This window comes from Rhizobium mongolense subsp. loessense (genome assembly GCF_900099775.1).
GTDB lineage: Bacteria > Pseudomonadota > Alphaproteobacteria > Rhizobiales > Rhizobiaceae > Rhizobium > Rhizobium loessense.
Window position 1 is genome coordinate 1 of the sequence record NZ_FMTM01000021.1, and the last position, 45,989, is coordinate 45,989.

Sequence of the window (45,989 nt, forward strand, 5' to 3'; positions counted from 1 at the left end):
TGATCTGGAATGAGAAGGCTTCGCTGTGCTTGAATGTGGGGCCGCCGTTCAATCCGATGCACGCAACACCCGCCACCGTGAACTCGACGACCAACACGGCTCCCTCTTCTCCGTCGGGGTATTTGCCGGGCGCACGGATGATGCCTCTGATTTTGCTGTCTGGAAAGGTGTCGGCATAGAAGCGGGCGGCTTCCTCAGCGTCCTTGTCGTACCATAGACAAATGGTGTTCTTAGGCATTGCGTCGTCCTCCTGGTTCGTTGTCCTTCAGATCGAAAGCCCGACCTGATGGTACGATGACGCGCCAGCCGCCCGCGATCCGACATCATGATCAAAATCGCTGCTCTCTTTTAACCTCTCTCGTCTTGCGCAGGCCAAACGCCTCGGGCCGACAGGCAAATACGCTCGTCCGGGTGCACTTGCGAAGTGCATCCGTCCAACCTTGGGCGACGAGGTTCTTGAAGGCATCACGGATCTCGTCGCGGAACAATGTGTCGTTCACCCAGCGCTCGGGCTTGTAGACGTCGAACTCCCTGGGCATGACGTTATAATCGCCGGCAAGCACAACGGGCACCTCAAGCGCCAGCAACTCGGCAGCATAGTCATGGAGCCGCTCAAACCAACGTAGCTTGTAGTCGAACTTGGGGCCCGGATACGGGTTGCCATTCGGAGGATGCAGGCCAGCCGATGACGATTCCTTTAACGATCGCCTCGATGTATCGGCTGTGAAGGTCGTCCGGATCGCCCGGAAGTCCTTTCCGCCTCAGGTGTGGCTCCTGATCCTTGGCAAGCAGGGCGACGCCGTTCCAAGATTTCTGACCTTGCCAGACCGCGCCGTATCCCGTCTCTTCGATCGCTTTGATCGGAATCTTCTCTTGAGGCGCTTTCAATTCTTGCAAACCGTCGGGCGACGCCTCAGCGAGCCACCCAAGAAGAACCTCGAGACGAGCGTTCACCCCGTTGACGTTGTAGGTCGCGATCTTCAATTGCCGCCTGCTTCAAGTTCGCGTTCCTCTTCGATCGCCGACAACCGGGCGTTCGCGGCGTCGAGGATTGCGGTCAGGAACTCGACGCGGGTCCAACCGACGAGGTGGGCCTCCTCCACGAGGATCTGGACGGCGTAGTCGACAGTTTGGTCGAGCTCGACCTTTCGTTCCGGACTATCTGGCTGGGTGCTCGGTGGATCGATCATGGCGAGGTTGCCTTTCAGAAGGGATAAGGTCGCGGCGGACGGGTTAGATGCTCGCCTGGCGTTTCGTTGCCCGCGCCGAGAAATCGGAAAAACCGGCGCGTTCATCATCTCCGTCGTGTCCGATTGACACACCGCGACCTCGCGCAGTTAACCTCCGTCCCTAACGAAGGTTCCAGCGTTGACCCGGCCTCGTTTCGCGGAGATGCCGGCTAGAAGATCGACGTCGCATCCCCTCCGCGCCCTTGAAACCAACACAATCATCGGCTATCTACACCTCATCGGCGTTGCTGGTGAGCGCTCCATGCGAGCGTTCGCGACTGCCGAAGTCGCTTATCTGCTTTTGACCACGGATGTACTGGCACTGGTGTGAAGAGCGATGTCGAGAAGGTCGGTGCGGTTTCGCCCCGGCCTTTTTTATTGCCTGGTGCTCAGCGCTGAGCGCCGGGCCAGTCGTTCGACGGTTCCTCGACATCGGCTCGCGCACGATCTTCGGCTGGATCAGGATCCCGCTCGTAGTTCGCCCGAAGATTGCCAGTTTCCTCGATGATAGCATCGTAGACGTCAGCCTGTTTCGCGCCCCTAACCACATAGGTATCTACGAAGTCCTCGAGCGCTGCCTTGAGATCAGCTCTCCAATCTTCGCTCATGGCCGACCCTCGGATTGCAGACGGACGCCTCGAAAATGGAGTTCCCCTGTTGGGCAGTGTGCCGACATCCGACCGACTGGCGCGGCGCCCTCGGGTTCGGGATCGGGAAGCGACTCCTCGCCGGGAATACGGTCAGGATCCGGCGGCGGTACAATAGGCTCGAAAGGGATTGACATTGGAACTCCTCCTCAACGACGGCAACGCTGAACCGGTCGGCAAGTTCCGGCGCGCTAACGACGAGGCGTCGAACCTCCGAGCAGAACGATCCAGATTCTGGATCGATCGAACCACTTTTTGGACCGGCTCGAGACGCTCGCACTCCGTCACCCCCTACGTCAGTGGAAGTTTCGGCTCTTCACCTTCAGCGTATCGATGTGGAGATCCGGAATTTATCCCGAGCCCGAGACTATGCCGAGGCAGTTCCCTAACGTCCGCGATTTCCGATCGGTCCAGATAGCAAGCTCGGCGTACTAAATAGCCTCCGAGCAGCAAAGTTAGCGGAGACATCTGACTACCACGTCATGGGAGAACTCGGCGCTCTGAAGCGCGGTTCGCCACATGTGCTTCGGCACGCTGCGGGCATGCGGTCGACTTTTGCGACAGCCTGATGACCGGCTCGGGACCGACAGGTGTCGCGGCCACTTTGCGCCGCCAGTCGCAGCCATGGACGAAGAGCCTTATGTTGCTTGTCTTCGGTCGAAGGAAGTGGAGACACACGTGCTACAAAACGAGACGAAGCAGCATTTCGAGACGAGGGACCTCAAGGGCGACGCGGAAAAGGCACAGAAAAAGGCGTACCGTGTCATTTCTAAGGATGCTGCCACGCGGAAAGCGCGGGACAATCCGCCTCTTGGTGACGCTGATAGCCCTCCTATTGCTTTTGACCTGGATGCTCGGAGGTATTTAGAAACCGCATCATGGGTCTGATGACCGCTTCCGGCCCTGCGGAAGCTTTGCCTTGGCCGGATTGCGCGCCAATTGCGGTCATCGGAATAAGTCTAATGCCATCCGCACTTGTTTCTTGCACTTCGGGCCGCCGTGCCCCGCTGACAATCCGCCTGCTCGTTCGCTTCTTCAGTTTGGTTTAGGCCTCCGGCATGCCGGCGAGCAGCAAGCCTTCGAGGATCGGCTCGATGCGCTCGGGGTACTTGGCGGCTTGGCCGGCGCGGATGCCGGCGACGGTGACACCAGGCGATATCGCGAGCAGGGCCGCGAGGTGCCGCCGGGCTTCCTCCATCCGCGCAAGCCGCGCATTGGCGGCAATCAGCATCCAGAAGCATGGTCCGTAATAGGCATTGGCCGCCATCGACTTGCGCGCCCAGATCAGCGCCTCTTCATAATTGCCACGTACCATTTCTACATGGGCCAGACCGGTAAGGTTCCAGTGCGCACCCAGCCTGTTGGGGCTCAGCCGCTCGGCGCGAAGGAAATATGTGACGGCTTCATCAAGGCTGCCGCAGTGCAGGTGCGCGACGCCGGCGAAATTGACCACATCGAGGTTGTTAGGGTTAAAGGCGACCGCCTGGCGGACCAGCTCGAAACCTCGATCGTATTCCTTCATGTACTGGATCAGGGTGTTGCCGCAAATTCCCGCTACGCTCGCGTCGCCATGACCATGAGCAAGAGCACGCTCGATGTAGCTCGAGCAGAGTGCCCGCTGATCGTCGACACCGGGCAGCTTCCAGCCTTGGGTACCACGCTGCATCAGCAACATGACCGCAGTTGCAAGGTAGCTCGCATTATTCGGCTCAAGGTCGATTGCCTTGCTGATCAGAGCGAGACCCGCGGCATTCCGGTCCGGCACGTCGGAGTAGAAGCTCCCCATCGTCTGCAGGTAGAAGTCATATGCCTCGATGCTTTCCGGCCGTTCCCTTCGTGAAAGGGCGATCTCGGCGATCTTGATCTGCGGCTCAACGATGGCCACGACATTCTCGGTGATGCGATCCTGGAAATCGAAGATCTCCTCCGCAGATCCATCGTAGTGCTCGGCCCATAAGTGCGCGCCGGTGGCGCCATCGACGAGCTGTGCTGTGATGCGTAGCCGGGCGCCGGCTCGCCGCACGCTGCCTTCCAGCACGTAGCGCACGCCAAGCTCGCGGGCGACCTCACGCACGTCGATTGCGCGGCCCTTGTAGACGAAGGAGGAGTTGCGCGCGATCACAGCGAAGGAGCGGAATCGGCTGAGCGCAGTAATCATGTCTTCCACAATGCCGTCGGCGAAATATTCCTGCTCGACCTCGCTGCTTATATTCTGGAAGGGGAGCACGGCCAGCGAAGGCCGGGGGCTGTGCACTCCCTTGAGCGAGACGGCGCGCCCAGAGTCGGCTTCGCCGGTCGGGCGCCATCTCCAGATCCGGACCGACCGGTCAATATTCTTGAGCTGGACCTCGCCGCCATCCTCGAACGCCGCGTCGATGCGGCCGATGATGCTCTCCTTGACGATCGACGCGATGCAGATGCCACCAGCTTCCGCCAGCGGCTCCAGACGCGCGGCGATGTTCACCCCATCGCCATAAATGTCGTCGCCATCGATGATCACATCGCCCAGATTGATCCCGATGCGAAGGACAATTCCGCGATGGGAGGTATCGGCCCCCGCAGTTGGGGTGCGCTGCACCGCAAGCGCGAAATTGACCGCATCGACAGCGCTGCCGAACTCAGCGAGAACTCCGTCGCCGAGCAGCTTGATGATCCGGCCGTTGTGCCGGGCGACCGCAGGATTGAAGATAGATTGCCGGTGATGCTTCAGGGCGGTCAGTGTGCCGGCCTCGTCGCTTGCCATCATGCGCGAATAGCCGACGACATCGGCGACAAGGATCGCACTAAGCTTGCGGTTGATCTGCCCTTCGGTCATCTCGGCCCCGAACCTGCTTTGGAAGTGTATCCTAGCAGGTCGGAATAGTCAGGTCGCGTACCATGAAAACGGAAGCCGGATTTTCCGGCCCTAACGAGACTGTAAGGATCAATTCGCCCCTGCCGACCTTCTTATTGCAGGTTTGGTCGCCAGTTGGCAGCGCTTGCCTGCTCCAGTTCTGAACGACGCTCCTTACAAATCGCCGCGACAATCCAGTGGAGCTGCTCCGTTCGCTCGAGCAGCCGCCGAGTGCCTCCTCGGTGACCTCGAAGTGCTTCGAGTAGCGCGCTTTCACATAGGTTTCGTTGAGGATGTTGTACCAGGGGGTATAGCGGTGGTGGTCACGTGGCCAAGCGTCGATCAAGCGGCGGTCCTGATCTTCAGCCAGTCCCCTCAGGAACTTCAAATTGTGCGATGGCGGGCTGTAATTCGTCAGCGTCAGGAGCGCCGCGCAAATGCATGCTCATTTGCTTGGTGCAGGACCTCCCTGTTCAATCCTTGCATCAATCTCAGCAGTGTGTCGCGACCCACGGACCTCGCTTGCTGCAGCGCGGCGGAAAAGACCCCCAATCCGGCTTCGGTTTGGATTGCAATCACGCAGCGTCATAGGCGGTTGAGCACAGCAACGCTGCTCTGTCATGCCAGACCACCGCTGAGAACCCTCTTTCAATTCTTCAGGCGGTGGGTGGCTCCGCCTTTGACGAGTTGCTCCACGAGACGAGCCGCTTCCTCTGCGAGAGCCGGTAAAGTGCCTGATTTCCGCGTCGATCCGAAATCGAGGCCGGCGAAATAGAGGCCCGGAACAGCACCGACGCCGTCGACGTGGACAGGCTGGCCGACTGCATTGAGCGCGCCAGGGAGGTGGATCCAAGTGAAGTCGCCGGTGAAGCCGGTGCACCACACCACAGACCTGACGCCGCACGCCCTCCAGTCCATAGTACGGATCAAAGGATCGGGTATGCGCGGTTCGACCGTCTCGGCTGGATCAGCCTCAGCTGGCGGCGCATCAAGGCCGGCGCGCTCAATGTACTCGTCAACGTGGCGCTTGGTGTTTGCGGAGACTTCGTCGGCAAATCGCATATGGGCGTGGAGCTCATCGCCGAAAACCAGACTGTCGTTTTCCACGCCTCGGAATCGGCCGAGCAACACGACGCCTTGTGCGCTCAGCGATTGCAGGCTGATCGTGTGCGTCGCACCGACAAGCGCGCGGGCCGGCACCTTACCTGACGGGAGGACGAGTTCCTTGCGCGGGACGTCGAGAAAGCCGGACAGCGTCAGCCAATTAAGTATGTTGCCTCCGCGATAGCGCCGCACCCAACGGCCGTTGCGGCTGGTCGCCAGAAACACGACGCGCCCAGCCAGCGCCAGGTCCTCAGCAATCTGGCCGCCCGACTGACCGCTGCCGACCACCAGCACGGCGCCATCCTCAAGCTGGGCCGCGTTGCGATAGGCCGAAGAGTCCACTTGGCGAAATTCAACCGGCAAATTTGCCGCCTCCGGCGGCCGGACCTGTCGATTCTGGTCGCCAGTGGCGATCACTACGTTGCGTGCCAGAAGGACGCCGGGAACAGTCGTTAACCGGAAAAGCCCATTTTCTCGCGTCAGCTCCTTCACCGAGGTTTGAGTGCTTACCGGCAAGGAGTGTCGCTCCGCATAGTCTTCGAGGTAAGAGACGAACTCGTGGTGGGTTATCGCGCCCCAAGGGTCCGGTCCCCGATAGGAATCGCCGGGCAATACGGAGCGGATAGTCGGCGAGTTCAGTCGAAACGAGTCCCACCGCTGCGTTCGCCACGTCTCACCGATTCGACCTCCATCAAGCACCTTGTGTTCGCGGGCTTCCTGCTTCAGGAAGTAGCTGACGCCGAGCCCAGTCGAGCCAGCGCCAATCACGACTACGTCGAGAACTTCGCCCATGCGTCCCCCCCTGAAGGTCTGGTGCATCCTACGCCTCGGGTTCATGCGAGACTAGAGGAGGTCCCGCTAAAGGTTCCTTCAGAGTCTGCTTGGGGTCGTGACGGGGGCCTTCGTGACATCAATATCAAGTACTGGATGTGGCTCGAAGCGGCCAACCTCAAAATAGCTCGTGGCATTCGCTACCGAACTCTGGAAAAATCTAATGCGATAGCGTTTCATTCGGCAGATATGGGGCTGCGTCGTGGACACGAACGCATAGGCTTCAAGCTTGGGTCCTGGACACGCCGGTCGTCGGTTCTATCGTCGTTCCGGGGCGATCCTCTCCGTGGTGGCGGCGGTCGCGATCTTCCGGTTCAAGGCCTCGGTAATCACGACGCTGCTGTCCTGCGCCCTGGCCGGCATGATCTGGACGGCTGCGAGGTGAAGCTGGCGTCAATGCTACGACGCTTGGAGAGATCAGAACGTGACAGCGTCCTTGGCGAAACGAGCATACTCTCTTGTCTCCCTTCCCGCGAGCGCGGATCCGATCGCCGGTCGCCTCCTCGCGTCGCGTGGAATGCGCGCCTTTGCGGACGGCCTCGTCAGCCTTTCATTGCCGATCTACCTCGCGTCCATCGGCTTCGATCTGTTCGAGGTAGGTGTGCTGACCACGGCGACGCTTGCCGGGTCGGCCATCCTCACTTTGGCGGTGGGCATGCTCTCGCACCATTTCTCCCAGCGCCGGATGCTACTGTCAGCCGCGATGCTGATGACGCTGACGGGTCTCGCATTTTTCCTTGTGAAGGACTTCTGGCCGCTGCTGATCGTGGCGTTCGTCGGAACGCTGAATCCGTCTTCCGGCGACGTGAGCGTCTTTCTGCCTCTGGAGCATGCTAGGCTCGCTCACAGCGTTTCCGACAGGGACCGTACCGCAATGTTCGCGCGCTATAGCCTGGTCGGCTCGCTGTTTGGAGCTCTCGGAGCCCTCGCTGCAGGACTTCCTGAGCTTCTCCAGATCATGATGGGACTTAGCGTCGGACAGGCCTTGCAGCCCGTGTTCCTGCTCTACGCCGCCGTGGGACTTGCGTCGTTTCTGTTGTATCGGCGCGTGCCGCGCGAGCGGGCTGACATCCAGACATCCCCGCCACAGCCGCTGCACAAGTCTAGGACGCTCGTCCTGACGCTTGCCGCCCTCTTCAGCATCGACGCCTTCGCCGGCGGTCTGATCGTACAGTCTCTTCTGGCCATATGGCTTTATCATCGCTTCGGGCTGTCTCTTGCGGCGACGGGAGCGATCTTCTTCTGGTCCGGAGTTCTTTCTGCTGCTTCCTACCTGGTCGCGGTCCGCCTCTCCAATAGGATTGGACTCGTGAACACGATGGTCTTCACCCACCTGCCTTCAAGCCTCTGCCTCTTGCTGATCCCCTTCGTTCCCGATCTTTCGACGACCATCGTTCTGTTTCTTATTAGAAGCGCCCTGTCGCAGATGGACGTTCCGACCCGCACCTCCTACGTCATGGCGATCGTCACCCCAGGTGAACGGGCGGCGGCTGCAAGCGTCACGTCCGTTCCACGGAGCCTGGCGGCAGCGTCGAGTCCCCTTCTTGCAGGCTGGCTGATGTCCGTTTCCAGTTTCGGCTGGCCGCTTGTCGCCGCAGCGGCACTGAAGATCCTCTATGATATCCTGCTGCTCTTCATGTTCCGGAAGCATCGTCCGCCGGAGGAGCGCTGACTGCATCTCTCGCCTCAACCGATCCATTAGCGTCATGCCAGCGACACGCGCCGTCGGCCGGATAATTGGCCGTCGGGGATGTCGGGGGACGGATCCTCAATTCTGCGGGCGAGGTCATCGGCTGTTAGCAGAAGCATCGCACCATCGGAAGGTGACGAGCTTGGTCTGGCTTGGGTCGCTTTCGTTTGGAACGGGCAACCTTAGCTGCTTGTCCGGCTGTCAGTCGTCTCTGACCCCGTTTGCGGGACCGCCGGGCAAGAATTTCAGTGCGGGCTGTATCTTAGAACCCTGGCGTGCGCTATTGCGGCAATAGGCCTTCTGGTCGAATCGGCTGCCGCGCTGGAGGTCGCCAGTTCCGCCACTGTGGCGGGCAAACCGGATGCGGTCTGGCAAAAGATCGCGACTTCTGCGCCATTCAGACTTGGCATCCCGCCATATCGAAGTGCGCGCAGAGCGAGGAAGGTGGTGCGACCTATCGCACGCTCAAGACCTCCTCCGACGGCGGCACAATCAAGGAGAACTCGTCGAGCACACGGATACCAGTTACACCTATGAAATCATCGATTCACCGCTGCCCGTCGAAAACTATCGCGCCACGATCAGCGTGTCGGCAGAAGGAGATCGGACCAAGGTGGACTGGAAAAGCACCTTTGACGCGAAGGGCAAATCGGACAGCGAGGCCAAGGACGTCATCAGCGGCATTTACAAAGCCGGTCTCGACAAGATTGCCGAAATGAGCGGAAACTGATCCGTAGGTCGGCAACGCGGGGAAGGATTGGTCCCGTGCAAAAGAGCCCGCGGTCGTGCCGGGCTCTTGGGACCGATTGTCGGTCGCGGGCTTGTGATGGGACATCGAGTTTCCCGTCACCACTTGGCTTTCAAATGGTCATTGCCGTAATTTTAAATGGCCACAGCTCTAGGGGACGTCTCTTCTCAGCGTCTCGATGAAGCGGATCACGTCGCCCACCATTCTGTCGTTAAAAACATCGTTGTGACCCGAGCCGTCGTAGATCAGCATTTGCTTGGGTTCGGGAGCGATGCGGTATAACGCCTCGCCCGAAGATAAGGGAATGATCTCGTCACGTCGACCGTGGATGAACAGCTTCGGTTGTTTTACCTTCGCGATCTTGAGGTCTGAACGGAAGGGATCCTTGATAAGAAGCGCAACCGGAAAGAACGGATAATGCGTCTGCGCCACTGACAGAACCGACAGGTACGGGGACACCAGGATGACGCCGAGGGCCGGCCTGTGCGCGGCCGTGTTCACTGCGACGCCGGTGCCAAGCGACCGGCCTAGCACAATGATGTTGCTTTTGGAGCGTACCGAAAGCCAGTCAAACGCGGCAATGCCGTCGGTCAGCAGCCCCTCCTCGCTCGGCGAGCCCGTCGATTCCGGATAGCCGCGGTAGGAAATGGCCAGCATTCCAACGCCGCGTTCGGCCAGCGCCCGCGCGAGAAAGCTGTAATTGTCGACGAAGTCACCGTTTCCGAAAAAGAGCAGCACGCAGGGCTTGTCGAATTCGCCCTGGCTGTAGAGTCCATGAAGCACCTCTCCGTCGGGCGTCTGGATATATACGTTCTCGCCCCAGCGCGCACGCTCTGGAGTAGGTGTGGCGCTCGCACCGGGAAAGAGGAGAGCACGCTGAGAAAAATACAGCAGGCCTACAAGGGCCAAGTAAACGAAAGCCGCCATCAGCGGCAGGATCAGTAAAAGTCTTGTGGCGCTCACGGCAGCATGTCTCCGCGTGGCCTTCATTTCATTCGGCCCAGGGCGCCAAACTATGCATTGGGTGTGATCCGCTCCGCAACCAAAGCCTGCAAGCGCCAGAGGTTGCGGTCGCGGATGCCTTGCTCCTCGAGATGCGCCACTGTGTTGTGGAGATACTCGGCACCGGAACCCCAGTGACCGCAAGCTTCCGCCAGCACGTCGGCAACCTCCTCAGGTGGCAGTCTGCCCGTGTAGAAGCGCGACTGCCGATTCATCACGAAGGCGATGGCGCGTAGCGATCCCTTATCCGTTTCGACGGTGACCCAGCGTGGAATGTTGTTGGGCGGCTTCACCGTGATCTCACGCCGCACCAGCTTGTCCAACTGACGTTCCAGATCGTCCGGTGGCAGTCTGAAGACGACGCCCCGACATTGGCCGCCCCGGTCGAGCGACATCATCAGTCCCGGCTTGTGCTTGGTGCCCCGGAACCGCTCGATCCGAAAGCAGAAGGAGCGGTGCCATCCTCTGGCCGTAGCGCGGCGTGCCTCAACATGGACGAGCTCAGGTTTCCAGATCAGGGAGCCGTAGGCAAAGAGCCACGCGTCCGGCCCACCGGGATGCGAGGCCAGCAGGCGATCCACGATGGCCTTATAGTCTTGGTCGGCGTGATAGGTCCAGGTTGGGTCCGGACCAGGATCCTCCAAGAGGCGATGAACCTGAGCCAGATGCTCTGGCGTGAGCGCCATTTGACGGGTTCGCATTAGATCATACCGCTGAAGTGACTATTGCTGATAAATGATACTTCCAAGCAAAGCCCGTGTCGCCAGTTAACGCTTCGCCAGTTAGCATCCGCGTGATGTCGTGCCAACTGGGATTGACCCGTAGTCGATATCGACGCAAAAAGTGAGTTCCGTCGCTTTGAGTGACCGACGAGCCATCGCTGCTGTTCGACCGGTTTCTCGCGGAAGGTGGCCACGATCGTTAACTGCGTGAAGTCGAAGGATCGCCGACACCCGAAGATATCCAGCGTGTCCGCGAGGTTCGGCATCACGTTGCTCTCGGATTGGCCTCCGCCCAAAGTGACGCACATCCGCCCTTGCCTTTCGAGGGGTGCGGGCCTGATCGTTTGCGCTTTCGGCCCCCAGGCGAATTGCGATAGCTGTCAGTGGCTGTTGTAGAGCGGCGGCGACACGTCTTCGGCGGCCAGATCGGGATAAAGCCTAAGCCTGATGCGTTCCAGCTCCTCCACGTTCTGCCGCTCCCGCTCCATCACCTCAATCGTCACATTGCGCCATGGAGCGCCTGCCGGCTGGTCCCATACCGTTCCGCCCGATGCAATGAACTCGCAGAACCTCCTGCCCGATCTGATACGGCTGGTGATTTCTATGTAATGGTTGAGACGGTGATTCATGGAAGCCTCTCAAGCTCGTCCATGCCAGACGGTCGCTCTTAAAGATGACGAGATGATGACGCCTGCGGACAACGCTATTCGTCGATCAGCAGCAACCCTCGTTTTTTGTCGCCATCCATGGTATCCATCGCAGAAAAAAGGCGCTCGCGCTCGATCAGCCAGGGTTTGAAGTCTTCGTTCACATCGAGAACGAACACCATGTCCTCGGTTTCCAGATAGCCGCCGATTGGTGAGTGGTGGCCGACGCCGGCGCCAAAAATCCTCTCACGGCTGAAATTGATGATGTAGCGGCGGCCGGGATCGTTGGCTCGCCTCATATGCTCGTGAAACGCCTCGCTCGTAAGATCGCGGAGGACCGAAACGTCCCTTGTGGTCTGTGCCTTTGCGACTTCGGCGAGTTCATCAAGCGTCAGCCCCATGATGCAGATGCCCGTCCAGCATTTTCCCGTGCCGTCGAGGACCTCGTCTTCCGTCGTCTCCTCCTCGCCGATCGATCGGAACACATTTGCCACGCTCGCCGGGCCGCAACGCGAACCGTTCGATTGCCACGTGACGTTCGACTTGAAAGTGGCGGCTACCGGGAGCACCCAGGCGCGGTTGATCAGATCCGGCGCTTGGGTGACCGAGGCCTTGATCTGATCAGGCGAAACCTTGGACGGGCTGATGAGATACAATACGGCTGCGGCCGACAGGCAGACGCCAGCAATTAAACCGAAAATCCACCCGCGTTTCATCGCCGAACCTCGCCGTGGACGAGCACCAGACGATACTTCAGAGCAGCCGCAACAGCAACGAGATGCAAGCCGTGGCTGCCCCTAGCGCGGAAATTTGCCGAACGTACTTCAATTTTTGCCCGCGGTAGCCTAACATCAGGCGGTGACTCCAGTTCCCCTGGGAAGACCTCCCAACCTTGGCCCGCTCCGGCGGGCTTCTTCTTGTCTCGGCTGTCCGGCTTGCAACGGCAGTTCCGGGTTGCGTCGCACGCCGTCAGCCGCCACAGTTTACGCGGGCGATGAAGGGCCCTAGATAACGAAAACGACGGCGGTTCTTGCGGCCGTCCTTCGGTGCGCAGAGGCGAGTATGGATGCCGACGCAGTCTGCCTGACCTTCAATGCCGGATCATCGACGCTCAAGATCGGCATCTTCGATGCCGGCACAGGCGCCGCCCGGCCGATCGGCAAAGGAAAGATCGACTTCGACGACAGCGCGCTCGTCCTGCGCTACTCGCTGGGGGACGAGAGCTTCGAGCGCCCGCTTTCGGGCAACAATGGCGAGCGGTTTGCCGAGGTCATCGTAGGCACGCTGGATCACCTACTGGCTCAACTGCCGCCCGGCTCCCTGAAGCTTGCCTCCCATCGCGTCGTCCATGGCGGCCTTCGGTTTCGTGAGGCCGCGGCGCTCGACGCGCAGGCGATCTGCGAGATCGAGGCGATAGTTCCGCTAGCCCCACTGCACCAGCCGCAGGCGCTCCGGGTGATCCGCGCGCTGCAGGATCTGCGACCCGACATGCTGCAAACGGCTTCGTTCGACACCGCCTTCCACGCGACGCAGGACGATCTCGTCCGGCGCCTGGCGATCCCGCGATCGCTGCATGACGAGGCGTGCGGCGCTACGGCTTCCACGGCCTGTCTTACAAATTCATCGCCGACGCGCTCAAGCGGCAGGCGCCTGAGGTGGCCGGAGGAAAGGTCGTGGCCGCCCTGCTCGTCATCCCCACGGACGAGGAGCAGGTTATTGCCGACGAGGCGCTCGCTATTCTTCGTGCGGGGTGATCCAGATCAAGAATCGGCCCGGCCCAAGCCGCTAGAATTGAGGCTGAACATGTTTCGAACAGGTGAAATCCATGGAACAGCACACCTCGAACACCGACCCTTCCCCGCTTTCTGACGCAGACCTCACTTTGCTCGACCGCTACTGGCGGGCCGCCAATTATCTTTCCGTCGGCCAGATCTACCTTTTGGATAACCCGCTCTTACGCGAACCGCTGATGCCCGAGCATATCAAGCCGCGTCTGCTCGGCCACTGGGGCACGACGCCGGGACTGAACTTCATCTATGTGCACCTCAACCGGATGATCCGTGCCCGCGACCTCGACATCATCTACATGTGCGGACCCGGGCATGGCGGGCCGGGCATGGTCGCCAACACCTATCTCGAAGGCACCTATAGCGAGATCTATCCGGATATTTCCGAGGATGCGGACGGCATGCGCAAGCTCTTCCGCCAGTTTTCCTTTCCCGGCGGTATTCCCAGCCATGCAGCACCCGAAACGCCCGGCTCGATCCATGAGGGCGGCGAGCTCGGCTATGCCCTCGTCCACGCCTATGGCGCCGCCTTCGACAATCCGGAGCTGATCGTCGCCTGTGTCGTCGGCGACGGCGAGGCCGAAACCGGCCCGCTTGCCGCCAGCTGGCATTCGAACAAGTTCCTGAACCCTGCCCGCGACGGTGCGGTACTGCCGATCCTGCATCTCAACGGCTACAAGATCGCCAACCCCACGATTCTTGGCCGCTCCAGCAACGATGATCTGCGTGATCTCTTCCAGGGATATGGCTACCAGCCCTTCTTCGTCGAGGGACACGAGCCGGCCGACATGCACCGCAAGATGGCGGCCACCTTCGACGCGGTTTTCGACCGGATCAAGGACATCCAGGCCAAAGCGCGCTCGGGCGGCGCCGGCATGCCGCGCTGGCCGATGATCGTGCTGCGCAGCCCGAAAGGCTGGACGGGGCCTAAGGAAGTCGACGGCAAGAAGGTCGAGGGCTTCTGGCGCGCCCATCAGGTGCCGGTCTCCAACTGCCGCGGCGACGACGGCCATCGGAAGATCCTCGAAGACTGGCTGCGCAGCTACGAGCCGGAAAACCTGTTCGATGCGGACGGACGCCTGAAGGACGACCTGCAGGCGCTGGCGCCCGAGGGCAACCGCCGGATGGGGGCTAACCCGCACGCCAATGGCGGCCTGCTGCGCGCGGAGCTCTCCCTCCCCGATATCCGCGATTACGAGGTCAAGATCGGGCACCGCGGCAGCCAGGCCGTGCAGTCGACCGAGGTTTTCGGTCAGTACCTGCGCGATGTGCTGAAGCTCAACGCCAAGAACGCGAATTTCCGCATCTTCGGCCCCGATGAAACGGAATCGAATCGCCTCGGCAGCGTCTTCGAGGCGACCGACCGCGTCTGGATGGAGAACATCGAGTCCTATGACGTGCATCTTTCCCGCGACGGCCGGGTCATGGAGGTCTTGAGCGAACATCTCTGCCAGGGTTGGCTGGAGGGCTACCTTCTGACCGGCCGGCACGGACTGTTCTCGTGCTACGAAGCCTTCATCCACATCATCGATTCAATGTTCAACCAGCACGCCAAATGGCTGAAGGTCACCCGCGAACTGGAGTGGCGAGAGCCGATATCCTCGCTCAACTACCTGCTCACCTCGCATGTCTGGCGGCAGGATCACAACGGCTTTTCCCATCAGGATCCGGGCTTCGTCGATCTCGTCGCCAACAAGAAGGCCGATACTGTCCGCATCTACCTGCCGCCGGACGCCAACACACTGCTCTGGGTCGGCGACCATTGCCTGAAGACCTACGACCGCGTCAACGTTATCGTCGCAGGAAAGCAGCCGGAGCCGCAATATCTGCCGATGGATGAGGCGATCGAGCACTGCAAGGCCGGGATCGGCATCTGGGAATGGGCCAGCAACGAGGACAACACGATCGCGCCCGACGTGATCATGGCCTGCGCCGGCGACGTGCCGACGATGGAAACGCTTGCCGCCGTCAGCCTCCTTCGCGAGACGATCCCCGATCTGAAAATACGCGTGGTCAACGTCGTCGACCTTTTGGCGCTGCAGGCCAAGGAGCAACATCCGCACGGCCTGGAGCACGATGAATTCGACCGCGTCTTCACAAAGGACAAGCCGGTGATCTTCGCCTATCACGGCTATCCCTATCTCATCCACCGTTTGACCTACAAACGCACAAACCACGAAAACATCCACGTTCGCGGCTTCATCGAGGAAGGAACGACGACGACGCCTTTCGACATGACGGTGCTGAACGAGCTCGACCGCTTCCATCTCGCCATCGAAGCCATCGAGCGCGTGCCGGGATTGAAGGAGAAGGTGCCGGACGTTCTCGACCGGCTGCATGTGAAACTCGCCGAACACCACGCATACGTCCGGGAATATGGCGAGGACATGCCCGAGGTCAGCAACTGGAAATGGCCGGCGTCATGAGGCGGGCGGCGGCGCCTGCCGTCTTGAGGCTCCGCCGAACGTCAAGGCACGCCGGAGCGCACAAAGACCGTCCCGCGGATTGCCGTCGGCGTTTTTCCGCCTATCCTTCATGCATCATAGAGGAGGATCACACCATGCCCTTCATCCACACCCCCGATGCGTCCGCCAGCGAGAAAACCGCGTCCATGTACGCGTCCGCCGAAACGAACTACGGCTATCTGCCAAACATGTACCGCGCCTTCGGGCACCGGCCCGAGGTGATGGAGAACTGGGGTGCCCTGCTTTCGAGCATCCGCAGTCATATGAGCCCCAGGCGCTACGAGCTGGTGACACTGGCGGCGGCAAAGGAGCTCAAATCCTCGTATTGCATGCTGGCCCACGGTTCCGTGCTGTTGCGCGAGGGCTTCACCAATGACGGGCTGGCCGCCGTTGCGAACGAGACGGAAAAGGCGCCGATCGATGCCGTCGAGCGCGCCGTCATGGCCTTTGCCGCCAAAGTGGTGCGCGACGCGACCTCGGTGACGCAGCAGGATGTCGACGGGCTGAAGAAGCACCAGCTCACCGATGCCGAGATCTTCGACATCACCGCGGCGGCGGCAGCCCGTTGCTTCTTCTCGAAGATGCTGGATGCGCTGGGCGCGGCACCGGACCATGTCTATGCCGAACGGCTCGACCCCAATCTCCGAAAGGCACTCACCGTCGGCCGCCCGGTTACGGGACTCGCCTGACGCAACCTGCAATCGCTCTGCCGCTTTACACAACCTGCCGCATGCAGCCGTTTGTGGAGTGGATGAGCGATATCGCCTGCCTCCTTTCGCCAGTATACGGGCCGATATAGAGGAGACATGGCATATCGGAAACGCAAGGGCAAAGACACTTGGCATTGGTGCCGCAATTTTACGCCTGGCCAACATCGGATGACGGGCCTCGAAATCGGCGTGGCAGACTCGCCGGCACCATCGAGGCTGCGCGCACGCATGAGCCGCCGCTCTCCTCTCGCCAGTTGTCTTGATGAGGTCACCGCGGCAAGAGGTGCCCCAGAACCCAGAACGCCTAGCGCTATTCCGCCTTCATCGCTTCTATCACTGCCCTGAACCCCGCCGGCATGTGGCGTCGGCTGGGGTAGTAGAGGTAGAGCGGCTCTTCCGGCTGGCACCAGTCGTCGAGTACCTGGATGAGTTCGCCGGCCGCGATCATCTTCTCCACGCGGTCTTCCCAGACATAGGCGAGCGCCACGCCGCCAAGGGCAGCTTGGGTCATCAGTTCGTGGTCATCGAGCGAAAGCGGGCCGGCCGGATGGAAGGTAATCACCTGCCCGTCCTTCGCGAAATCCCATGGGTAACGCGCGCCGGAGGGAAACATGTTCTGGATACAGAGATGGCGCTTCAGGTCGTGCGGTGTCACCGGCTTCGGCCGCCGCTCAAAATAGGCAGGCGAACCGACGACCACCAGGCGCAGCCGCGGTTTGATGCGCAAGGCGATCATGCCCTCCGTCACCCGCTCCCCAAACCTTATCCCGCCGTCGAAACCCTCTTCTACAATATCGATCAGGCGGTCGGTGGCGCTGATTTCGAGCTGCAGGTTCGGGTTCTTTTCGAGCAGCGGGCCAATCACCCGGCCGATCACGAAAGGCGCGATCGAATTCGGAACGTTGATCCTGACCTTGCCAAAGGGCGTGTCGCGAAACCGGTTCAGCGCATCGAGCGCTGCGGTGATCTCACCGAAGGCCGGATCGAGATGTGACTTCAGGAGTTCGCCTGCCTCCGTCAGCGAGACGCTTCGCGTCGTCCGGTTCAAAAGCCGGACGCCGATCCTGTCCTCGAGATTGAGAACCGCATGGCTGACGGCGGAGGCCGTCACACCCCTCTCCTCGCCCGCCTTTCTGAAGCTCCGGTGCCGGGCAACGGCGGCAAAAGCTGCAAGTTCGGAAAGCTCGGTGGCGCGCATTGCTGAATTTCACTCATCATAGTTTCGATAATAACAAATCTTATACAGCAGCGCATTTTCGGTCAAATTCCTCCCGTCGGCACAGAGATGCAGACACCAAGAACCTAAGAGCCTGAAAGGAACGTGTCATGAAAGTCTGGTTCATCACTGGTGCATCCCGCGGCTTCGGCGCGCTGATGACGAAGGAAGCGCTTGCAGCCGGCGATGCAGTCGTCGCCACAGCCCGCAATCCGAAGAGCGTCACCGACAACTTCGGCGAACACCCGAACCTTATCGCCGCCGCCCTTGATGTCACCGATGAGAGGCAAGCGAAAGAGGTCGCGGCAAAGGCCGTCGAACGCTTCGGCCGCATCGACGTCCTCGCTAACAATGCGGGTTACGGCCTGCTCGGCGCCGTGGAGGAATCAACCGCCGAGGAAGTCGAAAGGCTTTACGCCACCAATGTCTTCGGCCTCCTGAAGGTTACCCGTGCCGTCCTGCCCTATATGCGCCGCCAGCGCTCGGGACACATCCTGAACTTTTCCTCGATCGGCGGCTATTTCGGCTATCCCGGCTGGGGCGTCTATGGTTCGACCAAGTTCGCCGTCGAAGGCCTGTCGGAATCCCTGGCCGTCGAGCTTGAGCCCTTCGGCATCAAGGTGACGATCGTCGAGCCGGGTTTCTTCCGCACAGATTTCCTCGCCGACAATTCGCTGGCGGTCAGCCCGGCCTCGATCCCGGACTATATCGGCACGCCGGCCGGCAACATGCGCGATTTCGCAGCCGATGCAAACCATGCCCAGCCGGGCGACCCGGCAAGGCTCGCAGCCGGCATCATCACTCTTGCGAACGCGGCAAACCCGCCGCTCCGCATGCCCTTCGGAAGCGATACAGTCGCGAAGATCGAGGAACAGAATGCGAGCGTGGCCAAAGAGCTTGCCGAATGGCGCGAACTCGCCGTCTCGACGGATTTTCAAGCAAACGCGGCCGCTTGACGGAACTGCTGCCAGTCATTTCGCTCCGCCTGCGGAAAAGCCGCGGGCGGAGCGAAATCGCGCCTTATTGAAGCGTGCGCGTATGGATCTGCTGAGCGACGGCATCCGGTGCCGATGCGGAGAGCTCAGCGTCGAGGCCCGTTGCGACGACGGACACGCGGAACTTGCCGTCGAGATTGCGGTCAAAGATCGCGCCGACGACGATGTCGGCGTCGTCCTGCACCTCGTCGCGGATGCGGCTTGCGGCCTCGTCCACTTCGAACAGCGTCATGTCCGAACCGCCAGAAATCGAGATCAGCACGCCCTTGGCGCCCTTCATCGAGATGTCGTCGAGCAAGGGATTGGCGATCGCCGCTTCGGCCGCCTTCAGCGCGCGCTCGTCGCCGGAAGACTCACCCGTCCCCATCATCGCCCGGCCCATGCCGCGCATCACCGATTTGACGTCGGCGAAGTCGAGATTGATCAGGCCTTCCTTGACGATCAGATCGGTGATGCAGCCGACACCGGCAAAGAGTACGCGGTCGGCGGTCATGAAGGCGTCGGCGAAGGTGGTCTTCGCATCCGCGATGCGGAAAAGGTTCTGGTTGGGAATGACAATCACCGTGTCGGCCGCCTGACGCAGCGCCTCGATGCCGATCTCCGCCGTCCTCAGGCGCCGGTTGCCCTCGAAGGTGAAGGGCTTGGTGACGACGCCGACCGTCAGGATGCCGGCGGAGCGTGCCGCATGCGCGATCACCGGCGCAGCGCCAGTGCCCGTGCCACCGCCCATGCCGGCGGTGACGAAGCACATATGCGAGCCTGCCAGGTGATCCATGATCTCGTCGATGGATTCCTCGGCCGCCGCACGGCCGACTTCCGGCAGCGATCCGGCACCGAGCCCCTCGGTCACGTGCGCGCCGAGCTGGATGCGGCGCGACGCCTTGGACGTCGCCAGCACCTGCGCATCCGTATTGGCGGCGATGAAATCGACACCTTCCAGATTTTCGGAGATCATGTTGTTGATCGCATTGCCGCCGCCGCCGCCAACGCCGATCACCGTGATCCGCGGCCGCAATCCCGAAATCCCGCTCTTGGCGTCCGTCATCATATTCTCCTTTGATGCCATCTCTCGTCCCCGCCCTCGTTGCGGCAAACCGAATCGAGTGTCAGGCTAAGCGAGCAACAAGGCAGAGGCAGGGCGAAAGAACAAGCCGTATGCTTTCTGAAATGCCCCATGGAACTTTTTTCCTGTTGGCATAGTTGTATTGATTCATGAATAATTTGCCGGGAGGAGAACTGCTGAGATGCCTTTGTCAGCCGCAAGCCAGACTATCGCCTCGCCGCGCGAGCATATTCTGACAGTCCAGGAAGCGCTGGAGCCGCTCTTTCTGGCTCTGGAGCAGGAGGTGGAGGTGAAGATGATCGCCGCCGCGGTCCGCGCCGGATGGTCGGCAAAGGACGCCGTTGCAGCGATCGATGAGCTCCGCCGCAATGAGCTTGTTGCGGACGTCACATCCCATTGATGCGCGCGTCAATAATCGGTTCAGTAAGCGATAATTTCGCTCGCCATTCCATGAGTGCGTCCTAAGTCTAGCGCGACAGCAATGATCGCGGAGCCTTCCCTATGCCTTTCAGGACCATCTGTATCTATGGCGCCGGCGCGCTTGGCGGTGCGATCGCGGTGAAGCTTGCAACCGGACTCGGCACCGGAGCGACGATTTCCGTCGTGGCGCGAGGCACCCATCTCGATGCGATGAGAAAGAATGGCCTTGACCTCTTCGAAGCCGGCTCCGAGACGCCGATCAACGCCCGCATCGCTGCAACGGATGATCCATCGGCGCTCCCGCCGCAGGATCTGATCGTTACGGGCCTTAAGGGCCATCAGCTTGGCCCGGCAGCCGAAGGCATCGCGAATCTGCTGAAGGACGGCACGCGTGTCGTCATGATCTTGAACGGCATTCCGTGGTGGTATTTTCACCGCGACAGGCAAAGCCAGCATGCCGAACGGCAGTTGGAGGAACTCGATCCGGGCGGCCGGCTCTGGCGCCTGATCGGTCCGCAACGCGTCATCGGCTGCGTTGCCTATCAGGGCGCGGAAGTGATCAATCCCGGCCAGGTGAAGCTCTCGAACGATGGCCGCTTCATCCTGGGCGAGCCGTCCGGTGAACCATCCGCCGACCTCGAAGCAATTGCCGCGCTCTTCTCCCGCGCCGGCCTGAGTATTACGGCCACGCAGCGCATCCGCGACGAAATCTGGAACAAGCTCACTGGCAACGCCGCCTTCAATCCGATCAGCGCCCTGACGCGAGCACTGATGACCGACATCATGGCCAATCCGGCGCTTGCCGAAACCGTCGGCAAGGTGATGACCGAAGTGCGCACCGTCGGCCGCGCGCTTGGCGCCCGTTTTGACAGCACCATCGAAGAGCGGCTCGAGCAATCCCGACACATAGGCGCAGTGCGCACCTCGATGCTGCAGGATCTTTTGGCCGGAAAGCCGCTCGAAATCGTGCCCCTCACCGGCATGATCGTCACGCTGGGACGACTTGTGTCGGTGCCGACGCCGGTCTCCGAAACGGTATTCGCGCTGGTCTCGCAGCTCGATCGGGAGAATCAGCGCTAGGCTGTTCCGGCACCTGCCAGGCGGCCTTATGACATTCTTATACCTTCACGCGTGAGCGCGAATGGATTTCCTATCCGTATCGGCGGTAGCCTTTAGCATCATGCAAAGGTGAAATGCCATGCGTCTGATGTTTCCGCCCCTTTCGTTTCCTCCTTCACGCCACAAGGGCGGGGCGCTCCAGATGCGCGAACGCCGTACGGCGCAAGTCATGATGATCTTCGGCATCGTGCTTGCCCTTGTCGAACTCTACGTCGTCATCGCCAATCTCTGGCAGTTGTCGTGAGGTACCCGAAGCACTGGCTGTGCTGTTTGAGCAGTCTTAGCGCGGAAGCGTCCGGCGCTTCACACCCTCGCGCAGTCCAACTCTTCCTTAACCGGCGTCCCCTAAATTAGCGGCAATAGACATTTAATCCACAAAGATCCATGCCGAAACCCAGCTTCCGCTTTACCCATTATGATCTTCACGAGCAGCGCGCCGGAACCGTTATCGAGGTGACGCTGAATGCGGTGAACAATGTGCGGCTGATGACGGCGCCGAACTATCAGCGCTTCACCGAGGTTCTCGATTTCAAGTATATCGGCGGAGTTGCAAAGAAATCGCCCATCAGGCTCGCTATTCCCGAAAGCGGCCACTGGCATCTGGTCGTGGACATGGAAGGCCATCACGGGCTTGCCGAATCCGCAGTGAAGGTAATCGCCGCGCCGGCGGGCCACAAGCATGCGTCATAAAAGTCACCGGACGGCAACTAGCGCGGATTGCGCTCTTTTCTGAGCTTCGCCCAATATTCCAGCCTCTTGCGGATATCACGCTCAAAGCCGCGCTCCGGCGGATCGTAGAAGGTCTGGCGGCCCATCTTCTCCGGAAAATAATCCTGGCCCGAAAAGGCGTCGGGCTCGTCGTGGTCGTAGCGATAGCCCTCGCCATAACCTTCGCCCTTCATCAGCTTGGTCGGCGCGTTCAGGATATGCTTCGGCGGCAGCAGCGAGCCGTTCTCTTTTGCCGCCTGCGTGGCGGCCTTGAAAGCCGTGTAGACGGCATTGGATTTCGGGGCGGTCGCCAGATAGACGCAGGCCTGCGCGAACGCCAACTCACCTTCCGGTGACCCAAGGTAATCATAGGCGTCCTTGGCGGCATTGCAGATGACCAGCGCCTGCGGATCGGCAAGACCGATATCCTCCACCGCCATGCGCACCAGCCGCCGCCCGAGATAGAGCGGGTCCTCGCCGGCATCGAACATGCGGGCGAGATAGTAGAGCGCTGCATCCGGATCGGAGCCGCGCACGGACTTGTGCAGCGCGGAGATGAGATTGTAGTGGCCGTCCTGCGCCTTGTCATAGACCGGGGCACGGCGTTGCACGATGCGCGTAAGCGCTTCGGTATCGAACGTCTCACCGTCGCGAGCGGCGCGCCAGACCTCCTCGGCAAGCGTCAGTACGGCACGGCCGTCGCCGTCTGCCATGCGCAAGAGGCTGGCGCGTGCATCCGCCGTCAGCGGCAGCGCATTGTCTTCGGCCGTCTCAGCACGCTTCAGCAGTTCTTCCAGGCTTTCTTCATCATGTGATTTGAAGGTCAGCACGCGGGCGCGAGACAAGAGAGCGGCATTGAGCTCGAAGGACGGATTCTCTGTGGTGGCACCGACGAGGATGATGGTGCCGTCTTCCATGACCGGGAGGAAGCTATCCTGCTGGGCACGGTTGAAGCGGTGGATCTCGTCGACGAAAAGCAGCGTCTGGCGGCCGCCCATGCGGCGCAGTCGCGCGGCGTCGAAAACCTTCTTGAGGTCAGCGACGCCGGAGAAGATCGCCGAGATCTGTTCGAAGGCGAGGCCCGCTTCACCCGAAAGCAGCCGGGCAACGGTCGTCTTGCCGGTGCCGGGCGGGCCCCAGAAGATCATGGAGCCGAGCGAACCGCTTGCGATCATCCGGCGTAGCACGCCGTCTTCGCCCGTCAGATGTTCCTGGCCGGTGACTTCGGCAATCGTCTGCGGCCGGAGCCGATCTGCGAGAGGCCGCCTGTTGGCGACCTCCTCCGGAACACGCGGTGCGAAGAGATCGTCGCTCATCGGAAGAACTGCCGTATCCGCTGACCGTCGCGCTCGATCTCAACGCGCCAGAAACCCGGGTCCGCGTCGGCCATCTGTTCCAACTCCTCCGTTGTCTGTACCGGTGCACCATTGATTGAAACGATGATGTCCTTCGGCTCGAAGCCGAGACGCGCTGCAGGCGAGCCATCCTTGACATCGGCAACGACGACACCGGTCGATTCCGTCGGCATGCGCAGCTCGTCGGCGACGCGCGGCGACAGGTTCTCGACGACAGTACCGGTGAAGGGCGTGCGCCCGCCGATCGTGCGCTGGTCGCGCGGCGAGGTTTCCGGCGCCCGGTCGAGCTTCAACGCCACCTGCTGCTCGCCGCCATTCTCGGCCACGGTCAGGTTGACGGAGCTGCCGAGGCCCGCCGTCGTCAGACGATAGAGAAGCGCGTCGGGATGTTCGACCGGAACGCCGTTCACCGCCGTGACGATCTCGCCGGCTCTCAGACCCGCCTTGGATGCAGGACCGCCATCCGTCACTTTCACGATCAGCGCGCCACGTGCCTTGTCGAGACCGAGCGCCTCTGCAACCTCGGAGGTCACCGCGTCGAAGGTGGCGCCGACATAGGGGCGTTCGAACGACTTCACGCCAGCGTCGGCCGATGCCAGGAACACCTTCACCAGGTTGGCGGGGATCGCAAAGCCGATACCGTTCGAGCCGCCGCCGCGCGAGAAGATCGCCGTATTGATGCCGATCAGTTCACCCTTCATGTTCATCAGCGCACCGCCCGAATTGCCGGGATTGATCGACGCGTCGGTCTGGATGAAGAAGCCAAACTCGTTCTTGACAACCTGGTTGCGCGCAAGCGCCGAAACGATGCCGCTCGTCACCGTTTGGCCGACGCCGAAGGGATTGCCGATCGCAAGCACGAGATCGCCGACCTCGACGGCATCCGAATTGCCGATCGCCAGCGTCGGGAAGCTCGCCTTGGCGCCGATCTTCAGCACCGCGAGATCGAGCCGGTCGTCACGCAGCACGACCTTGCACGGGAACTCGCGGCCGTCCGACAGCGCCACCTTGATGTCGTCCGCACCCTCGATGACGTGATTGTTCGTCACCACTGTGCCGTTTGCTTCAACGATGACGCCGGAGCCGAGTGAGGATTGCTTCTCGGTGCGATTCGGCATCTGCTGGCCAAAGAACTCCTCGAAGAAGGGGTCGCCTGCGAAGGGAGATTGGCGCTGGATGATCTTCTCTGCGTAGACATTCACCACCGCGCCTGACGTCTGCTTGACGAGCGGCGCGAAGGAAAGCTGCAGTTCGGCCTGGCTTTGCGGCACCGTCTTCGCGTCCTGCGCATCTGCGCCGAACGGCAAAGCGACGACCAGCGCAAAGAGCGAAATGGAAGCGCGTTTCAACAGGCCTTGCATTGGAATCCCTTCTGAATTCGTATTGACAATGTGTTGTAGCGCGGGACGTTAGAAAGGAAAGAGGGCGGAAGCATGAAGGAATAAGGCAGGTTTGAAAGCACGTGAGGAACCTCCAGCATGAAACTGATATCAAAAGCGAAAACATGGGCGAAGTCACTGAGACGTGACATTGCCGCATTGTGGCTTGCCGCTCGCGACCCACGCGTTCCGTGGCTTGCAAAAGCGACCGCTGCAGCAGTGGCGGCCTATGCGCTTTCGCCTATCGATCTGATCCCGGATTTCGTGCCCGTCCTCGGCTATCTCGACGACCTCGTCATCGTGCCGCTCGGCATTTTGCTGGCCGTCAAGCTCGTCCCGCCGGTGATCATGGCCGAACTCCGCAAGGAGGCCGAATTGCGCGCCAGCCGTCCGGCCGGTAGCAGAGCGGGGCTCCTTTTCGTCCTTGCCGTCTGGACGTTCTGCTTCATCTTTCTGGTACTGGCGTTTTTTTGAGGCGCTACCTCCCTGAAGCAGGAAGATTTGCATGACACGTTCCCTTGCCCTTGCCATACTTGCCTTGTCCGCAGCATGTTTGAGCTCCGGCGCCGCCCCGGCCGCAAGCTTCGATTGCGATGCAAAGGAGCTGAAGTCGGACGAAAAGGTGATCTGCGACAACCGCGCGCTCAATGATGCCGATGTGAAGATGGCGACGACGTTCGATCTTCTTTCAGGCCTGCTCGCCATGGGCTCGCGCGGCACGCTGCAGGACGAGCAAACGGCCTGGCTGAAGAAGCGGCAGGTATGCGGGGCGGATGCCGCCTGCATCAAGGCCGCCTACGACGAGCGGATGAAACAGCTCGGCGAGACCTACAAGAACATCAACCGGCCGCTATAGCCGCGCCTGTTCAGCCCTTCGCAAAGGACGACATTCCGTGTTGCCGTGAACAGACAGACAAAACGGCGCCCGCATTCCGCAAGGCGCCGTCTCCTGATTAAGTCTTGCAGTTTCTCAGCGGCTGCCGAGATCGCGCACCGCGCCGCGGTCCGCACTCGTCGCGAAAGCCGCATAGGCCTTCAGCGCCGTCGTGACATTGCGCTTGCGGTGTTCGGCCGGATGCCAGCCCTTCTCTTCCTGCTCCGAACGGCGGGTCGCAAGTTCGGCGTCGCTGATACGCAGGCTGATCGTGCGGTTCGGGATGTCGATATCGATCATGTCACCCGGGCGCACCAAGCCGATCGTGCCACCGTTCGCCGCTTCCGGCGAAACGTGGCCGATCGAGAGGCCGGAGGTGCCGCCGGAAAAGCGGCCGTCGGTGATCAGCGCGCATGCCTTGCCGAGGCCCTTCGACTTCAAGTAGCTCGTCGGATAGAGCATTTCCTGCATGCCGGGGCCGCCCTTCGGGCCTTCGTAGCGGATGACGACGACGTCGCCCGCGACGACCTCATTGCCGAGGATGGCTTTCACCGCAGCATCCTGGCTTTCGTAGACCTTGGCCGGTCCGGAGAATTTGAGGATCGATTCATCGACCCCCGCCGTCTTCACGATACAGCCGTCGAGCGCGAGGTTACCCTTGAGGACAGCTAGGCCGCCATCCTTCGAGAACGGATGCTCGACTGAGCGGATGACGCCCTTTTCCCGGTCGGTATCCAGCTCTTCCCAGCGGGCGCTCTGGCTGAAGGCGACCTGGGTCGGGATGCCGCCGGGGGCCGCGAGGTAGAAGTCGCGAACCGTCTCGCTGCTCGTGCGGGTGATATCCCAGCGGTCGATAGCGTCACCCAGCGTCTCGGCATGAACGGTCGGGCAGTCGCGGTTGAGTAGACCGCCTTTGTCCAGCTCGCCGAGGATCGACATGATGCCGCCGGCGCGGTGGACGTCTTCCATGTGCACATCGGCCTTGGCCGGCGCGACCTTGGAAAGGCACGGCACGCGGCGCGACAGCGCGTCGATGTCGGCCAGCGTGAAGTCGACCTCGCCTTCATGGGCGGCAGCCAGGATGTGCAGAACGGTATTGGTCGAGCCGCCCATGGCGATATCGAGCGCCATGGCGTTTTCAAAGGCCTGCTTCGAAGCGATCGTGCGCGGCAGCGCCTTGACGTCGTCCTGCTCGTAGTAGCGGCGGGCGAGATCGACGATCAAGTGCCCAGCCTCGACGAAGAGGCGCTTGCGGTCGGCATGGGTTGCAAGCGTCGAGCCGTTGCCGGGAAGCGACAGGCCGAGCGCTTCTGTCAGGCAGTTCATGGAATTGGCCGTGAACATGCCGGAGCACGAGCCGCAGGTCGGACAGGCCGAGCGCTCGATCGTCTGAACATCCTCGTCGCTGATCTTGTCGTCAGCGGCGGCAACCATGGCATCGACCAGATCGAGCGCATGCTTCTTGCCCTGCAGTACGACCTTGCCAGCTTCCATCGGGCCGCCGGAAACGAAGACCGACGGGATGTTGAGGCGCAGCGACGCCATCAGCATGCCGGGGGTGATCTTGTCGCAGTTCGAGATGCAGACCATGGCGTCGGCGCAATGGGCGTTGACCATGTATTCGACGCTGTCGGCGATCAGTTCGCGCGACGGCAGCGAATAGAGCATACCGTCATGGCCCATGGCGATGCCGTCGTCGACGGCGATCGTGTTGAATTCCTTGGCAACGCCACCGGCTGCTTCGATCTCGCGGGCGACAAGCTGGCCGAGGTCCTTCAGATGTACGTGGCCCGGCACGAACTGGGTGAAGGAATTCACCACCGCGATGATCGGCTTGCCGAAATCCGAGTCCTTCATGCCTGTCGCGCGCCAAAGGCCGCGCGCGCCCGCCATGTTGCGGCCGTGAGTCGTGGTTCTGGAACGGTAAGCTGGCATCGGTTTCTTCCTTGATCTGCGGAAATTGCGCGGACGATGCGGGACGACAAGAAAACTTGCAGACCGGGCAGCCGCTGCATTTTGGAATTGTCCTAATCCAATCAGCCGGGACTGTCACTACCGGCAAGGGCAAATCCGGTACGCCGCCCATTTGCGCCCATCGGACATATACGGTGAATCGCAACCTTTTGTTACAGGCTATTCCATCACACCAGAACACAAAAAATTGGCTTCCCGAAAGCAATCTTCAAGGCCTACACAGTCATCCAAAGACGCTGCTGATGCGTTTATTCAGATATCGGGCCGTTTCCGCCCAGGAGGATTTCGAAATGCCGGCTTATCATCCGCTAAAGATCCCGTCTTCGGAGGTCACGCCGCGCCAGCTCTATCTCCGCCGCCGCGAGTTCCTTGGGGCTGCAACGCTCGGCGCCATGGCGCTCTACGGGGCCGGCAAGGCGAGCGCTGCGGCCCTTTCCGTCATTGAGAGCAAGTACAAGGTCGGTGAAAAAACGACGCCGCTGAAGGATGTGACGACCTATAACAACTTCTACGAATTTGGCCTCGACAAGGGAGATCCCGCGGCACTTTCCGGCAATTTCAAGCCCCTGCCCTGGACCGTCAAGGTCGACGGCATGGTCGGCAAACCGGGCACCTTCGATATCGAGGCCCTGATCAAGGAATTTCCGATCGAGGAGCGCGTCTACCGCATGCGCTGTGTCGAGGCCTGGTCGATGGTGATCCCATGGGACGGCTTCCCGCTTGCAGCTCTGCTTGACAAGGTGGAGCCGCTGGGCAGCGCCAAATACGTCGCCTTCGAAACCGTCGTCCGGCCGGACGAGATGCCGGGCCAGAAAGGCATCTTCCAGTCACTCGAATGGCCTTATGTCGAGGGCCTGCGCCTCGACGAGGCCCGTCACCCGCTGACGCTGCTTGCCGTCGGGCTATATGGCGAAACGCTGCCGAACCAGAATGGTGCGCCCATCCGCCTCGTCGTGCCGTGGAAATACGGCTTCAAGGGCATCAAGTCGATCGTGAAGATCACGCTCACCGACCAGCAGCCGAAGAACACCTGGCAGGTCACAAACCCGCAGGAATATGGTTTCTATGCCAACGTCAATCCGGCGGTCGATCATCCTCGCTGGAGCCAGGCGAGCGAACGGCGCATTGGCGAAAGCGGCTTCTTCGGCGCCAGCCGCCATCCGACGTTGCCTTTCAACGGTTACGCCGATGAGGTCGCAAGCCTTTATTCCGGTATGGACCTGAAGGTGAACTTCTGATGACGGATTTCTCGCTTACGCTTCCGAAACGCTGGCAGCCGGCATCCGTCTGGCTGCTCTACGTGGCGGGGCTCCTGCCCGCCGCCTGGTATTTCTACCTCGGCGCCACGGACGGGCTCGGCGCCGATCCGGTGAAGACCTTCGAATTGTTCCTCGGCATCTGGGCGATCCGCTTCCTGATCCTGACGCTCGCCGTCAGCCCTGCCCGCGATCTCTTGGGCTGGAACTACCTGCGCTACCGCCGTTCGCTCGGCCTGCTCTGTTTCTACTATGTCGCAATGCATTTCACCGTCTACATGGTGCTCGACCAGGCATTGATCATTCAAGCTGTCATCGACGATGTCGTAAAGCGGCCCTTCATCATGTTCGGCATGGCGGGCCTGACGCTGCTCATTCCGCTTGCGCTGACATCCAACAATTTCTCGATCCGGCGCCTGGGTCCGAACTGGGTTCGCCTTCACCGCCTCGTCTACATCGTCGCAGCCTGCGGCGCGCTGCACTTCGCCCTCTCGACCAAGGTCTTGGGCCTCGAGCAGTACATCTATGTCGGCCTGCTGATTCTGCTGATCCTCTACCGCTCCTGGAGGCCGATCGCCCGCGGCAGGAAGCGCGGGCAAGCACGGCAAGGCAGCCGGGCGACGGCGACCACCGCTTGAGCCTGCAGTGTCAGGCTAAGGTCCCTTGGTGAAACAGCATTTGCCATCCAATTTCGGAGTGCTTCCAAATTGAGCTGCGCAAAACATGTCGCTCAAATCCATCCTGTCTTGTGCGCCGAGTGCGATAGGTCAGCAAAACAGCGTCCGAAGATATGATGGTCAGTGAATAATCGTAGGCCAGCAATTCGCCAGGATCTGCATTGTCGTATTCCCGCATGAGAAGATCGATGATTTCGTTACGGCGATATATCGCCCCGGAACTGCCGATCTCCACGAAATCCTCCGAAAGTAGCTCTTCTACTGCCGTTCTTGAACGGCGTATCTCGGGGCGGTGAAGGGCCTCTTCGAGAAGGCGGATTTCACTCAGCAGTTCACGTAAATTTCCCATGACATCCACCACGCGTTGAAATCGCCAACATCGTCAGTTTCGCATAGCGCAATCAGGGTTCAACACGTCCAAAGCGACAAACAGAAACAGCCGGGCTTCCAAGCCCGGCTGTTTGTTTCCGGCGAACCGGACGATATTAGGCGGCGACGGCCTGCTCTTCGGCGGCGGTGCGGGCCTTGTCGGCTGCGCCCTTGGCGAAGGTGTCGCGGTCAACGAATTCGATGACGGCGAGAGCGGCGTTGTCGCCCTGGCGGAAACCGGCCTTCATGATACGCAGGTAGCCGCCATTGCGGGTTGCGTAGCGCGATGCGATCGTATCGAAGAGCTTCGAAACGACTGCGGCGTCCTTGATCTGCGAGATCGCCTGACGGCGAGCGTGCAGGTCACCGCGCTTGCCGAGGGTAACGAGCTTTTCAACGATCGGGCGGATTTCCTTTGCCTTCGGCAGGGTCGTCACGATCTGCTCATGCGTGATGAGCGAAGCCGCCATGTTGGCGAACATCGCCTTGCGGTGGCTTGCGGTTCTATTCAGCTTGCGGCCGGCTTTACCGTGGCGCATTGCTATTCTCCTTCACATGCAGGCATCTCGCCCGCCGTTTGATGGTTAGTACTGGTCTTCGTACCGCTTGGCGAGATCTTCGATGTTCTCAGGCGGCCATGCCGGCACTTCCATGCCGAGATGCAGGCCCATGGAAGCGAGAACTTCCTTGATTTCGTTCAGCGACTTGCGACCAAAATTCGGCGTGCGGAGCATTTCTGCTTCGGTCTTCTGAATGAGGTCGCCGATGTAGACGATGTTGTCGTTCTTCAGGCAGTTTGCCGAGCGGACCGACAGTTCGAGTTCGTCTACCTTCTTGAGGAGCGCCGGGTTGAAAGCGAGTTCGGTGACTGCTTCCTCTTCGGCTTCCTTCTGCGGCTCGTCGAAGTTGACGAAGACGCCAAGCTGGTCCTGGAGGATGCGCGCCGCAAAAGCGACGGCGTCTTCGCCGGAGACGGAGCCATCGGTTTCGATGGTCATCGTCAGCTTGTCGTAGTCGAGAACCTGTCCTTCGCGGGTGTTTTCAACCTTGTAGGACACCTTCTTGACCGGCGAATAGAGGCTGTCGACCGGGATCAGGCCGATCGGAGCATCTTCCGCACGATTGCGTTCGGCCGGAACGTAGCCCTTGCCGTTGTTGACGGTGAATTCCATACGGATTTCGGCGCCCTCGTCGAGCGTGCAGATGACATGCTCAGGGTTGAGGATCTCGATATCGCCGACCGTCTGGATGTCACCAGCCGTCACAACGCCTGGGCCCTGCTTGCGGACGACCATGCGCTTTGCGTCATCGCCATCCATCTTGATGGCGATTTCCTTGATGTTGAGCACGATATCCGTCACGTCTTCGCGGACGCCCGGAATCGAGGAGAATTCGTGCAGCACCCCGTCGATCTGCACGGCCGTCACAGCGGCACCACGCAGCGAGGAGAGCAGAACGCGACGAAGCGCGTTGCCGAGGGTCAGGCCGAAACCGCGCTCCAGCGGCTCTGCAACGAGCGTCGCCTTGATGCGCGAGTTCGAAGAGAATTCGACCTTGTTCGGCTTGATCAATTCCTGCCAGTTCTTCTGGATCATTGTTTTGCCTTCCGTTCGTTGCCACCATCCAATCGTGACAACCGAGCTTGAGAAGCACCGGGAGCGTCAACAAAACGCTCACCGGTGTTGTGAGTGGCGATGATCAGACGCGGCGCTTCTTGCGCGGCCGGCAGCCATTGTGCGGGATCGGCGTCACGTCGCGGATGGACGTGATCATGAAACCGGCAGCCTGGAGCGCGCGCAGAGCGGATTCACGACCAGAACCCGGACCGCAAACTTCGACTTCCAGCGACTTCATGCCATGTTCCTGCGCCTTCTTGGCAGCATCTTCGGCAGCGATCTGGGCCGCGAACGGGGTCGACTTGCGCGACCCCTTAAAGCCCTTGGCACCGGCAGACGACCAGGCGATTGCATTGCCTTGCGCGTCAGTGATGGTGATCATCGTGTTGTTGAAGGTCGAGTTGACGTGTGCAACACCCGACGAAATGTTTTTACGTTCGCGACGGCGAACGCGGACGGCTTCCTTGGCCATTGTATCCCTTTCTTGGATATCTTCACCGCCGTAATACCAGCGGCTACACCGGAGCAGCGCCTTACGGCTCCGCCCCAAACTCAAAAGAGGCCGGCGCAGACCGCCAGCCTCCCACTCCCGGTTTCCCGGAAATTACTTCTTCTTACCAGCGATCGCCTTTGCCGGGCCCTTGCGGGTGCGGGCATTGGTGTGCGTGCGCTGACCGCGAACCGGCAGGCCGCGGCGATGACGCAGGCCGCGGTAGCAGCCGAGGTCCATCAGACGCTTGATGTTCATCGAGGTTTCGCGACGAAGATCGCCTTCGACCTGATAGTCGCGGTCGATCGTTTCGCGGATCTGAAGTACTTCAGCGTCCGTGAGCTGGTGCACGCGGCGATCAGCCGGGATGCCGACCTTCTCGACGATTTCCTGTGCGAATTTCGAACCGATCCCGTGAATGTAGGTCAGCGCGATAACGACGCGCTTCGCAGTCGGGATGTTGACGCCAGCGATACGTGCCACGCCTATTCTCCTTGAGTTCCAGTTGCCATCCGGCAAGAGGGCTTCGATTATGCCGCCCTCCGAAGGGCCGCTCGTTCAAATTTGGGTTCGTAACATGTCAAAACGACCGAACCCGGACTTCCTTTGGGAAATCCGCGCCGATCGCATCGAATATCGCGAGTTGGCGCGGTGTTTAGCGGAATCAGCGCTGAAAGGCAACCGGTCCCGCCAAGTTTATTTTCAAAGCCTTAAAGCTTCGAAAGGATGGTGTCGACCTCGCCAGTGACGTGATCGATGTCGGCCATGCCGTCCACGCTCTTGAGCTTCCCCTTGGCGTAATAATAGCCGATCAACGGCGAGGTTTCCTTGTAATAGACCTGAAGCCGCGCCGTCATCGTCTCCGGATTATCGTCCGGCCGGCGCTTGAAATGCGTCGAACCGCACTTGTCGCAAACCCCTTCGCGTTCCGGAGCCTTGTCGGTGTCATGGTAGACGCTGCCGCATTGTGCGCATGAATAGCGCCCCGCAACACGGCGAATGAGTTCGTCGTCATTGACCTTCAACTCGATGACGACGGAAAGGTCGAGACCCTTTGCGCGAAGCATCGTTTCCGTGGCATCCGCTTGGATCAACGTCCGGGGGAAACCGTCGAGGATGAAGCCATTCGCACAGTCCGGCTGGTCGATGCGTTCGGAGACGATGGCGTTGACGACTTCGTCGGGCACAAGCCTGCCCGCCTTCATCAAGGCATCGGCCCGCTTGCCGACCTCGGTTCCAGCGTGAACGGCTGCGCGAAGCATGTCACCCGTGGAAAGCTGCGGAATGCCGTACTTCTCCACGATCCGCTGGGCCTGGGTTCCCTTGCCCGCGCCCGGCGGCCCCAAAAGTATGAGTCTCATCGCCCCCTCTTTCCTCCACGCAACTTCGATTTCTTGATCAGGCCTTCGTACTGCTGTGCAATCAGATGACCCTGGATCTGAGCCACCGTATCAAGAGTTACGCTAACCACGATCAAAAGCGAAGTACCACCAAGGGCTAATGGGATGCCAGTTTGCGACACCAGGATCTCAGGCAGGATGCAGACAAAGACGAGATAGATTGCGCCGATGACCGTAATGCGGGTCAGGACGAAATCGATATATTCGGCGGTGCGCTCGCCTGGACGGATGCCGGGAATGAAGCCGCCATGCTTCTTCAGATTGTCGGCCGTGTCCTTCGGATTGAAGACGATGGCCGTGTAAAAGAAGGCGAAGAAGGCGATCAGCGCCGCGTAGAGCAGCATGTAGAGCGGCTGGCCGTGGCCGAGCGCCGCAACGATCGCCGTCGCCCAGGACGGCAGAGCCGTCGTGTTGGCAAAGCCCGCGACGGTCGCTGGCAGAAGCAGCAGCGACGAGGCGAAGATTGCCGGGATGACTCCCGAGGTATTCAGCTTCAGCGGCAGGTGCGACGTATCGCCCTGGAACATCCGGTTACCGACCTGTCGCTTCGGATACTGGATCAGGAGCCGCCGCTGGGCGCGCTCGACGAAGACGATGACGGCGATAACGGCCATTGCGATCAAGATGACAGCGAGAATCAGCGACGTCGAAAGCGCACCGGTGCGGCCGAGTTCGAGCGTACCGGCAAGCGCGCTCGGAAGACCGGCAGCGATGCCTGCAAAGATGATCAGCGAAATTCCGTTGCCGATGCCGCGCGAGGTGATCTGCTCGCCGAGCCACATCAGGAACATCGTGCCGCCGAGCAGAGTGATGACGGTGGAAATGCGGAAGAACAAGCCCGGATCGACCACGAGACCGCTGCCGCTTTCAAGGCCGACCGCGATGCCATAGGCCTGCAGTGCGCCGAGCAGTACGGTGCCGTAGCGGGTGTACTGGTTGATGATCTTGCGTCCCTGCTCGCCTTCCTTCTTCAGGTTTTCGAGCGCCGGCACGACCGAGGTCATCAACTGCACGATGATCGAAGCGGAGATATAGGGCATGATGCCGAGCGCGAAGATCGCCATGCGCTCGACGGCGCCCCCCGAAAACATGTTGAAGAGGCCGAGAATGCCGCCCGCCTGGCCGCGGAAGGCCTGGGCATAGGCTTCGGGATTGAGGCCCGGAAGCGGAATGTGCGTACCAAGACGATAGACGAGGAGAGCTGCCAGCGTGAACCACAGGCGCTTCTTGAGATCCTCGGCTTTGGCGAAGGTCGAAAAACTAAGATTGGAAGCCAATTGTTCCGCTGCAGACGCCATGCGATTCTCCGCGCTACCAATTCGGGCGCTTCGAGCGAGTGCCGGACCCGGAATCAGTATTCAAATTATTCACAATCGGGCTACGGACGGATTGCTGGCGCAACCTATGCCTCACCCTTGATTTCGTCGAAACCGGCATGCTGCGGGTGCAACGATGCAGATTCTTGTGAGGCCCACATATGGGAGCAAAATCGCCCGGTGTGAAGCCACCCCGGGCGACATATCATAAGATTATTATTCTGCCGCTGCGGCAGAAAGAAGCGTGATCGAAGCGCCGGCCTTTTCGATCTTCTCGACGGCGGGCTTGGAAGCGCCTGCGACCTCGAGCTTGATCTTTGCCTTCAGCTCGCCGTCGGCGAGAACACGAACGCCGTCCTTGGCGCGGCGGATCACACCGGCGGCCTTGAGGGCTGCGGCATCGACAGTCGCCTTGGCATCGAGCTTGCCGGCGTCGATCGCAGCCTGGATGCGTGCGAGAGAGACGACGACGAAGTCAGCCTTGAAGATGTTCGTGAAGCCGCGCTTCGGCAGACGGCGGTAGATTGGCATCTGACCACCTTCAAAACCGTTGATGGCGACACCCGAACGGGACTTCTGACCCTTCACACCGCGACCACCGGTCTTGCCCGAGCCCGAACCGATACCGCGGCCGAGGCGCTTGCGGCTGTGGGTCGAACCTTCGTTATCTCTGATTTCATTGAGTTTCATGATGATAACCTCCGTCTCACTTCTCGTCGACGACGCGAACGAGATGCTGGACAGCACGGATCATACCGCGAACGGAAGGCGTATCTTCCAGGGTGCGGGTCCGGTGCATCTTGTTGAGGCCGAGGCCGATCAGCGTCTGGCGCTGTACAGCCGGCCGGCGAATCGGGCTGCCGATCTGCTCGACGGTAACCGTCTTCGCTTCGGTCTTCTTGGTAGCCTTAGCCATGGATCAGACTCCTCTTATTCTTCAGAGGCGTTGCCGGAGGCAGCACGGCGAGCCTGGAGCGTAGCATACTTGATGCCGCGCTGAGCTGCGATGTCCTTCGGGTGAACCTGGTGCTTCAAAGCGTCGAAGGTTGCGCGAACCATGTTGTACGGGTTCGAGGAACCGGTCGACTTGGCGACAACGTCGTGAACGCCGAGCGTTTCGAAAACGGCGCGCATCGGACCGCCGGCAATGATACCGGTACCGACCTTGGCCGAGCGCAGCAGAACCTTGCCGGCGCCATGGCGTCCATGCACGTCGTGATGCAGAGTGCGGCCTTCACGCAGGGGAACGAAGATCAGCTCGCGCTTGGCGGCTTCCGTTGCCTTGCGGATCGCTTCCGGCACTTCGCGCGCCTTACCGTGACCGAAGCCTACGCGGCCCTTCTGGTCACCGACGACGACGAGAGCGGCGAAACCGAAACGGCGGCCACCCTTAACAACCTTGGCGACGCGGTTGATCGCGACAAGCTTGTCGACGAATTCGCTGTCGCGCTCTTCGCGGTTCTGGCGATCTTCGCGAGAACCCCTTCTTTCCTGTGCCATTGTCCTCTTCCTTTTTCTTTTCCGGGTGCAATCGGCAAACAAACGAGGACCGCATCGGTCTCCCTTGCGGAAGCGTTTGCGGTCCGGTGAAAATCCGGCCGCTGTCCAAAAGACGCGCGGCCGGAAATCTCTTTAGAAGGTCAGACCGCCTTCGCGGGCTGCTTCTGCAAGAGCCTTGATGCGGCCGTGATAGATGAAGGCGCCACGGTCAAATACGACCTCCTTGACGCCGGCCTTGGAGGCGCGCTCTGCAACGAGCTTGCCGACGAGGGCAGCTGCCGCGGTGTCGGCACCGGTCTTCAGAGAACCGCGCAGATCCTTATCGAGCGTGGAGGCAGCCGCAAGCGTCTTGCCAGCCACATCATCGATGATCTGTGCGTAGATGTTCTTCGAGGAGCGATGAACCGACAGGCGCGGACGGCCATTGGCCACCGACTTGAGTTGACGGCGCACGCGGTTGGCACGACGTGCAAGTGCTTCTTTCCTGCTAGCCATTTCGCGTGATCCTTACTTCTTCTTGCCTTCTTTGCGGACGATACGCTCGTCAGCATACTTCACGCCCTTGCCCTTGTAGGGCTCGGGACCACGGTATTCGCGGATTTCGGCGGCGACCTGACCGACCTGCTGCTTGTTGATGCCGGTGACGACGATTTCCGTCGGCTTCGGAACAGCAATCGAGATTCCGACCGGCGGCTCATAGACCACGTCGTGGCTGAAACCGAGAGCCAGCTGCAGGTTCTTTCCCTGCATGGATGCACGATAGCCAACGCCGTTGATTTCGAGCTTGCGCTCGTAACCGTCCTTGACGCCCTTGAAGATGTTCTCGATCATCGTGCGGGACATACCCCACTTTGCGCGAGCATCCTTGGTCTGGTTGAGCGGCGTGACCACGACCGCATTATCTTCGAGCTTTACGCCGACTTCGTCGTTTGCGACGAAGAACAGCTCGCCCTTCGGGCCCTTTGCAGTAACCTTCTGGCCATCGACCGTAGCCGTGATTCCAGCAGGTACCTGAACGGGCTTCTTACCGATACGAGACATGTTTAAATCCTGTCTGTTCGCAATGGAGATCCCTGCCCTGTCTTAGAAGACAGAGCAAAGAACCTCGCCACCAACGTTCTGTTCGCGAGCCTGGTGATCGGCCATCACGCCCTTCGGAGTCGAAAGGATGGTGATGCCGAGACCGTTCGCGACCTGCGGAATGGACTTGACCGAGACATAAACCCGGCGGCCCGGCTTCGACACACGGCCGATCTCGCGGATCACCGATGTGCCTTCGTAGTACTTCAGCTCAATGCTGAGTTCCGACTTGCCATTGCCGAAATCGACAACGGAATAGCCACGGATGTAGCCTTCGGACTGCAGGACATCGAGAACGCGTGCACGGAGCTTGGACGCAGGCGTCGAGACCGACGACTTGCGGCGGGAAGCGCCGTTGCGGATGCGAGTGAGCATATCGCCCAACGGATCAGTCATTGTCATCTAACCTGCTCCTTACCAGCTCGACTTGACGATGCCCGGCACCTTGCCGAGATTGCCCAGTTCACGCAGCGCGATACGCGACATGCGCAGTTTGCGGTAGTACGCGCGCGGGCGGCCCGATACTTCGCAACGGTTGCGAATGCGGGTCTTCGATCCATCGCGCGGCAGGGATGCCAGCTTGATCGAGGCCTTGAACCGCTCTTCGATCGGAAGAGACTGGTTCATGATGATCGCCTTCAGGGCTGCGCGCTTGGCAGCCTGATTTGCGACCGTAGTACGGCGGCGCTTGTTCTTTTCAACTGCGCTTGTCTTCGCCATGTCAGGTTCCTTTTCTACGCTCGTCGTTACGGTTACTGACGGAACGGGAAGTTGAACTCTGTCAGCAGAGCCCGTGCTTCGTCGTCCTTCGTTGCCGTCGTGCAAACGATGATGTCCATGCCCCACATTTGATCAACCTTGTCGTAGTTGATCTCAGGGAACACAATGTGCTCCTTGATGCCCATGGCGAAGTTGCCACGGCCGTCAAAGCTCTTCGGGTTCAGGCCGCGGAAGTCGCGAACGCGCGGAAGCGCGATGTTCACGAGACGGTCCAGGAACTCGTACATGCGGGCGCCGCGCAGGGTGACCTTGGCGCCGATCGGCATCTGCTCGCGGACCTTGAAGCCAGCGATGGAGTTGCGTGCACGGGTGATGACCGGCTTCTGGCCGGCGATCGCTGCCAGGTCGGCTGCGGCAATCGTCGGCTTCTTCGAATCAGCCGTTGCTTCGCCAACACCCATGTTGATTACGATCTTGTCGAGCCTCGGGATCTGCATCTCGTTGGCGTAGGAGAACCTCTCCTGCATCGCCTTGCGGATGCGCTCGACATATTCCTTCTTGAGCCGCGGCTCGTATTTTGCCTCAGCCATCGATCACATCTCCAGAACGCTTGGCCACACGGACCTTCTTGCCGTCAACGACCTTGAAACCAACGCGGGTCGGCTTGCCGTCCTTGTCGACGATTGCAATGTTGGACAGGTGAACCGAGGCTTCCTTGCTGATGATGCCGGCTTCCTGCGTCTGCGTCTGGCGCTGGTGGCGCTTGACGACGTTGACGCCACGCACGACCGCGCGATCTTCCTTCGGCAGAACCTGGAGGACTTCGCCGGTACGGCCCTTGTCCTTGCCTGCGAGCATGACGACCTTGTCGCCTTTACGAATCTTCTGCATCGTTCCCGCTCCTTACAGTACTTCGGGAGCCAGCGAGATGATCTTCATGTGGTTCTTGGCGCGAAGTTCGCGCGGAACCGGTCCGAAGATACGGGTGCCGATCGGCTCTTTCTTGTTGTCGATGAGGACTGCTGCATTCGTGTCGAAGCGGATGATGCTGCCATCCACGCGACGGATTTCCTTGGCGGTACGAACGACCACCGCCTTCATCACGTCACCCTTCTTCACGCGGCCGCGCGGGATCGCTTCCTTGATCGAAACGACGATGACGTCGCCGATCGAGGCATACTTGCGCTTCGAGCCGCCCAGCACCTTGATGCACATGACACGACGTGCGCCGGAATTATCCGCGACGTCGAGGTTTGTTTGCATCTGAATCATATCAGGTCGCCTTCTTGTTTTACCGGAATGGTTGGGCTTGCGCCCCCTACCCCGGCTCATGAAAATTGTCAGCCCGCCGAACCCGCCTCAAGGGCAGGTACAGACACGGCAATAGCTTGAATAGCGCGGGAAAAATCGTGCCAAGGTGGTTTCCCGACGGGACCTTCCATGCGCTCAAAGCAAAAGAACGCCCGGCATTCGAGCGTTCTGACGCTGCTTCATACAGAAATTTCGGCGAGACGCAAGGCCTCGCGCAAAATTCTGTTACTTGCCCTGGGCGGAAATGACCGTCCAGCGCTTGTCCTTGGAGATCGGTGCGCATTCCTCGATGGATACGGTATCGCCGATCTTGTACTGGTTGTTTTCGTCGTGGGCCTTGTACTTCTTGGAACGACGAACGGTCTTCTGAAGCAGCGGGTGAGCAAAACGGCGCTCAACGCGAACTACGACAGTCTTCTCGTTCTTGTCGCCAACGACAACGCCCTGCAGAATGCGCTTCGGCATGTTATTCTTCCTTTACGCCTTTGCTTCTGCCGCCTTCTGGCGGGCAATGGTTTTCACGCGGGCGATGTCCTTGCGGACCTCGTTGATGCGCGAGGACTTTTCGAGCTGGCCGGTTGCCTTCTGGAAGCGCAGGTTGAACTGCTCCTTCTTGAGGTTGGCGAGCTTGTCCTTGAGCTGATCGGCCGTGAGGCCGCGGACTTCTTCGGCTTTCATCTGCCTCTCCTTACTCTGCAATGCGCTGAACGAAGCGCGTCTTGACCGAGAGCTTGGCCGAGCCGAGACGAAGCGCCTCGCGGGCGATCTCTTCGGTGACGCCGTCGATCTCGAACATCATGCGGCCAGGCTTGACCTTGCATGCCCAATATTCGACGGAGCCCTTACCCTTACCCATGCGGACTTCAGTCGGCTTTGCGGTTACCGGAACGTCCGGGAACACGCGGATCCATACACGGCCGGCGCGCTTCATGTAGCGCGTGATCGCGCGGCGGGCCGCTTCGATTTCACGTGCGTTGACGCGGTTGGGCTCCTGAGCCTTCAGGCCGAATTCACCGAAGGCGAGGTCGGAACCACCCTTGGCGACGCCCTTGATGCGGCCCTTGAATTGCTTGCGGTACTTGGTACGCTTTGGCTGCAACATTTTCTTATTCTCCGAACTTATCTGCCACCAACGCTATCAAGCGTTGTCGCGGCGACGATCGCGATCACGGCTTGCCGGACCCTGAGCGTCACCCTCGAGTGCGCGGCGCTCGGAGGCCAGCGGATCGTGCTCAAGGATTTCGCCCTTGAAGATCCAGACCTTGATGCCGCAGATGCCGAATGCGGTTTCGGCTTCAGCCGTACCGTAGTCGATGTCCGCACGCAGGGTGTGCAGCGGAACGCGGCCCTCGCGGTACCATTCGGTACGAGCGATTTCCGCACCGCCGAGACGGCCTGCGCAGGTGATCCTGATGCCTTCGGCGCCAAGACGCATTGCAGACTGAACAGCGCGCTTCATGGCGCGGCGGAAAGCCACGCGGCGTTCCAGCTGCTGGGCAATCGACTGTGCGACAAGCGTCGCGTCGACTTCCGGCTTGCGCACTTCGACGATGTTGAGGTGCGTTTCGGAGTTCGTCATGTCCGACAGCTTCTTGCGGAGCTTGTCGATGTCTGCACCCTTCTTGCCGATGATCAGACCCGGGCGAGCCGAGTGGATCGTGACGCGGCACTTCTTGTGCGGACGCTCGATGACGACCTTTGCAATACCAGCCTGCTTCAGTTCGCTCATGACGAACTTGCGCATCTTCAGGTCTTCGTGCAGGAGCTGACCGTACTCGGCATTGTCCGCGAACCAGCGGCTATCCCAGGTGCGGTTGATGCCAAGACGGAAACCGATTGGATTGATTTTCTGACCCATTATGCGGCCTCCTCTTGTGCCTGCACTTCGCGCACGACGATCGTCAGGTGGGCGAACGGCTTCTCGATGCGAGATGCACGGCCGCGACCACGAGCGTGGAAGCGCTTCATGACGATCGACTTGCCGACATAGGCTTCTGCTACGACCAGCGAGTCGACGTCGAGATCGTGGTTGTTCTCGGCGTTGGCGATCGCAGATTCGAGCGTCTTCTTGACGGCGCCTGCGATGCGCTTGCGGGAGAACTCCAGCTCAGCGAGTGCGCGGTCAACCTTCTTGCCGCGGATGGCCGCAGCAACCAGGTTGAGCTTCTGTGGGCTGACGCGGAGCGTGCGGGCGACTGCTTGCGCCTCGTTGTCCTTCAGCCGGCGTTCGGCTTTTGCCTTGCCCATTGTTACTTCCTCTTTGCCTTCTTGTCCGCACCGTGACCGTAATAGGTCCGGGTCGGAGAGAATTCACCGAATTTGTGACCGACCATGTCTTCATTGACACTGACCGGAACATGCTTGCTGCCGTTGTAGACGCCGAAGGTGAGACCGACGAACTGCGGCAGGATCGTGGAGCGACGGCTCCAGATCTTGATTACTTCTGCACGTCCGCCTTCACGAACCTTCTCAGCCTTCTTGAGAAGATAGCCGTCAACGAACGGACCTTTCCATACTGAACGAGCCATTGGAGACTTCCTCTCTTACTTCTTACGCTGATGACGCGAGCGCATGATCATCTTGTCGGTCGACTTGTTCGACCGGGTACGCTTGCCCTTGGTCGGCTTGCCCCACGGGGTAACCGGATGACGGCCACCCGAGGTGCGGCCTTCACCACCGCCGTGCGGATGGTCGACAGGGTTCATGACGACGCCGCGGTTGTGCGGCTTCTTGCCACGCCAGCGCGAACGGCCGGCCTTGCCATCATTGATGTTGCCGTGGTCCGGGTTCGAAACGGCACCGATCGTCGCCAGGCAAGTGCCGTGCACGAGGCGCTGTTCGCCCGAGTTCAGGCGAAGGATCGCCATGCCCTGGTCGCGGCCGACGAGCTGTGCGTAACCGCCAGCCGAACGTGCGATCTGACCGCCCTTGCCCGGCTTCATTTCCACGTTGTGGATGATGGAGCCGACCGGGATGAACTGAAGCGGCATGGTGTTGCCCGGCTTCACGTCGACGGCCTTGTCCGAAGCGATGACCTTGTCGCCGGCAGCGAGGCGCTGCGGAGCGAGGATGTAGGCCTGTTCGCCGTCCGTGTAGGTTACGAGCGCGATATATGCCGTGCGGTTCGGGTCATATTCGATACGCTGGACCGTGCCCTCGACGTCAAACTTGCGGCGCTTGAAGTCGACGAGGCGATAGGTGCGCTTATGACCGCCGCCCTGGAAACGGACCGTGATGCGGCCGGCGTTGTTGCGGCCACCCTTGGAGGTCAGGCCTTCCGTCAGCACCTTGACCGGCTTGCCCTTCCACAGGCCAGAACGGTCAACGATGACGAGCTGGCGCTGGCTCGGGGTCGTAGGATTGAATGTTTTCAATGCCATTTTCTTATTCCTCAGAGACCGGTGGAGACGTCGATCGTCTGGCCCTCAGCCAGCGTCACGACAGCCTTCTTCACGTCCTTCTGCTTGCCGACAAAACCGCGGAAACGCTTGGTCTTGCCCTTGCGGAGCAGAGTGTTGACGGCCGTGACCTTGACGCCGAAGAGCGCCTCGACTGCAGCCTTGATTTCCGGCTTCGTGGCCGCCTTGGCGACGTTGAAAACAACCTGGTTGTTTTCCGATACCAGCGTGGACTTTTCGGTAATCGCCGGCGAGACGATCACATCGTAGTGGCGAAGATCGGTCACTTGAAACGCTCCTCTAGAGCTTCAACGGCAGCCTTGGAAAGCACGAGCTTGCCGCGGCGCACGATGTCATAAACGTTGATGCCCTGGATCGGCAGAACATCGATGTTCGGGATGTTCTTTGCTGCAAGCTTGAAGTTGCCGTCAAGCTCAGCGCCGCCGATGAAGAGCGCGTTGGTCAGGCCCAGCGTCTCAAAAACGGATGCGAGAGCCTTGGTCTTTGCTTCAGCAGCGACCAGATTATCGATGACGATGACGTCCTCGGACTTGAACTTGGCCGACAGAGCGTGGCGCAGGCCGAGAGCGCGAACCTTCTTGGGAAGGTCGTGCTCGTGGCTGCGGGCGACCGGGCCGTGAGCCTTACCACCACCGCGGAACTGCGGAGCGCGAGCCGAATGGTGACGAGCGCGGCCCGTACCCTTCTGCTTGTACATCTTGGCGCCGGTGCGCGAAACGTCCGCGCGGCCCTTTGCCTGGTGCGTGCCCTGCTGCTTCTTGGCAAGCTGCCAGCGGATCACGCGGGCAAGAATGTCTTCGCGGGGCTCGAGGCCGAAAATCGCGTCAGAGAGAGAAACCTTCCCTGCGTCTTTTCCCTCGAGGGTCTTGACGTTGAATTCCATTGGTCCGGCTCCTTACTTCGCTGCCGACTTGACGGCATCGCGCACGATGATCCAGGCACCCTTGGAACCGGGTACTGCACCCTTGATCAGGATCAGACCGCGATCTTCATCGGTCGAAACCACTTCCAGGTTCTGAGTCGTTACGCGCGTCTGGCCCATGTGACCAGCCATCTTCTTGTTCTTGAAAACCTTGCCTGGATCCTGGCGCGAGCCCGTCGAACCATGCGAACGGTGCGAAACGGACACACCGTGCGTGGCGCGCAGACCGCCGAAGCCGTGGCGCTTCATGGCGCCGGCAAAACCCTTACCGATGGTCGTACCCGTCACGTCGACGAGCTGACCTGCAGCGAAGTGACCAGCCTTGAGCTCGGTGCCGACCTCGAGCAGATTGTCTTCCGAAACGCGGAATTCTGCGAGCTTGGCCTTCGGCTCGACGTTGGCGACAGCAAAGTTGCCGCGCATCGCCTTGGACGTATTCTTAACCTTCGCCTGGCCAGCACCGAGCTGAACTGCGGTATAGCCATTCTTTTCTACAGTGCGCGTAGAAACGACCTGGCAGCCTTCCATACGCAATACCGTTACCGGGACATGCTCGCCGGCGTCGTTGTAGACGCGGGTCATTCCCACCTTCTGTGCAATCACACCTGAACGCATCGGTTCAATCCTTCCAAATCCGCTCGAGCTAGGCTCAGAGCTTGATCTCAACATCGACACCGGCGGCGAGATCGAGCTTCATCAGCGCGTCCACCGTCTGCGGGGTCGGGTCTACGATGTCGAGGAGGCGCTTATGCGTGCGCATCTCGAACTGCTCGCGGCTCTTCTTGTCGATGTGCGGGGACCGGTTGACCGTAAACTTCTCGATGCGGGTCGGAAGCGGAACGGGGCCCCGGACACTAGCTCCGGTGCGCTTCGCCGTCGACACAATCTCGCGCGTGGAAGCATCGAGAATTCGGTGATCGAACGCCTTCAGGCGAATGCGGATATTTTGGCCGTTCATTCGACGTTATCCTTGTGTTTGTTCTTCGCGTGCCAACAAAACGGCACGGGCTGTTCTTCTTTTCCTAAGGCGGACCACCGGTTTCAAAGATCGAATGGGACACCGAAACGATGTCCCTTTCCAGTCTCCAGGCCTTAAGGCCCACCTTATCTGTTCATTGCCTGCCTCGAAGCCGAAGCAGAAGCAAATCGCGCTCGCGCGCCATTTGCTACATTTTTATGTCATAAGCAAGCGGCCCTGGGGCCGCTTGCTTAAAAGATTACTCTACGATCGATGCGACGATACCGGCGCCGACGGTGCGGCCGCCTTCGCGGATGGCGAAGCGCAGCTTTTCTTCCATGGCGATCGGCACGATCAGCTCGACGTCAACCGTGACGTTGTCGCCCGGCATCACCATTTCCGTGCCTTCCGGCAGCGTCACGATGCCCGTCACGTCCGTCGTGCGGAAGTAGAACTGCGGACGGTAGTTGGTGAAGAACGGCGTATGACGGCCGCCTTCTTCCTTCGTCAGGATGTAGGCTTCAGCCTTGAACTTCTTGTGCGGCTTCACCGAACCCGGCTTGCACAGGATCTGGCCACGCTCGACGCCGTCGCGGTTCACGCCGCGGATCAGTGCGCCGATGTTGTCGCCGGCCTGGCCCTGGTCGAGCAGCTTGCGGAACATTTCAACGCCGGTCACCGTCGTCTTCGAGGTCGGGCGGATGCCGACGATCTCGACTTCTTCGCCAACCTTGACGATACCGCGCTCGACGCGGCCGGTCACGACCGTACCGCGGCCCGAGATCGAGAACACGTCTTCGATCGGCATCAGGAACGGCTGGTCGATCGGACGCTCAGGCGTCGGGATGTAGGCGTCGACCTGGGCCATCAGCTCGCGGATCGCGTCTTCGCCAATCTTCTTGTCGGAATCTTCAAGAGCAGCAAGCGCCGAACCCTTGACGACCGGGATGTCGTCGCCCGGGAAGTCGTAGGACGACAGCAGTTCGCGCACTTCCAGCTCGACGAGCTCGAGAAGCTCGGCGTCGTCGACCTGGTCGACCTTGTTCAGGAACACGACGATTGCAGGAACGCCGACCTGGCGGGCGAGCAGGATGTGTTCGCGGGTCTGCGGCATCGGGCCGTCGGCAGCCGAGCACACCAGGATCGCGCCGTCCATCTGTGCGGCACCGGTGATCATGTTCTTGACGTAGTCGGCGTGGCCGGGGCAGTCGACGTGCGCGTAGTGACGGTTGGCCGTCTCATACTCGACGTGCGCCGTCGAAATCGTGATGCCGCGCGCCTTTTCTTCCGGTGCAGCGTCGATCTGGTCATACGCCTTGAACTCGCCGAAGTACTTCGTGATCGCCGCCGTCAGAGACGTCTTGCCGTGGTCAACGTGGCCGATCGTGCCGATGTTAACGTGCGGCTTGTTGCGCTCAAACTTACTCTTTGCCATTT

General features: G+C 60.5%; 57 protein-coding genes and 2 pseudogenes. 14 read left to right on the forward strand and 45 right to left on the reverse strand.

Going from position 1 to position 45,989, the window contains the following annotated elements:
- From BLP23_RS32010 to BLP23_RS32045, 7 genes and pseudogenes are all read right to left on the reverse strand, one after another.
- The coding region (locus BLP23_RS32010) for a VOC family protein (protein ID WP_208603226.1) at nucleotides 1-238 on the reverse strand (238 nt) is incomplete at its 3' end.
- A 158-nt stretch (nucleotides 239-396) separates the two neighbouring features.
- Nucleotides 397-984, reverse strand: a pseudogene (locus BLP23_RS32015) (exodeoxyribonuclease III); the annotation flags it as partial.
- On the reverse strand, nucleotides 981-1,190 hold the full coding sequence (locus BLP23_RS32020) for a hypothetical protein (protein WP_092588705.1): 210 nt from the start codon (nucleotides 1,188-1,190) through the stop codon (nucleotides 981-983). The pseudogene BLP23_RS32015 and the gene BLP23_RS32020, both read right to left, overlap by 4 nt.
- Nucleotides 1,191-1,618: 428 nt before the next feature.
- Entirely contained in the window at nucleotides 1,619-1,837 is a 219-nt protein-coding gene (locus tag BLP23_RS32025) for a hypothetical protein (RefSeq protein ID WP_092588706.1), read from the reverse strand.
- A 1,084-nt stretch (nucleotides 1,838-2,921) separates the two neighbouring features.
- Nucleotides 2,922-4,691 carry an adenylate/guanylate cyclase domain-containing protein gene (locus tag BLP23_RS32035; protein WP_092588708.1) on the reverse strand — a complete coding sequence of 590 codons (1,770 nt, stop codon included), beginning with the start codon at nucleotides 4,689-4,691 and terminating at the stop codon, nucleotides 2,922-2,924.
- Between the two features lie 131 nt (nucleotides 4,692-4,822).
- Nucleotides 4,823-5,171 (reverse strand): annotated as a pseudogene (locus BLP23_RS32040) (HEPN domain-containing protein); the annotation flags it as partial.
- A 186-nt stretch (nucleotides 5,172-5,357) separates the two neighbouring features.
- Nucleotides 5,358-6,605, reverse strand: a complete 1,248-nt coding sequence (locus BLP23_RS32045; RefSeq protein ID WP_092588709.1) for a flavin-containing monooxygenase — start codon at nucleotides 6,603-6,605, stop codon at nucleotides 5,358-5,360.
- Nucleotides 6,606-7,068: 463 nt separating this feature from the next.
- Here BLP23_RS32045 and BLP23_RS32050 point away from each other — a divergent pair, with 463 nt between their 5' ends.
- The gene (locus BLP23_RS32050) at nucleotides 7,069-8,316 is read left to right on the forward strand and encodes an MFS transporter (protein ID WP_233426892.1); all 1,248 of its coding nucleotides are present in this window, start codon (nucleotides 7,069-7,071) and stop codon (nucleotides 8,314-8,316) included.
- Between the two features lie 379 nt (nucleotides 8,317-8,695).
- Complete coding sequence (locus tag BLP23_RS32055; protein WP_092588711.1) at nucleotides 8,696-9,064, forward strand: SRPBCC family protein; 369 nt, start codon at nucleotides 8,696-8,698, stop codon at nucleotides 9,062-9,064.
- Between the two features lie 168 nt (nucleotides 9,065-9,232).
- Here the strand turns inward: BLP23_RS32055 and BLP23_RS32060 are convergent, their stop codons facing one another.
- The 4 genes from BLP23_RS32060 to BLP23_RS32080 all read right to left on the reverse strand — a co-directional run bounded on the left by BLP23_RS32060 (nucleotide 9,233) and on the right by BLP23_RS32080 (nucleotide 12,169).
- Nucleotides 9,233-10,045 carry an alpha/beta hydrolase gene (locus BLP23_RS32060; protein ID WP_092588736.1) on the reverse strand — a complete coding sequence of 271 codons (813 nt, stop codon included), beginning with the start codon at nucleotides 10,043-10,045 and terminating at the stop codon, nucleotides 9,233-9,235.
- Nucleotides 10,046-10,095: 50 nt separating this feature from the next.
- The gene (locus BLP23_RS32065) at nucleotides 10,096-10,770 is read right to left on the reverse strand and encodes a gamma-glutamylcyclotransferase (RefSeq protein WP_233426893.1); all 675 of its coding nucleotides are present in this window, start codon (nucleotides 10,768-10,770) and stop codon (nucleotides 10,096-10,098) included.
- Between the two features lie 416 nt (nucleotides 10,771-11,186).
- Nucleotides 11,187-11,435 carry a hypothetical protein gene (locus tag BLP23_RS32075; protein WP_092588714.1) on the reverse strand — a complete coding sequence of 83 codons (249 nt, stop codon included), beginning with the start codon at nucleotides 11,433-11,435 and terminating at the stop codon, nucleotides 11,187-11,189.
- A 74-nt stretch (nucleotides 11,436-11,509) separates the two neighbouring features.
- Nucleotides 11,510-12,169 carry a phytochelatin synthase family protein gene (locus BLP23_RS32080; RefSeq protein ID WP_092588715.1) on the reverse strand — a complete coding sequence of 220 codons (660 nt, stop codon included), beginning with the start codon at nucleotides 12,167-12,169 and terminating at the stop codon, nucleotides 11,510-11,512.
- Between the two features lie 346 nt (nucleotides 12,170-12,515).
- Here BLP23_RS32080 and BLP23_RS32085 point away from each other — a divergent pair, with 346 nt between their 5' ends.
- The 3 genes from BLP23_RS32085 to BLP23_RS32095 all read left to right on the forward strand — a co-directional run bounded on the left by BLP23_RS32085 (nucleotide 12,516) and on the right by BLP23_RS32095 (nucleotide 16,394).
- A complete protein-coding gene (locus tag BLP23_RS32085; RefSeq protein WP_092588716.1) occupies nucleotides 12,516-13,322 on the forward strand; it encodes an acetate and sugar kinases/Hsc70/actin family protein in 807 nt (268 codons plus the stop codon).
- Nucleotides 13,279-15,666, forward strand: a complete 2,388-nt coding sequence (locus tag BLP23_RS32090) for a phosphoketolase family protein (protein ID WP_092588717.1) — start codon at nucleotides 13,279-13,281, stop codon at nucleotides 15,664-15,666. Before BLP23_RS32085 ends, BLP23_RS32090 begins: the two co-directional genes overlap by 44 nt.
- Before the next feature lie 134 nt (nucleotides 15,667-15,800).
- Complete coding sequence (locus BLP23_RS32095) at nucleotides 15,801-16,394, forward strand: carboxymuconolactone decarboxylase family protein (protein WP_039844658.1); 594 nt, start codon at nucleotides 15,801-15,803, stop codon at nucleotides 16,392-16,394.
- A 331-nt stretch (nucleotides 16,395-16,725) separates the two neighbouring features.
- Here BLP23_RS32095 and BLP23_RS32100 read toward each other — a convergent pair whose 3' ends face one another.
- Nucleotides 16,726-17,613, reverse strand: coding sequence for a LysR family transcriptional regulator (locus tag BLP23_RS32100; RefSeq protein WP_092588718.1), 888 nt, complete (start codon nucleotides 17,611-17,613; stop codon nucleotides 16,726-16,728).
- Nucleotides 17,614-17,741: 128 nt separating this feature from the next.
- Here BLP23_RS32100 and BLP23_RS32105 point away from each other — a divergent pair, with 128 nt between their 5' ends.
- Nucleotides 17,742-18,587: an oxidoreductase gene (locus tag BLP23_RS32105; protein ID WP_092588719.1), complete on the forward strand. Its 846-nt coding sequence runs from the start codon at nucleotides 17,742-17,744 to the stop codon at nucleotides 18,585-18,587.
- Nucleotides 18,588-18,651: 64 nt separating this feature from the next.
- On the opposite strand, the gene ftsZ is transcribed toward BLP23_RS32105, so the two are convergent.
- Nucleotides 18,652-19,671, reverse strand: coding sequence for a cell division protein FtsZ (gene ftsZ / locus BLP23_RS32110; protein ID WP_092588720.1), 1,020 nt, complete (start codon nucleotides 19,669-19,671; stop codon nucleotides 18,652-18,654).
- A gap of 199 nt (nucleotides 19,672-19,870) precedes the next feature.
- Between ftsZ and BLP23_RS32115 the strand changes: the two genes are divergently transcribed.
- From BLP23_RS32115 to BLP23_RS32125, 4 genes are all read left to right on the forward strand, one after another.
- A complete protein-coding gene (locus BLP23_RS32115; protein WP_092588721.1) occupies nucleotides 19,871-20,089 on the forward strand; it encodes a hypothetical protein in 219 nt (72 codons plus the stop codon).
- 101 nt (nucleotides 20,090-20,190) lie between these two features.
- Nucleotides 20,191-21,189: a ketopantoate reductase family protein gene (locus tag BLP23_RS32120; RefSeq protein WP_092588722.1), complete on the forward strand. Its 999-nt coding sequence runs from the start codon at nucleotides 20,191-20,193 to the stop codon at nucleotides 21,187-21,189.
- Nucleotides 21,190-21,307: 118 nt separating this feature from the next.
- Nucleotides 21,308-21,472, forward strand: a complete 165-nt coding sequence (locus BLP23_RS34020; protein WP_167364055.1) for a hypothetical protein — start codon at nucleotides 21,308-21,310, stop codon at nucleotides 21,470-21,472.
- 140 nt (nucleotides 21,473-21,612) lie between these two features.
- A complete protein-coding gene (locus BLP23_RS32125; RefSeq protein WP_092588723.1) occupies nucleotides 21,613-21,918 on the forward strand; it encodes a DUF1883 domain-containing protein in 306 nt (101 codons plus the stop codon).
- Nucleotides 21,919-21,935: 17 nt separating this feature from the next.
- On the opposite strand, the gene BLP23_RS32130 is transcribed toward BLP23_RS32125, so the two are convergent.
- The gene (locus BLP23_RS32130; protein WP_092588724.1) at nucleotides 21,936-23,252 is read right to left on the reverse strand and encodes a replication-associated recombination protein A; all 1,317 of its coding nucleotides are present in this window, start codon (nucleotides 23,250-23,252) and stop codon (nucleotides 21,936-21,938) included.
- Nucleotides 23,249-24,652: a DegQ family serine endoprotease gene (locus tag BLP23_RS32135; protein ID WP_092588725.1), complete on the reverse strand. Its 1,404-nt coding sequence runs from the start codon at nucleotides 24,650-24,652 to the stop codon at nucleotides 23,249-23,251. The genes BLP23_RS32130 and BLP23_RS32135 overlap by 4 nt, the downstream gene beginning before the upstream one ends.
- A 117-nt stretch (nucleotides 24,653-24,769) precedes the next feature.
- Here BLP23_RS32135 and BLP23_RS32140 point away from each other — a divergent pair, with 117 nt between their 5' ends.
- Together BLP23_RS32140 and BLP23_RS32145 are read left to right on the forward strand one after the other, a co-directional pair.
- Entirely contained in the window at nucleotides 24,770-25,144 is a 375-nt protein-coding gene (locus tag BLP23_RS32140) for a YkvA family protein (protein WP_092588726.1), read from the forward strand.
- A 31-nt stretch (nucleotides 25,145-25,175) separates the two neighbouring features.
- Nucleotides 25,176-25,526 carry a lysozyme inhibitor LprI family protein gene (locus tag BLP23_RS32145; protein ID WP_092588727.1) on the forward strand — a complete coding sequence of 117 codons (351 nt, stop codon included), beginning with the start codon at nucleotides 25,176-25,178 and terminating at the stop codon, nucleotides 25,524-25,526.
- A 114-nt stretch (nucleotides 25,527-25,640) separates the two neighbouring features.
- Here BLP23_RS32145 and ilvD read toward each other — a convergent pair whose 3' ends face one another.
- Nucleotides 25,641-27,479 (reverse strand): dihydroxy-acid dehydratase, encoded by a 1,839-nt coding sequence (gene ilvD, locus BLP23_RS32150; RefSeq protein ID WP_092588728.1) that lies wholly within the window; start codon nucleotides 27,477-27,479, stop codon nucleotides 25,641-25,643.
- A gap of 329 nt (nucleotides 27,480-27,808) precedes the next feature.
- Between ilvD and msrP the strand changes: the two genes are divergently transcribed.
- Nucleotides 27,809-28,756 carry a protein-methionine-sulfoxide reductase catalytic subunit MsrP gene (gene msrP, locus BLP23_RS32155; RefSeq protein WP_092588729.1) on the forward strand — a complete coding sequence of 316 codons (948 nt, stop codon included), beginning with the start codon at nucleotides 27,809-27,811 and terminating at the stop codon, nucleotides 28,754-28,756.
- Nucleotides 28,756-29,412, forward strand: coding sequence for a protein-methionine-sulfoxide reductase heme-binding subunit MsrQ (msrQ, locus tag BLP23_RS32160; protein ID WP_092588730.1), 657 nt, complete (start codon nucleotides 28,756-28,758; stop codon nucleotides 29,410-29,412). The genes msrP and msrQ overlap by 1 nt, the downstream gene beginning before the upstream one ends.
- Nucleotides 29,413-29,422: 10 nt before the next feature.
- Here the strand turns inward: msrQ and BLP23_RS32165 are convergent, their stop codons facing one another.
- The 29 genes from BLP23_RS32165 to tuf all read right to left on the reverse strand — a co-directional run bounded on the left by BLP23_RS32165 (nucleotide 29,423) and on the right by tuf (nucleotide 45,987).
- A complete protein-coding gene (locus BLP23_RS32165) occupies nucleotides 29,423-29,800 on the reverse strand; it encodes a nuclear transport factor 2 family protein (protein WP_092588731.1) in 378 nt (125 codons plus the stop codon).
- A 136-nt stretch (nucleotides 29,801-29,936) separates the two neighbouring features.
- Complete coding sequence (gene rplQ / locus BLP23_RS32170) at nucleotides 29,937-30,359, reverse strand: 50S ribosomal protein L17 (RefSeq protein WP_022718370.1); 423 nt, start codon at nucleotides 30,357-30,359, stop codon at nucleotides 29,937-29,939.
- A 45-nt stretch (nucleotides 30,360-30,404) separates the two neighbouring features.
- On the reverse strand, nucleotides 30,405-31,415 hold the full coding sequence (locus BLP23_RS32175) for a DNA-directed RNA polymerase subunit alpha (protein ID WP_022718371.1): 1,011 nt from the start codon (nucleotides 31,413-31,415) through the stop codon (nucleotides 30,405-30,407).
- A 103-nt stretch (nucleotides 31,416-31,518) separates the two neighbouring features.
- On the reverse strand, nucleotides 31,519-31,908 hold the full coding sequence (rpsK, locus tag BLP23_RS32180) for a 30S ribosomal protein S11 (RefSeq protein WP_022718372.1): 390 nt from the start codon (nucleotides 31,906-31,908) through the stop codon (nucleotides 31,519-31,521).
- 132 nt (nucleotides 31,909-32,040) lie between these two features.
- A complete protein-coding gene (rpsM, locus tag BLP23_RS32185; protein WP_022718373.1) occupies nucleotides 32,041-32,409 on the reverse strand; it encodes a 30S ribosomal protein S13 in 369 nt (122 codons plus the stop codon).
- 227 nt (nucleotides 32,410-32,636) lie between these two features.
- Entirely contained in the window at nucleotides 32,637-33,287 is a 651-nt protein-coding gene (locus BLP23_RS32190) for an adenylate kinase (RefSeq protein WP_092588732.1), read from the reverse strand.
- On the reverse strand, nucleotides 33,284-34,624 hold the full coding sequence (gene secY / locus BLP23_RS32195; RefSeq protein WP_092588733.1) for a preprotein translocase subunit SecY: 1,341 nt from the start codon (nucleotides 34,622-34,624) through the stop codon (nucleotides 33,284-33,286). Before secY ends, BLP23_RS32190 begins: the two co-directional genes overlap by 4 nt.
- A 234-nt stretch (nucleotides 34,625-34,858) precedes the next feature.
- On the reverse strand, nucleotides 34,859-35,332 hold the full coding sequence (gene rplO, locus BLP23_RS32200; protein ID WP_022718376.1) for a 50S ribosomal protein L15: 474 nt from the start codon (nucleotides 35,330-35,332) through the stop codon (nucleotides 34,859-34,861).
- 16 nt (nucleotides 35,333-35,348) lie between these two features.
- A complete protein-coding gene (rpmD, locus tag BLP23_RS32205; protein WP_022718377.1) occupies nucleotides 35,349-35,558 on the reverse strand; it encodes a 50S ribosomal protein L30 in 210 nt (69 codons plus the stop codon).
- Between the two features lie 14 nt (nucleotides 35,559-35,572).
- Nucleotides 35,573-36,142, reverse strand: a complete 570-nt coding sequence (gene rpsE, locus BLP23_RS32210; RefSeq protein ID WP_092588734.1) for a 30S ribosomal protein S5 — start codon at nucleotides 36,140-36,142, stop codon at nucleotides 35,573-35,575.
- 132 nt (nucleotides 36,143-36,274) lie between these two features.
- Entirely contained in the window at nucleotides 36,275-36,637 is a 363-nt protein-coding gene (rplR, locus tag BLP23_RS32215) for a 50S ribosomal protein L18 (protein WP_022718379.1), read from the reverse strand.
- A gap of 12 nt (nucleotides 36,638-36,649) precedes the next feature.
- A complete protein-coding gene (gene rplF / locus BLP23_RS32220) occupies nucleotides 36,650-37,183 on the reverse strand; it encodes a 50S ribosomal protein L6 (RefSeq protein ID WP_022718380.1) in 534 nt (177 codons plus the stop codon).
- A gap of 42 nt (nucleotides 37,184-37,225) precedes the next feature.
- The gene (gene rpsH, locus BLP23_RS32225; RefSeq protein ID WP_022718381.1) at nucleotides 37,226-37,624 is read right to left on the reverse strand and encodes a 30S ribosomal protein S8; all 399 of its coding nucleotides are present in this window, start codon (nucleotides 37,622-37,624) and stop codon (nucleotides 37,226-37,228) included.
- 12 nt (nucleotides 37,625-37,636) lie between these two features.
- Complete coding sequence (gene rpsN / locus BLP23_RS32230; RefSeq protein WP_074067600.1) at nucleotides 37,637-37,942, reverse strand: 30S ribosomal protein S14; 306 nt, start codon at nucleotides 37,940-37,942, stop codon at nucleotides 37,637-37,639.
- Between the two features lie 32 nt (nucleotides 37,943-37,974).
- The gene (gene rplE / locus BLP23_RS32235; RefSeq protein ID WP_092588735.1) at nucleotides 37,975-38,532 is read right to left on the reverse strand and encodes a 50S ribosomal protein L5; all 558 of its coding nucleotides are present in this window, start codon (nucleotides 38,530-38,532) and stop codon (nucleotides 37,975-37,977) included.
- Entirely contained in the window at nucleotides 38,525-38,833 is a 309-nt protein-coding gene (gene rplX / locus BLP23_RS32240; protein ID WP_022718384.1) for a 50S ribosomal protein L24, read from the reverse strand. Before rplX ends, rplE begins: the two co-directional genes overlap by 8 nt.
- Before the next feature lie 12 nt (nucleotides 38,834-38,845).
- Entirely contained in the window at nucleotides 38,846-39,214 is a 369-nt protein-coding gene (gene rplN / locus BLP23_RS32245; protein WP_018900268.1) for a 50S ribosomal protein L14, read from the reverse strand.
- Between the two features lie 264 nt (nucleotides 39,215-39,478).
- A complete protein-coding gene (gene rpsQ, locus BLP23_RS32250; protein WP_003547557.1) occupies nucleotides 39,479-39,718 on the reverse strand; it encodes a 30S ribosomal protein S17 in 240 nt (79 codons plus the stop codon).
- Between the two features lie 12 nt (nucleotides 39,719-39,730).
- Nucleotides 39,731-39,931: a 50S ribosomal protein L29 gene (gene rpmC / locus BLP23_RS32255; RefSeq protein WP_022718385.1), complete on the reverse strand. Its 201-nt coding sequence runs from the start codon at nucleotides 39,929-39,931 to the stop codon at nucleotides 39,731-39,733.
- A gap of 10 nt (nucleotides 39,932-39,941) precedes the next feature.
- The gene (gene rplP, locus BLP23_RS32260) at nucleotides 39,942-40,355 is read right to left on the reverse strand and encodes a 50S ribosomal protein L16 (RefSeq protein WP_022718386.1); all 414 of its coding nucleotides are present in this window, start codon (nucleotides 40,353-40,355) and stop codon (nucleotides 39,942-39,944) included.
- Nucleotides 40,356-40,391: 36 nt separating this feature from the next.
- Nucleotides 40,392-41,111, reverse strand: coding sequence for a 30S ribosomal protein S3 (rpsC, locus tag BLP23_RS32265; RefSeq protein WP_022718387.1), 720 nt, complete (start codon nucleotides 41,109-41,111; stop codon nucleotides 40,392-40,394).
- The gene (gene rplV, locus BLP23_RS32270; RefSeq protein WP_022718388.1) at nucleotides 41,111-41,500 is read right to left on the reverse strand and encodes a 50S ribosomal protein L22; all 390 of its coding nucleotides are present in this window, start codon (nucleotides 41,498-41,500) and stop codon (nucleotides 41,111-41,113) included. The genes rpsC and rplV overlap by 1 nt, the downstream gene beginning before the upstream one ends.
- 2 nt (nucleotides 41,501-41,502) lie before the next feature.
- A complete protein-coding gene (gene rpsS / locus BLP23_RS32275) occupies nucleotides 41,503-41,781 on the reverse strand; it encodes a 30S ribosomal protein S19 (protein WP_007531666.1) in 279 nt (92 codons plus the stop codon).
- Nucleotides 41,782-41,796: 15 nt separating this feature from the next.
- The gene (rplB, locus tag BLP23_RS32280; RefSeq protein ID WP_039844639.1) at nucleotides 41,797-42,633 is read right to left on the reverse strand and encodes a 50S ribosomal protein L2; all 837 of its coding nucleotides are present in this window, start codon (nucleotides 42,631-42,633) and stop codon (nucleotides 41,797-41,799) included.
- Nucleotides 42,634-42,644: 11 nt separating this feature from the next.
- The gene (locus BLP23_RS32285) at nucleotides 42,645-42,938 is read right to left on the reverse strand and encodes a 50S ribosomal protein L23 (protein WP_022718390.1); all 294 of its coding nucleotides are present in this window, start codon (nucleotides 42,936-42,938) and stop codon (nucleotides 42,645-42,647) included.
- Nucleotides 42,935-43,555 (reverse strand): 50S ribosomal protein L4, encoded by a 621-nt coding sequence (rplD, locus tag BLP23_RS32290; RefSeq protein ID WP_022718391.1) that lies wholly within the window; start codon nucleotides 43,553-43,555, stop codon nucleotides 42,935-42,937. Before rplD ends, BLP23_RS32285 begins: the two co-directional genes overlap by 4 nt.
- A gap of 12 nt (nucleotides 43,556-43,567) precedes the next feature.
- Complete coding sequence (rplC, locus tag BLP23_RS32295) at nucleotides 43,568-44,209, reverse strand: 50S ribosomal protein L3 (RefSeq protein ID WP_022718392.1); 642 nt, start codon at nucleotides 44,207-44,209, stop codon at nucleotides 43,568-43,570.
- Nucleotides 44,210-44,243: 34 nt separating this feature from the next.
- Nucleotides 44,244-44,552, reverse strand: coding sequence for a 30S ribosomal protein S10 (gene rpsJ, locus BLP23_RS32300; protein ID WP_003547547.1), 309 nt, complete (start codon nucleotides 44,550-44,552; stop codon nucleotides 44,244-44,246).
- Between the two features lie 259 nt (nucleotides 44,553-44,811).
- Nucleotides 44,812-45,987: an elongation factor Tu gene (gene tuf / locus BLP23_RS32305; RefSeq protein WP_039844630.1), complete on the reverse strand. Its 1,176-nt coding sequence runs from the start codon at nucleotides 45,985-45,987 to the stop codon at nucleotides 44,812-44,814.
- Between the last annotated feature and the right edge of the window lie 2 nt (nucleotides 45,988-45,989).

What these genes read in the sequence shown, in the direction of transcription:
- BLP23_RS32175 (WP_022718371.1), bottom strand. Translation starts at nt 31,415, where the DNA reads ATGATCCAGAAGAACTGGCAGGAATTGATCAAGCCGAACAAGGTCGAA.
- msrQ (WP_092588730.1), top strand. Translation starts at nt 28,756, where the DNA reads ATGACGGATTTCTCGCTTACGCTTCCGAAACGCTGGCAGCCGGCATCC.
- rplP (WP_022718386.1), bottom strand. Translation starts at nt 40,355, where the DNA reads ATGTTGCAGCCAAAGCGTACCAAGTACCGCAAGCAATTCAAGGGCCGC.
- BLP23_RS32120 (WP_092588722.1), top strand. Translation starts at nt 20,191, where the DNA reads ATGCCTTTCAGGACCATCTGTATCTATGGCGCCGGCGCGCTTGGCGGT.
- rplN (WP_018900268.1), bottom strand. Translation starts at nt 39,214, where the DNA reads ATGATTCAGATGCAAACAAACCTCGACGTCGCGGATAATTCCGGCGCA.
- BLP23_RS32045 (WP_092588709.1), bottom strand. Translation starts at nt 6,605, where the DNA reads ATGGGCGAAGTTCTCGACGTAGTCGTGATTGGCGCTGGCTCGACTGGG.
- rplX (WP_022718384.1), bottom strand. Translation starts at nt 38,833, where the DNA reads ATGCAGAAGATTCGTAAAGGCGACAAGGTCGTCATGCTCGCAGGCAAG.
- rpsS (WP_007531666.1), bottom strand. Translation starts at nt 41,781, where the DNA reads ATGGCTCGTTCAGTATGGAAAGGTCCGTTCGTTGACGGCTATCTTCTC.
- BLP23_RS32145 (WP_092588727.1), top strand. Translation starts at nt 25,176, where the DNA reads ATGACACGTTCCCTTGCCCTTGCCATACTTGCCTTGTCCGCAGCATGT.
- rpmD (WP_022718377.1), bottom strand. Translation starts at nt 35,558, where the DNA reads ATGGCTAAGGCTACCAAGAAGACCGAAGCGAAGACGGTTACCGTCGAG.
- rplD (WP_022718391.1), bottom strand. Translation starts at nt 43,555, where the DNA reads ATGGAATTCAACGTCAAGACCCTCGAGGGAAAAGACGCAGGGAAGGTT.
- BLP23_RS32130 (WP_092588724.1), bottom strand. Translation starts at nt 23,252, where the DNA reads ATGAGCGACGATCTCTTCGCACCGCGTGTTCCGGAGGAGGTCGCCAAC.
- ftsZ (WP_092588720.1), bottom strand. Translation starts at nt 19,671, where the DNA reads ATGACGGACGCCAAGAGCGGGATTTCGGGATTGCGGCCGCGGATCACG.
- BLP23_RS34020 (WP_167364055.1), top strand. Translation starts at nt 21,308, where the DNA reads ATGCGTCTGATGTTTCCGCCCCTTTCGTTTCCTCCTTCACGCCACAAG.
- rpsE (WP_092588734.1), bottom strand. Translation starts at nt 36,142, where the DNA reads ATGGCACAGGAAAGAAGGGGTTCTCGCGAAGATCGCCAGAACCGCGAA.
- rplV (WP_022718388.1), bottom strand. Translation starts at nt 41,500, where the DNA reads ATGGGCAAGGCAAAAGCCGAACGCCGGCTGAAGGACAACGAGGCGCAA.
- BLP23_RS32075 (WP_092588714.1), bottom strand. Translation starts at nt 11,435, where the DNA reads ATGAATCACCGTCTCAACCATTACATAGAAATCACCAGCCGTATCAGA.
- BLP23_RS32105 (WP_092588719.1), top strand. Translation starts at nt 17,742, where the DNA reads ATGAAAGTCTGGTTCATCACTGGTGCATCCCGCGGCTTCGGCGCGCTG.
- rplF (WP_022718380.1), bottom strand. Translation starts at nt 37,183, where the DNA reads ATGTCTCGTATCGGTAAGAAGCCCGTTCAGGTACCTGCTGGAATCACG.
- BLP23_RS32165 (WP_092588731.1), bottom strand. Translation starts at nt 29,800, where the DNA reads ATGGGAAATTTACGTGAACTGCTGAGTGAAATCCGCCTTCTCGAAGAG.
- BLP23_RS32035 (WP_092588708.1), bottom strand. Translation starts at nt 4,691, where the DNA reads ATGACCGAAGGGCAGATCAACCGCAAGCTTAGTGCGATCCTTGTCGCC.
- rpsH (WP_022718381.1), bottom strand. Translation starts at nt 37,624, where the DNA reads ATGACAATGACTGATCCGTTGGGCGATATGCTCACTCGCATCCGCAAC.
- BLP23_RS32085 (WP_092588716.1), top strand. Translation starts at nt 12,516, where the DNA reads ATGGATGCCGACGCAGTCTGCCTGACCTTCAATGCCGGATCATCGACG.
- rpsJ (WP_003547547.1), bottom strand. Translation starts at nt 44,552, where the DNA reads ATGAACGGCCAAAATATCCGCATTCGCCTGAAGGCGTTCGATCACCGA.
- BLP23_RS32125 (WP_092588723.1), top strand. Translation starts at nt 21,613, where the DNA reads ATGCCGAAACCCAGCTTCCGCTTTACCCATTATGATCTTCACGAGCAG.
- rplQ (WP_022718370.1), bottom strand. Translation starts at nt 30,359, where the DNA reads ATGCGCCACGGTAAAGCCGGCCGCAAGCTGAATAGAACCGCAAGCCAC.
- rplR (WP_022718379.1), bottom strand. Translation starts at nt 36,637, where the DNA reads ATGGCTAGCAGGAAAGAAGCACTTGCACGTCGTGCCAACCGCGTGCGC.
- rpmC (WP_022718385.1), bottom strand. Translation starts at nt 39,931, where the DNA reads ATGAAAGCCGAAGAAGTCCGCGGCCTCACGGCCGATCAGCTCAAGGAC.
- BLP23_RS32100 (WP_092588718.1), bottom strand. Translation starts at nt 17,613, where the DNA reads ATGCGCGCCACCGAGCTTTCCGAACTTGCAGCTTTTGCCGCCGTTGCC.
- BLP23_RS32025 (WP_092588706.1), bottom strand. Translation starts at nt 1,837, where the DNA reads ATGAGCGAAGATTGGAGAGCTGATCTCAAGGCAGCGCTCGAGGACTTC.
- ilvD (WP_092588728.1), bottom strand. Translation starts at nt 27,479, where the DNA reads ATGCCAGCTTACCGTTCCAGAACCACGACTCACGGCCGCAACATGGCG.
- BLP23_RS32090 (WP_092588717.1), top strand. Translation starts at nt 13,279, where the DNA reads ATGGAACAGCACACCTCGAACACCGACCCTTCCCCGCTTTCTGACGCA.
- BLP23_RS32095 (WP_039844658.1), top strand. Translation starts at nt 15,801, where the DNA reads ATGCCCTTCATCCACACCCCCGATGCGTCCGCCAGCGAGAAAACCGCG.
- rplC (WP_022718392.1), bottom strand. Translation starts at nt 44,209, where the DNA reads ATGCGTTCAGGTGTGATTGCACAGAAGGTGGGAATGACCCGCGTCTAC.
- BLP23_RS32080 (WP_092588715.1), bottom strand. Translation starts at nt 12,169, where the DNA reads ATGAAACGCGGGTGGATTTTCGGTTTAATTGCTGGCGTCTGCCTGTCG.
- BLP23_RS32190 (WP_092588732.1), bottom strand. Translation starts at nt 33,287, where the DNA reads ATGAGACTCATACTTTTGGGGCCGCCGGGCGCGGGCAAGGGAACCCAG.
- rplE (WP_092588735.1), bottom strand. Translation starts at nt 38,532, where the DNA reads ATGGCTGAGGCAAAATACGAGCCGCGGCTCAAGAAGGAATATGTCGAG.
- BLP23_RS32020 (WP_092588705.1), bottom strand. Translation starts at nt 1,190, where the DNA reads ATGATCGATCCACCGAGCACCCAGCCAGATAGTCCGGAACGAAAGGTC.
- BLP23_RS32140 (WP_092588726.1), top strand. Translation starts at nt 24,770, where the DNA reads ATGAAACTGATATCAAAAGCGAAAACATGGGCGAAGTCACTGAGACGT.
- rpsQ (WP_003547557.1), bottom strand. Translation starts at nt 39,718, where the DNA reads ATGCCGAAGCGCATTCTGCAGGGCGTTGTCGTTGGCGACAAGAACGAG.
- rpsN (WP_074067600.1), bottom strand. Translation starts at nt 37,942, where the DNA reads ATGGCGAAGACAAGCGCAGTTGAAAAGAACAAGCGCCGCCGTACTACG.
- BLP23_RS32055 (WP_092588711.1), top strand. Translation starts at nt 8,696, where the DNA reads ATGCGGTCTGGCAAAAGATCGCGACTTCTGCGCCATTCAGACTTGGCA.
- rpsC (WP_022718387.1), bottom strand. Translation starts at nt 41,111, where the DNA reads ATGGGTCAGAAAATCAATCCAATCGGTTTCCGTCTTGGCATCAACCGC.
- tuf (WP_039844630.1), bottom strand. Translation starts at nt 45,987, where the DNA reads ATGGCAAAGAGTAAGTTTGAGCGCAACAAGCCGCACGTTAACATCGGC.
- rplB (WP_039844639.1), bottom strand. Translation starts at nt 42,633, where the DNA reads ATGGCATTGAAAACATTCAATCCTACGACCCCGAGCCAGCGCCAGCTC.
- secY (WP_092588733.1), bottom strand. Translation starts at nt 34,624, where the DNA reads ATGGCGTCTGCAGCGGAACAATTGGCTTCCAATCTTAGTTTTTCGACC.
- rplO (WP_022718376.1), bottom strand. Translation starts at nt 35,332, where the DNA reads ATGAAACTCAATGAAATCAGAGATAACGAAGGTTCGACCCACAGCCGC.
- msrP (WP_092588729.1), top strand. Translation starts at nt 27,809, where the DNA reads ATGCCGGCTTATCATCCGCTAAAGATCCCGTCTTCGGAGGTCACGCCG.
- BLP23_RS32135 (WP_092588725.1), bottom strand. Translation starts at nt 24,652, where the DNA reads ATGCAAGGCCTGTTGAAACGCGCTTCCATTTCGCTCTTTGCGCTGGTC.
- BLP23_RS32065 (WP_233426893.1), bottom strand. Translation starts at nt 10,770, where the DNA reads ATGGCGCTCACGCCAGAGCATCTGGCTCAGGTTCATCGCCTCTTGGAG.
- rpsK (WP_022718372.1), bottom strand. Translation starts at nt 31,908, where the DNA reads ATGGCCAAGGAAGCCGTCCGCGTTCGCCGTCGCGAACGTAAAAACATT.
- BLP23_RS32115 (WP_092588721.1), top strand. Translation starts at nt 19,871, where the DNA reads ATGCCTTTGTCAGCCGCAAGCCAGACTATCGCCTCGCCGCGCGAGCAT.